The organism is Acinetobacter celticus (genome assembly GCF_001707755.1).
Classification (GTDB): domain Bacteria; phylum Pseudomonadota; class Gammaproteobacteria; order Pseudomonadales; family Moraxellaceae; genus Acinetobacter; species Acinetobacter celticus.
This window is the reverse complement of the sequence record NZ_MBDL01000002.1, coordinates 1-52,722: the sequence shown is the minus strand read 5'-3', so window position 1 is coordinate 52,722 and position 52,722 is coordinate 1. Positions and strand designations below refer to the sequence as shown.

Here is a 52,722-nt window from a genome sequence, read left to right as displayed (position 1 = left end):
CCGGGAAAGTTATCGGGTGGGTATGCTGAACAACACCGCCGATGACGCTAAAAACCAATATGATGTTGCCTATAAAGCCGGAACCGTGGGCGAAGACCGCAGTTATGGCGGTTGGATTTCATTTGAACAGCAATTAACTTCTGCTGGCGAAGGCCGTCGTGGTTTACATAGTTTTGCTAACTTTACGTTCCATGACCGTACAACCACCCAAGTGGATCATTCACAACAAATTGGCTTGAAATATATTGGTGCATTCGACGGACATCCAAACGATATTATTGGTTTAGGCGTAAACCGCGTGCATGTCAATGAGCGTTTCCGCAGTACCAAAGAAATATTAAATAAAGGTGAAGAATATAATATTGAACTGAATTATTCGTATTACCCGTTGAAATCATTTATGTTAAGACCACTACTTCAATATGTTATCCATCCTGGGGCAAGCGATAAAGTTGATAACGCCTTGGTGGTTGGTTTAAGCTCTAAAGTAATATTCTAATGATTAAAAGCGGGTGTGCCGATGCAATGTAAAGCGTTTAATTTTCCGATTCAAATGACTTTACTGGGGCTAACGGCAAGCATCTGTCAGTGTTTATATGCAGAAACAGGTTCTACGGAACCTGTTTTACTGCCAACCATTCAAATAGAAGTTACCCGTACAGATACGGCATGGTTAAATACACCGGCTTCGGTGTATCGGATTGAACCCGATAAAAATCAAAATAACGTGGGTGTAAACTTAACGGAAACCTTAAAAGGCGTTCCAGGGTTGCAGTTGAATAACCGTGAAAATTATGCACAAGATTTACAACTTTCGATGCGCGGTTTTGGCGCGCGTTCGACTTTTGGGGTACGTGGCGTTCGTATATATGTAGATGGTATTCCTGCCACCATGCCAGATGGACAAGGGCAAACCTCGAATATTGATTTAAGTAGTTTGAGCCACATTGAAGTGCTGGGTGGGCCATTTTCTTCGCTATATGGCAATTCATCGGGCGGGGCAATTTTAACAACGAGCAAAGAGGGTTCTGGTCAGGACTCAATTGAACTGGGTTATTCGGCAGGAAGTCACAATAAAAACCGTGCAGATGTCATTTTACAAGGTGGCGCAAAAAATGCGGGTGAACCGAGCTATGTGGTCAGTTCATCATATTTTGATACGGATGGTTATCGTGAACACAGCGCTGCTCAAAAGGTTCTAAGTAATACAAAACTGACATGGGACTTGGAAGATGGTTCTAAGATTAACTGGATTGTAAATCATGTGGATATTCATGCAAATGATCCGCAAGGTTTGACGCGTGAACAGTGGAAAGCGAACCCTAAGCAAGTCAATGATGCTAAAAATATATTTGATGTACGCAAAGAAATTAATCAGACGCAAACAGGTTTAACTTGGTCAAAGCCTTTAAATGATCAGCATGAAATTTATGCTATGGCTTATGCAGGGCAACGTGAAGTCACTCAATATCAGTCAATTCCAAATACCGCACAAGCGAATCCACGTCATGCAGGTGGTGTGATTGATTTTAGCCGTGACTATTACGGAACTGATCTGCGTTGGACAGGTAAAGACTTATTGCCCAATACGCGTTTTACGGCAGGTTTAGCTTTTGATTCTATGGATGAAGAGCGCAAAGGTTTTGAGAACTTTGATGCCAATGGGAATTATGGGGTTAAAGGTGACTTACGCCGTAATGAAAACAATACGCTGTGGAATTTAGACCCGTATTTACAAGCCTCATGGACCTTTCTACCCGCCTGGACTGTAGATGCAGGCTTACGTTATAGCAATGTCCATTACCAATCAAAAGATCATTACATCAAATTTGATGCTGATCCAAATAAAAATAATGGCGATGATAGTGGTAAAACCGACTATAGCAAGCTCTTACCTTCTATTGCTTTAACTTGGAAAATGACGCCTGAATTCACTTCCTATATTAGCTATGCCAAAGGCTTTGAAACCCCAACTTTTACGGAAATGGCTTATTCAGCCAATGATGGAATGAACTTTAATTTGCAACCTGCCAGCAGTGACAATTATGAGTTAGGTATCAAAGCGCAAAACGTATGGGGCAATTTCACGGCAGCAATTTTCCAAAGTAAAACTCAAAATGATATTGTCTCCGCTGGTACTGAAAATGGACGAGCAACATTTAGAAATGCTGACCGAACTTTGCGAGAAGGGGCTGAATTGTCTTGGAACAAAGCATTGTGGCGTGACTTAACAGCACAAGCCAGCTATAGCTATATTGATGCCACTTTTGATGCATTTGTACCAGAAATTGCAAATCCATCCGATCCAACTAAGCCGAAAGCAGTAGCAATTCCATCAGGAAACTTGATTCCAGGAATTGCTAAAAATCAGGCTTTTGCTGCAGTCGGTTGGCAACCAGAAACAGGCTTTAATGCAGGACTTGATATCCGCTATATGGATAAAGTCTATGTCGATGATGTTAATTCTGACGTAGCGCCAAGCTATACCGTGGTATCTGCCAATGCAGGCTATGTGTGGACACAAGCGGATTGGAAAGTACGCACGTATGTCCGCGCAGATAATCTATTTGATGAAAATTATATTGGTTCTGTGATTGTAAATGATGGTAATGGTCGTTTCTTTGAACCAGCGGATGGTATGAACTGGAGCGCAGGCTTTAGTGTCACAAAAGTATTTTAAAAAGTAAATCAGCAAGGAGATGAGCGTGTCTTTATTATTCCAACCAATCCAATTTGGCCAATTGCAATTGAGCAATAAAATTGTCATTGCACCCATGTGCCAATATTCGGCCAATGAGCAGGGCGAACTGAGTTATTGGCATGAACAGCAATGGGCCAATTATGCATTGTCGGGTGCAGGGTTGTGTATTATAGAAGCCACAGCTGTTCAACCTGAAGGTCGTATTAGCTATGCCGATTTAGGCTTATGGAATGACTTGCAAGGTGCGCAATTAAAAGCATTACTGGTTAAAGTGAAAAGCCTATCACCTATGCCCATTGGCATCCAGTTGGCGCATGCAGGCCGTAAGGCCTCGACAGATAAACCTTGGGATGGTCGTGGTCAATTGGCACCGAGTCATGCACAGGGTTGGCAAACGATTTCTGCCAGTAATCTCCCTTTTTATCCGCAAGACCATGCGCCACATGCGATGACAGTTGCAGACATTCAGCAGCTGATTGCTGACTTTGCAGCGTCGGCAAAACGTGCCGTAGATGCAGGATTTGACTTAATTGAATTACATGCCGCACATGGTTATTTGCTCCATCAATTTATGTCGCCATTGTCGAACCAACGTACCGATGAATATGGCGGGAGCTTCGCCAACCGTATTCGCCTGACTTTAGAAGTTTTTCAGGCAATGAAAAATGCAGTGCCTGAAGGTTTTCCAATAGGTGTACGCCTTTCTGCTACAGATTGGATGGATGATGTCGCCAGTTGGGATGTAGAGTCTTCTATTGGCTTATCTAAAGCTTTAGAGCAACTGGGCGCAGTTTATATTCATGTGTCTAGTGGAGGCTTGCATGTCGAGCAGAAACTGGACATACATGCTGGCTTTCAAGTGCCATTTGCTGAAGCCATTAAAAAAACCGTGAATATTCCAGTCATTGCTGTGGGCTTAATTACAGAAGCCATGCAAGCGGAAGGGATTTTGCAATACGAACAGGCCGATGCAATTGGCATAGCACGGGTGATTTTATATGACCCTCGTTGGCCGTGGCATGCAGCTGCTGAACTGGGCGAAACCGTGCGTATTACCCCGCAGTATTTACGTTGCCAACCCCACGGGTTAAGCGGTTTATTTCAAGCATTTTAATCTTCAATTGAGTTTGAAATAACGGGTTTAAATTACAAGATCATTCTATGATTTAAGCCCCTTTTATTTTCATCACATAGGACAGTCAAAAATGGTCTTTGAGATCATTGTGCCCATATTTTTTTTATTGGCCTTGGGATATCTTGCTGTTAAATGCCACTTACTGACAAAAGATCAGGTTGGAACAATTGGCTCTTTTGTCATTAAAATTGCATTGCCCGCCTTATTTTTGCAGTCCCTCGCGTCTAAAGACTTACAACAAATTTGGTACCCAGGTTATTTCTTGGTGTATAGCAGTGTGACTTTACTGCTCTATGGTGCAGCCTTTTTTGTAGTTTTACAGGTGTTTAAAAATAATTTTTCACAATCGGCAGTCTTGGCTTTAGGCGCGGGTATGTCCAATACTGGGTTAATCGGGACAGCGGTTTTGACTTTGCTTATGGGGCAAAGTGCTATGACCTATACTTCGCTAGTGGTCATTATTGAAAGTGTTTTACTGGTTCCTACAGTACTCATTTTGGCGGAAATAGGGGCACAGAAAAAAGCCAATATTTTTAAAATCATCCAAAAAACCGTATTGATGCTATTGAAAAATCCGTTATTTATGGGCGTGATGTTGGGTATTTTAGGGGCGGTTTTTCAAATTAAAATTCCGCATCAACTGAATCAAGTATTGGTCTTATTAGGGCAAACAGCATCTCCTTTAGCATTGTTTGCTATTGGCGGAGGAATTGTTGGATTAACACTGAAACATGTTAATAAACAGAGCATCTATTTGGTTCTTTCCAGCAATATGATGATGCCACTACTGGTTTATTTGGGTTTGAAATATTTAACCGATGTCAGTCAGGAAATGTTGTATGCAGGCACAATTATAGCGGCCTTACCAATGCCAACCATGTTTGGTATGTTGGGACAGGCTTATGGTTTGAAGGATGAAACCTTAACACCTCTGTTAATGAGCACTATTTTAGGTTTTATCATCATCAGCCTATTGATTACCCTATGGTGGGCTTAATTTGTAAAAATAAGATTTTTATAAATTTATTGCATAAATAAGAGAAAGGCGTTCATAAAAAATCTCTGCATCGACAGAGATTTTTTATGAACTAAGATTGAGGTTGTTATAGAAAACTTAGCTCTTTTTGGTCGCAGGTTTTGGTGCTTTTGCTTGCTCAGCGAGCATTTTGGTGACTGTCGCCAAAGACTCTTTGGCTTGTGGCACATTTTCTTTCGCTAAAGCGCTAAAAATCTTTTGTGCTTCGGTCAAATTTTGTGGAATGATATTGCCATTCGCAAACATATTGCCTACAGCCATCAATGCAGGAATATAGCCTTTTTTCGCTAAGTCTTGAATGCTGGTCAGGCCTTGTTGAACGGACTTTTCTTCTTTGTTTTTAAAGCCAGCACTGATGTCATATAAAGCCTTGGCATGAATCGCTTGATAGTTTCCTTTTTTAATTAAAGGCTCTAGCTTTGCTAAACCCGCTTTATCTGATTCAGGTTTATTTTCAGAGAATAATAAAATGGCTAAATCGACACTGGCATCATCAAAACCTTGTGAAGAGGCTTTTTCTAAATACTGTTTGGCTTTTGCAGGGTCAGATTTTAAACCCATTGAACCCACAATATAGTTTTTGCCTAAGACATAGCTTGCAACAGGGTAGCCTTTGTTTGACGCTTGTTCATACAGTTGTAGGGCTTTCTTGTCATCTTTTGCAGTACCTTGGCCCGATTGAGTGAGGTAGCCAAGGTTATACAGCGCTTGTGCATTGCCTTGTTTTGCCAGTTTTTCTAGGGCTTGATAAGCCCCCGTCATATTTTTAGCTTTAACTAAGGCTTCAATTTTTGCAAATTCAGGGTCAATAGATTTGGTATCTATTTCTGCAAGTGCAAATTGAGAAGATAATGCAATGATACTAGCAAGTATAATTTTTTTCATAGTGTTAAAAACCTTTTATAAACATGTACATAATTCCATTTATGTATTCAATGGTAGATGTGAAAGACTGCATATAACATCATAAATTTAATTATCTGAATGTAAATATATGATTTGTGGATTGCAATAAGATTTCGTATATATTTGTATAATCGATGTTGAAATTAGGCATATATGGCTTCAATAGAGGTTGAAAAACACTCCATTTTGTTTAAAAGCTGAAGAGCAGACGTAACGTTTTTATTTCTTGATATAAAATGAGTAGCAGAATGAACTTTGCTTTTGAGCCAATGTTTGTTTAAATCTCGGTTGAATTTTATAGCGAGTAGATCCATGTTCATTAAAGGCATTAAGCGTAACTATTTAAAAGTGAGTCAGGATGAATCTATTGCTGATGAAGATAAGATTGATGCGTTATTAATGAAATTGGGCGCTGAGTTTTTAGTGAGTAAAGAAGATCGCGTCTATATTTTTGAAAAAGACGGCCATACTGCAAAATTTGATGCAAAACATGCGCGTGCTTTTCATTTTAAAGACTATTTGTGCAAAGATATGAATAAGCTGTTTCACGATTTTTAATAGACATCATTTACTGTTTTTAAAAGTATTAAGCTAAATGTGTGCTCATTGAAAGTTTCAGAATTTCAATGAGTTCTTCATCCATATAATGATATTCGTCAGGAATATCTAGCACAATAATGCGCTTATGTTTTAATTGCTTGGAAAACTTTTCCTGCAAAGTTTGTTTGTGTTTGTACTCCATCACGACAATTAGATCTGCCCAAAGAATATCTTTGGCTGAAACTTGATGCTTTGCCTGTTTGCTGGTTCCAGCTGAACGTGTGTGTATGCCAAAACCAATAGCAAAAATGCGTTCCGCCGTTGGACTGCGCCATTGGTTACGACTACAGATAAATAGATAATTAATAGGAGATTCCCTAAAGCGATTCTTGCTGATTGCTATCTTTAAATATAGTTAACCCAAAGTATTTGACGATGTACTTTTCATTTAAGTTATATATCATAAAAAAGCTGTTTTCGTAAGAAGAGTCGGGACGGATCTAAAAATGATAAAAATACTGTCGATCTTATTTATAAGTTTAGTATGTGCTATGGCAAGTTTAGCAGGGCAACCAAATCTTGTTCCGCATCCAATTAATTTGAAAAATGGAAAGCATTTTTCATTAAATCTTCCATCCAATTACGACATCATTCCTGCGGCCGAGGGCTTAAAACGAGTTCGTTTTTTTGCTAAAGCGCCTGATGGCAGAATGTTTATCACGGATATGCATGATTTATCTGATAATGAAAAAGGTATCATTTATATTTTGGATAAATGGAGTGCTGAAACAGGTCAATTCGGCAAAATAATCCCTTATCTGACGGGTTTACATAATCCTAATTCAGTGCAATTTTATACAGACCCTCAAGGACAAGATTGGTTGTATATTGCTGAAACGAATCAACTCACCCGACGAAAATTTACCCAAGACGAAATTAAACCAACGAGTAAAGCCGAGGTTTTAGCGACATTTCCTGATTACGGCTTAAGTTATAAATATGGTGGTTGGCATTTAACGCGGACGATTGCCATCGGTGGGAACGGGAAAATTTATGTGTCCGTCGGTTCAAGTTGCAATGCTTGCACCGAGAAAGAAAAAGTTCGAGCGGCAGTCTTAGAAATGAATCCTGATGGTTCGGAACAAAAAAATTACGCAACAGGCTTGCGCAATGCAGTCGGTTTGAAATGGGTGGGTAATTTTTTATTTGCGACCAATCAAGGTGTAGACCATTTGGGTCATAATCAACCTGATGAAACTTTTTATGCACTCAAACGAGATGCAAATTATGGTTGGCCATCGTGCTATTCATCGAAGGGTAAAATTTTGGTAGATCCAAAATTCAAACGTCCCTCAGGTTGTAAAAATGTACCATCTCCTTATGCTTATTTTTCATCACATTCATCTGCGTTAGGTTTTGACTATTTTGATCAACGCAGTACAGATGACACGATTAAAAATTCTTTTTTAGTGGCTTTACATGGTTCAACTGATGAAAAGATTGGTCATGGCTATAAAATTGCCATTATGCGTAAAGGTCAAAAACTACAGACATTTATGGATGGATTTTTAGTGGGTAAAACGGTGTATGGGCGACCTGCAGATATTTACCGTATTGATGAAAATTCTTTTTATTTTTCAGATGATCGGGCAGGTGTAATTTATTATGTTAGGAAGAAGAATTCTTCCTAACATATATAGACTTAAGCAGGTCTTGCGACATCGCCACTCAAATATTCAGGCAAGTTTAAAACAGTTACGTCTAACTCTTCCAAAGCATCGGGACGGGCAACAACTAATGCCATATAACCGTCATCGACCGCAACGCTATTCACCACTTGAACGCCTTTATTCAGCTGTTCAGCTTGCGCAGGCGCAGTGCCCGTAGCTTGAATTAAATGCAACCATGCCTTTGGTTTGGCTTTAAACCACAAACGCGCAATGACTTCCTGACCCAAGTAACAGCCTTTGTCATAGTGCACACCTTCACGTTGGTGTAAACGTAGTTCTTGAGGTTGAAATACATGCTCAATGGCTTGAGTGATAAACGCTTCACCATGGGTAATGGCTTGTACTTTCCATGCCGAAATATCGGTAGCTTCAGTAGAGAACGTGGTACGGTCATGTGTAAAGGTTGGAAAAACTGAACCCGTAGGTTCAAGTTTCATTTTAGAGAACGCTCCAAACTTTTTAATGTGCTTCGCAAATTCTTCCGACTGATCTTCGGTCGTGACAATTTCAAAGCTTTCAGGGTTACGTTTTGTTAGCCATAAACCAAAGTGAATACGACCTTTTAAATCACAAATGACGGTGTACTGCGTTGTATTTTCAGCCAAAGTTTCAACATTGACGGTCACTTGGCCTTGTAAAAATTTGAGTGCATCTACACCAATTAAAGTGAAAGAGGAAAAAGCCAGATCGCTCATGAATTGCTCGCCTACCTTAAAATCTAATACTAAAGAATGAGGGCTATTTTCCGCTATTTTTCAGAAAAAATCCTATTTAGCGTAAATATTTAAAAGTTAATGTAACTAATTGTTTCCAAACCCCCTGTTTTCATACCTAAGCTTATGAAATATAAAAGATTTGGGAAATGGGTTTTCGACAGTGTAGTATGCCTATCAGATAAAGATGAATTGTCTCGTAAAGACAGTGAAGAAAAATGAAACACCAAAGGCAGGAACGCTATGAACAATAATCACCGCAAACCACTACAAGGCACCCAGCTAGAATACTTTGATGTGCGAGAAGCCGTTGAACAGATTCAGCCAGGCGCTTATGCAAAACTTCCATACACATCAAAAGTATTGGCTGAACAGTTAGTGCGCCGTTGTGATCCTGCCATTTTGGAGCAGTCACTGAAAGAACTGATTTTCTCAAAACAAGATCATGATTTTCCTTGGTATCCTGCACGCGTGGTGTGTCATGACATTCTTGGTCAAACGGCATTGGTTGACCTTGCAGGTCTGCGTGATGCCATTGCAGAGCAGGGCGGTGATCCATCGAAAGTAAACCCTGTAGTGCCAACGCAGCTCATTGTCGATCACTCTTTGGCTGTAGAATTTGGCGGTTTTGACCCTGAAGCTTTCGAGAAAAACCGTGCGATTGAAGACCGTCGTAACGAAGACCGTTTCCATTTCATTGAATGGACTAAAACTGCGTTTGAAAATGTTGATGTGATTCCTGCAGGCAACGGCATCATGCATCAAATCAACTTGGAAAAAATGTCGCCAGTGATTCAAAACCGTGGTGGTGTGGCATATCCAGATACCTGTGTAGGGACAGACTCACATACCCCACATACCGATGCTTTGGGTGTGATTTCAATTGGTGTCGGTGGTTTAGAAGCTGAAAACGTCATGCTCGGTCGTGCATCGTGGATGCGTCTACCAGACATCATTGGTGTGGAGTTTGTTGGTCAGCGTCAAGCAGGCATTACAGCAACGGACATCGTTTTAGCATTAACTGAATTTTTGCGTAAAGAACGTGTGGTTGGTGCATACCTCGAATTCTTTGGTGAAGGCGCAGACAGCATGTCAGTGGGCGACCGTGCGACCATTTCCAACATGACCCCTGAATATGGCGCAACGGCTGCGATGTTCTATATCGACCAGAACACTATTGATTATTTAACCCTAACAGGTCGTGAAGCGGATCAAGTCAAATTGGTTGAGCGATATGCCAAAGAAATTGGTCTTTGGGCTTCAGATATGAAACAAGCGCAATATCCACGTGTGCTCCGTTTTGACTTATCGACTGTGACACGTAACATTGCAGGGCCGTCAAACCCACATGCACGTGTATCGACTGCGGACTTAAAAGCCAAAGGTATTGCAGGCAATTTAGAAGCAGCACGTGCGCAAGAAGCAGAAGGTTTAATCCCTGATGGTGCGGTGATTATTGCAGCCATTACCTCATGTACCAATACGTCTAACCCGCGTAATACTGTGGCCGCAGGTTTACTGGCACGTAAAGCCAATGAGTTAGGTTTAGTGCGTAAACCTTGGGTAAAATCTTCTTTTGCACCAGGTTCTAAAGCAGCTGCATTGTACTTAGAAGAAGCCGGCGTACTCACCGATTTAGAAAAACTCGGCTTTGGTATTGTAGGGTATGCATGTACCACGTGTAACGGTATGTCTGGTGCGTTAGATCCAAAAATCCAAGAAGAAATTATCGAACGTGATTTGTACGCAACTGCGGTGCTTTCAGGTAACCGTAACTTTGATGGTCGTATTCATCCTTATGCAAAACAAGCGTTCTTGGCATCGCCGCCTTTAGTGGTTGCCTATGCGATTGCAGGAACCATTCGTTTTGATATTGAAACGGATGCATTGGGTAATGACAAAGATGGCAATCCAATTTACCTCAAAGACATTTGGCCGTCAGATGAAGAAATTGATGCTTTGGTGAAAGTTGCAGTGAAGCCTGAACAATTCAAAAAGATTTATATTCCAATGTTTGATTTGGGTGTGAATGCGAAGTCTGAAAGTCCGTTGTATAACTGGCGTCCGCAAAGTACCTATATCCGTCGTCCGCCGTATTGGGAAGGCGCTTTGGCTGCACCGCGTACATTGGCAAATATGCGTCCGTTGGCAATTTTAGGTGACAACATTACCACCGACCATTTGTCACCTTCGAATGCAATTGTATTAGACAGTGCTTCAGGTGAATATTTGGCGAAAATGGGCGTGCCTGAAGAAGACTTTAACTCATACGCAACACACCGTGGTGACCACCTCACCACGCAACGTGCAACATTCGCCAACCCGAAATTGTTTAATGAAATGGTACGTCGTTCAGATGGTACGGTGAAGCAAGGTTCAAAAGCACGTGTAGAGCCTGAAGGCGAAGTAATGCGCATGTGGGAAGCGATTGAAACCTACATGAACCGTAAGCAACCGTTGATTATTATTGCGGGTAAAGACTACGGACAGGGTTCTAGTCGTGACTGGGCAGCCAAAGGTGTACGTCTGGCAGGTGTAGAAGTGATTGTTGCTGAAGGTTTTGAGCGTATTCACCGTACTAACTTGGTTGGTATGGGCGTGTTACCACTTGAGTTTAAAGCAGGCGTTGACCGTAAAACCTTAAAGTTGGATGGTACGGAACTGTATAGCGTGATTGGTAATATTGCGCCGCGTTCTGACTTAACTTTGGTGGTTGAGCGTGCGACTGAAGATGGTAAGAATGAAATTATTGAAGTTGCCGTGACCTGTCGCCTAGATACCGAAGAAGAAGTGCATGTGTATGAAGCGGGCGGTGTGTTACAACGCTTTGCACAGGACTTTTTAGAAGGGAATGTGGCTTAAATAATTAATTAATCCACCCCAACCCTCCTTTAAAAAGGAGGGAGTTCCCCTCTTTTTAAAGAGGGGTTAGGGGAGATTAAAGTAATTGATATTGTTTAAAAAAGACCCTACTGTTAAGTGGGGTTTTTTAATGGGTTATAGTCTAATGGTTGTAAATTTCGTTGCAGGTACATTATTTAATTTGGGTCTAAAGAAAATTACAGAGCAATTTGATAAATCAGCAGATTCTACGATTTCTGAGATGCAAGAAGCGGCGATGAGAGTTGAAATTCAAGCGAGTGTATTACTCACTCAAGCAAAGGTCGAACAGGAATTAGCAATTTCAAGAAGAATTGACTCAGCAGAGGAGGTTGAAATTGAAGAATACTATGATATTTCAGGGAAAGGTAATATAGGCTTAAATATCGAAAGTGAAACGATTGATTTTGGTTTAAGTGCTAAAGGTCGTAAAGTTACAAAAAGAATTATTAGATTTAAAGGATGTGGTCCATTGATTCAAGTTCCTAAATCATCTGAAGAAATTCAACAACAGTCAATTGAAGATCCTAATTTTATTATGAAGTAAGTTTAATACTTCTTGGAAGGGGAAGTGGTGGCTTGATGTAATTTATAATCTACCTTTTACGAAGCAAACAGAGCTTCTCGTCTTTGAAAAGTGAGGATAATTAAAGTAATTGATACTGTTGTAAAAAGATCCTGCTTTTAAGGGTTGGTTTTTGTAAAGAAATATTGAGAGATAAAAGATGAATTACGATGATGATATAAATGAATTAAAACTGAGTGCTTTTGAAAAAAATGGATTACAAGTATATAGAAATTATAAAAATAGCTTTCACAAACATGAAATAAAACTATTTATCGAAGAGTGCGATAGAGGTATTTACGAAAATTTAAAAGATTTAGAACAGGTTTTAGACTTGATTATTAAAGAAGATATAAAATATTTGCCAATAATTTTGTGTTCTTTTGCTGATGAGTGTTTTGAAAGGCTTCTTAAGAGAATTATACCTGAAGGTGTTCCTGGAGGGGCAAAGTCTATTTTAGATGGCTTTGGGAGTGTATCTAGTTTTTCAAACAGAATTCAAATTGCATACATTTTTGATCTCATTAGTAAAGATATTTTACTTGAGCTTAATAGCTTCAGAAAAATAAGAAATGATTTTGCTCATCAATGGAATCTTGAAGAAAGTAAGAAGAAGTTAAAGAATATAATTAATTCTAGATCTATAAAGATTGAAGAACTGCTAATAGAAAATGGAAAAATTAGTGAAGAATTAGAAGAAGATGAACAATGGAAGTGCCATTTAGTTTTTTTTGTTGGGAGAATCTATTATGAATCAGAGCTTTATTATAATTGTATAAAAAAAGGGTTAAATCCAAGTACTGTACTTTATAGTGGTGAACAAACACCTAAACTCTTTAAAGAAGTAACAAAACTAGTCCATGAGTGCTTACAGAAGCATAGAGTTTAATTCCATAAATAATGTGCAATTTAAAGTGCTAATAGGAACAATAATTGGTTGTAATTTAGAATTTTGCTATCTGTTGTCATATGATAGACAACAAAACTGATGGAGTCGCCCCATGACTACCGCAAAAGTTTTTATGACAGGTCGTAGCCAAGCCATTCGCGTACTCAAAGAATTTCGCTTTGAACGCAAAGAAGTCGAAATCTTTCGCCGTGGTGATGAAGTGATACTGCGTGAAAAACCAGTCACAGCAGATCAGCTATTTAAAGTTTTGGCGCAAATGCCAGTCGACTTTATATGCAGAAGAAAGAGTAAACGAACCACCGCAAGAACGAGAAGAGTTCTGAAACAGATAAAAAAGAATTTCTACGCGTCGAAGGGATACAAGTGGAAAACTGGATCAGCAAAACTCTGTAAAGCAACTAAAATTTCAAGGCGAAATTATGCTTCGCCCAAACGCCACCATCACCTGTCGAAATGATCAATAGACATCCATCATAAAAAAGTTATACTGGTTCTACCATTTCTAAAAACACATGGAGAACAAAAATGGTTACTGCTGGCTCAATCCCCGGAACAGGCTTCTATTTTTGTGTTCAGTGCGGCAAACGCACTTATTTAGAAATTGGTACAGACCGTTTACCCCCGTGTACCAAATGCCATGGCACTGAATTTAAAAAATAAATTTGCCAAAGCAAAACTAATAAAACAGTCAATCCTGTTTTAAAAAAAGCCCTATCATCCGATGGGGCTTTTTGTTCATTGATAATTCAATTAGATAAAAAATAATAACCAATCATAATAGAAAAAATTCTAAACCTATTTAAAATCAATGGATTTCAATACGTGCCGTGACTTTAATTTTTCGGCATTCTTTATCGCTTTCCACTAAAGATCTAATTTTAAACTCATAAAATCGAACTTCTCTGTTGTGCATGGCAAACTGTTCAGGTGTTTTAATTTCTAAGCATTGAAAAGGACGTAGATTTTTTAAAATTGCTTTTTGTTTATCTGTCATGTTCTGTGTAGACAAATACACATAGCCTTTGGTGGTTTTTAATAAAACATCATGTGCTTGTGGTTCACTTGAACTGGTTACTTTTACAATATGTGTTTTTAGTATTTTGCATGAACTCAGTGAGAGTGCCGTGAGCATAATCAAGAGGGTCATTTTTATTTTCATGGTGATAATATTCCTTGAAACCTATGCGACCACTTTACATGAAAACATTTAAAATCAATAACTTTAAAGATGCTTGAGGTTCAATGAAATACTTTTTAAATCTAAATTTTGCTGTCCTTTCTAGCTGTTTTTTAAGCAAAGAGCTGAAGGGATAACCTGATGTATATTATCAATCTTGTTTTGTTATATTGTTCAATGGCTTAATACTTGCAATGGTATCAGGGCGTATGTTTAGCTAAGCAGACTTAACTATTCCAAAAATTAACACATCATGAAAAGTTCGCTTCTTGCTACAGTTTTAATGCTATCCACACTATTGTTTATTCCACGTATCACCTTTGCTGAACAACCCACAGCTGAACAGATTCAACTGCAAAAAGATAAGCTTAAATACAAAGCTTATCTCCCTGCAAAATATGTGCTGTTTGAAGCAATACAAGGCGACCTCAATAACGATGGTATTCAGGATTTAGTCCTCATTGTAAAAGCTACAGACCCAACGCAATGGGTCAATCATGAATATCGTGGGAAATTGGATCAAAACCGCCGTGGCATAATTGTATTACTCGCCGATAAAGGAAAATACAAACCAATCCTCAGCAACCTCAGTTGTTTCTCTTCAGAAAATGAAGAAGGAGGCGTGTATTTTGCACCTGAGTTATGGCTTGAAATTAACAAAGGTTTGCTGAATGTCCATTATGGACATGGTCGCTATGGCTATTGGAATTATAGCTTTAGATTGCAGAATCAGGACTTACGTTTAATTGGGTATGACAGCTCAAGCAATCATGGGCCATATGTCGACAGTGAAACCAGCATTAATTTTTTAACGAATAAGAAAGTCATTCGAAAAAATTTAAATGAAGATCTTGATGGTGATCCAAAATTTAAAGAAACATGGTCAAATATAAAAACACCGCCTATTTATCTGTCAACAATTAAAGATTTTGATGAACTCAATTTTGAATAATAAGAATGATATGCAAGCCATGAAGCACTCATCTATCACGTATTTTAAGGCAAATTAAAAAACAATAAACATGATTGATTTTTGTTCAACATTCATTTAATTTTATAAATACATACTTTTTGTATGGGTTTATTTTTAAGTTGAACTTTCTAAAAAAAATATAGGGGAAACTGTAAATGATTAAATTTATTGTAGATGAGCAAGTGTCAATTAATGGGGGATATTTGATGCATAACGCAAGCTTGGGTTGTGAGGACATGCCAAAATTTGATGAGCAAATTTTAATTGGTTATTTTGCCAATTTTGAGTTGGCTTATAAGCGTGTAAGAATGAATTGGCCAAAAGAAAAAGTAGACGCTTGTAGTAAGTGTTGTAGCGTATAACCTTTATAGACTGTAAAACTCTGCTTGAGAAAAGTAGAGTTTTTGATAATAAGTAGAACATGTTCATAATGAGCGTGTACTAAATAATTAAATCCCATAAAAAAATCGATTTATATTTTGCAAAAATTAAACGCCAATTTTATTTATAAAGACTAAAATAAAAATTATAAAAGAATAGGAGCTTGTGTGATGAACATGACCCAATGGACAAGTTTTCTTGGTTATTGCTTAATCTTAAATTACGCCATTTTAATTATTTGGTTTTTGGCCTTTGTTTTTATTAAAAATTTTATTAAAAAATTACATCTACAGTGGTTTAAATTGTCTGACACACAATTTGATACCATTCATTACAGTGCAATGGCCGTATATAAAATACTCATTTTAGTGTTCAATCTTGTGCCATATATTGCATTAAAATTACTCTAAATTTGCACAATGAATGACGTGAAATTTAACGGAAAAAGAGAGGGTAAGGGATGAATGGAAAAACAGAAACGTATTTATGTTTGGTTTGTAAAAAAAGCTTTCCACTGAAAAGTCTTATTCCATTAGGCACAATCCGTAAAGTCATTACAGAAGAAATAGCGCAGGATTTTCCAGAAAGTACAGGACTAGACTATATATGCCAAGCCGATTTAACCAAATACCGTATGCAGTATGTGCAGTCTATTTTAAGTTCAGAACAAGGTGAGGTGACTAACTTAGAATATGAAGTCATCAATAGCATGCAAGAACATGATCTAATTAGTAAAAATGTAGAAAATAAGCTCGATCAACACTGGACGTTTGGCGAACGCTTGGCAGATAAAATTGCCACCTTTGGCGGGAGCTGGGCCTTTCTTATTTGCTTTGCTTGTTTCTTGGTGCTCTGGATTATCGTCAATACCATCGTTATGGTGAAACAACCCGCAGATCCTTATCCTTTTATTTTATTAAATTTAATCTTGTCGTGTTTGGCAGCCATACAGGCACCAGTCATTATGATGAGCCAAAACCGTCAGGAAGCCAAAGACCGTCTGCGTTCACAGAATGATTATCAGGTGAATTTAAAAGCAGAATTGGAAATTCGAAACTTGCATGAAAAAATTGATCATCTGCTGATGCACCAATGGGATAGATTGGCCAAAATTCAGGAAATACAGCTCGATTTACTGTCAGAAATGAGTAAACGCAAAAATTAGTCGTGATTGGACGATTTAAAATTTCATTAAAAGGCGAGATGTAATAAATATTTTTGTACTAAGGCATTTTAATGCAATAAAAAACTGTTATTTGAGCCTTGTAGGGAAAAAATACTTTTAATGGCTTAATGTACGAAAAAAATTCCTAAAAATAGTGAAAATGAGGAAATCTTCGGAAATTAATCCCTTCGGGTTTTGGCTAATATAAGTCTTAAGGGTGTGACAGAGATCGAAAAGAGCAGCATGCTGTGAGCGGCGCAAAACGCGAGTGCAGTACTTACCCAAAAGGTCTCGATTCGGCTTAGGACGCTATAGATTACAAATTTATAGGCTATAAGATCACGATTTACAAAGTCATGATAGTTGAAGTAAACATTAAGTTTTCTCTTACTCCACCCTCAAAATTCAGTTTTTATCATCAAAAATAATAAAACAATTCAATTCTAACTGTCCATTTTTCTCATCTTCATTTACTCTCAGTTTTAGCATTGCAATAAAACCACATCAAATGATCAAAAAAGTTGATTGATTTCACACATTAATCTTTTTCTGCGTGACGATTTTCTATGATTTATTTAAAACTCTTGATAAAATTTAATTAAAAATATTCAAAGGGCAAATAAAAATGACAGCATTTGATTTAGACCTGAGACATCCGCAACATATTTCGGAAGTACAAACAGAATATTTTCCAGACATGACCGCAGAAGAAGTCATGAATAAATTTAATACGATGAATTGGAAACAGCTGCAAATTCTCATGTTACAAATACCAGACGGGCAGGCGACATTTACTGTGACAGATAATATGCTGAATCAAACCGTTAAAATTAGTCTTATAGAATTGCCTCAGACAGAGGTGCTGGCTTTTCATTTTGAAAGTGATATTGAAGTAGAGGTCGAACAGAAAAACCTCTTTGGTTTGTTAAAATATCATAGGGCTATGGCTGTAGAATTGTCGCATTTAAGTTTAAAAATCACACGTGAATTATTAGATGCCTTTACTCATCAAGAGCTTGAGGTGATTAAACAGCATTATTTGCGTAATGATCAAAAAATATTAACCTCGCTCAAATAGGCTTTTAAAGTGATGGTTTAGCACTTGAACATTTTGATGGTTAGTGCATCTTTTTGAATTCAATTTATTCATTTGAATACACAACATGAATGAGCAAGCGGCTCATATTCAATACATTGACAGGTTTAAATCGACTTGTTATGTTGCGCCAAATTTTCGCCTTCCAAGCGCTTCGTCATGCCTTTAGACCCCAACTTTGTATATATGCCTCCGCAAGACCCATTATCGATCCTTCATGAAGATGAACACTTATTGGTCATTGAAAAGCCTGCGGGATTGTTGTCTGTACCAGGGCGTTTGCCAGAACATCATGATAGTGCGTATTTCAGAGTGTTGGCACAATATCCTCAGGCAAAAATCACCCATCGTTTAGATATGGCAACGTCGGGTATTTTAATGTTTGCGAAGCATCGCGAGGCAGAAGTTGCCGTCAGTAAAATGTTTCAAGCACGTACTGTAAAGAAAAATTATATTGCCTTGGTGCAAGGGCAACTTCAAGGAGAAGGCTGTGTTGATAAAGCGCTGATTACCGATTGGGAAAACCGACCGCGACAAATGGTGCATGATGAACTGGGTAAATCTGCACAAACGTTATACCAAGCGCTGAATTATGATGCCATACAGGATATTACTCGTGTTTTATTGACGCCTATTACAGGGCGTTCACATCAACTACGGGTACATATGATGCATATTGGCCACCCAATTACAGGCGATAAAATCTATCATCCCAATGCGCAGCAGAGTCCATTAAAACGTATGGCTTTACATGCCAGTTATTTGGCATTTATGCACCCTTTAACGGGCAAGACCATTGAAATAAAAGGTCATGTGCCTTTTTAAATGTATTGGGTGAGATATAACGTAGTTTTAAGCTTTATTGAAAAATAACATTGCTGAAAATCTATTTTTTCATGAGGCCATTGGGTAACGGTACAATAAAAAAATTAAGCAAAATACCTTGTAATTAGTCTACAAACTGTAGCAAATTTCGGCTAATCTAAAAGTTGTACAAGAAAAGCACAACAAGGACTACGTATGACACGTGACTACCAACAATTTCCAGATGATGATAACGGTAATGTCTTATGGCAAATGCGTGAAGACGGTGATGACTTAGCAGAAGCGCACGAAATTGAATATTCTCTGGCTTTTCAACATGAAGAAAAAGCCGATCAATGTGCATTATATTTGCTTAAAGAAGAACAGAAAATCAGTCTTTTTGAAGATGAAGAATCTGGTGAGTGGATCATTACCATCTATGTTTATATGGAACCAGAGTACTCAGATATTGTCGATTTAGAAGAGTGGTTTACCAAAATTGCCAGCCAGTTTGGTGGCGAATATGATGGTTGGGGTTGCATGGCCTATGTGTATGATGATGAAGACCTTGAAGGTTTAGATCTTGAAGATGAAAATCTTGCAGAAATTGAACCTTCTAATAAAGCACCTTAAAGATGAATGATGTGTTTTAACAAAAAGCTCAGCAAGCCATTGCTGGGCTTTTTATTTTGTGTGAAATACCGTAATACATGGCATCAGTGATGAAACATTAATGATTAATTATTACACAATAATACCCTGTACAGATTTTTCGTAAAAGACTACATTAAAATAAAACAGCTCAAAGGGTCGGAACAATAATGAGCAATACAGTCAAGCTTCATCGGGTATTTAGTGCACCACCAGAGCGGGTTTATCGCGCATTTACCCAAGCCGATGCCATCGTGAAATGGATGGCGCCCCATGGTTTCACAGCTCATGTTGAGCATTTTGATGTCAGCGTTGGTGGTCATTATCGCATGTCATTTACCAACTTTAGTACTGGAACAAAACATGCTTTTCATGGTCATTATCATCAAGTCATCCCGAATGAATTACTACGTTATAGCGACCAATTTGATATGCCAGAATTGGTTGCCGAGATAGAAGTGACGGTGCAATTTAAAGCCGTGAGCGTGGGTACAGAAATTACGATTATTCAAGCAGGGTTGCCAGACGTAATTCCACTCGATGCGTGTTATTTGGGCTGGCAAGAGTCTTTACAATTACTTTCTTTATTGGTTAATCCCGCAATATCAGATGAATAAAATAGTGAAGCTATGAATATACAAATCAAACGGATTTATGAAAAAATTGATGCTACAGACGGTAAACGAATTTTAATTGATCGATTATGGCCTAGAGGCATTAAAAAAGAGTTGGCTCAATTAGATTTTTGGCCGAAAGAATTGACGCCATCTAATACATTACGAAAATGGTATCACGAAGACATTGAACAGCATTGGCCTGAATTTCAGCAACGTTATGAAACAGAATTGGCTTTACAAGATAGCTTGGTTCAGCAATTTCAGACCCTAGCACGACAAGAAAAAATTACCTTGTTGACTGCAGCGAAAAATACAGAAAAAAACCATGCCATAGTACTTAAACGCATTTTAGAACAATGAGTTATCATTGTTTTTAGGGGCTTAAAATACGTCATGTTACTGAGTCTTGAATAAAACCCTAGAATATATAAGTGTTTTAAGTTTATGAAAAAAATAAAAATGTTATATTGGTCTTTTGCGTAGCATTGTTGCTCGGTTTATTTTTTGAGGTTGTTATGTCTTTACCCCAATGCCCAAAATGTCAGTCAGAATATACATATGAAGATGGTGACTTGCTGATTTGTCCAGAGTGTTCGCATGAATGGAAAGATGGCGAAGATACTGTAACTGATCGTGATGCTGTGATTAAAGATGCGCACGGTAATCTTTTGGCAGATGGTGACAGCGTCACTGTGATTAAGGATTTAAAAATTAAAGGTTCCTCGTCAGTGGTTAAAGTGGGTACAAAAGTAAAAAATATTCGCTTAGTGCCTGATGCTTCAGATGGTCATGATATTGACTGTAAAATTGATGGCATTGGCCAAATGAAACTAAAATCTGAATATGTGAAAAAAGCTTAGTTCTTCGTTTATTCTATTGTTTTTCAATGCGCTGTTTGATGAAAATCGTTCAGCGCATTTTTATTGGGCAAGGCATAATAGTTTGACACTTTTTACGATGATAACCTTATGCCACATATCCATTTAGAATACTCAGATAACCTCCAACCGTTTGATGCACGTCCAGTCTTAGAAGCCTTAAACCGTGCTTTTTTTGCATCGGGTTATGTTAATTCAGCCCTCGATATTAAAAGTCGTGCAGTTTGCCAGCAGGTTTATGTTGTTGGTTTAGAACAAGACCACAAGCAAGCCTATATGCATATTAAAGTGTCTTTGCTGACAGGGCGAAGTATAGCCATACAGAAAGAAATCTCAGCCCTATTATTAAAGGTGCTTCAAGAAAATGTCACAGTACCTGTGGGACTGAGTATTCAAATGTGCGTAGAAATGCTGGAAATGAACAAAGAAACCTATAGTAAGCAAATTGTTGAATAGAAATAATGATACGAGTACGGCCATGTGCCGTATTTTTTAGCCAAAATATTGCTATATCCTATTGAAAAATAAAATATTAAAAATTTTTAATTTGCTGGTATGAAAATACTAAAATTGAGCAAAAAAATATTGTTTTTTTTGATTAAATTCTATTATATTCATCTAAGTAGAATGTTTTTTGTACAATATGGTTCTATCTTAAAAACTTAATAATAAGTGCAGAGGTGTGAAATGGCAGGTTGGTATGAAATTAGTCAAGCAAACGACGGTCAGTATCGGTTTGTTTTAAAAGCCGGTAATAGTGAAGTGATTTTAACCAGTGAGCTGTATAAAGCAAAAGCTTCTGCACTAAATGGCATTGAATCCGTTCAAAAAAATAGCCCTGAAGATGGTCGTTATGACCGTTTAGAGGCCAAAAATGGTAAACCGTATTTTAATTTGAAAGCAGCCAATCATCAAATTATTGGTACCAGTCAACTTTATGGAAGTGAGCAATCACGTGACAAAGGCATTGAGTCAGTCAAACATAATGGAGGCAGTGAAACCATTAAGGATTTAACCATCGTTACTTAACAGCATTATATTTTGATTTAGGATGTTTTGCTTCTCTACGCTAAAAGCATGTTTCAATAACATGCTTTTTTAACTGAAGGGGAAGAAATGAAGGCGCTAAAATTTGGGGTTTCTGGGCTTATATTAATTGGGATTGCGCTGTTCTTTGCTTCACCGTATTGGGTGTTGTATCAAATCAATCAGGCTTATCAGCAAAATAATGCAGTAGGAATTTCAAAATATATCGATTTTGCTCAAGTCAAAGCCAGTTTAAAACCACAAATACAACAACGAATGCATACGGCTATCGGGATTGAGCATTTACCTCAAGCTTTGCAGAAATGGGGAAATCAACTGAATAATGCTTTAGGTGATCAGCTGATTGATGTGGTCATGAATGAACAAACCATTTTACTTTTAATGCAAGGCAAAGAACTGAAAGAGGCCATTGGTGTAAATACACGAGCCACTAAAAATAATATAAATGACGTTCTTGGACTAAAAAACACCTTGGACGCATTAAGTAGCCTTCCTAATATTGAACCTTCCTTACCTGAGCATTTACCGACAAAAGTTGTAAGCCCCGCGAAACGAAAAGCACATTACACGAAATGGAATCAGTTTGACATTGTGATACCAACCGACTCGGGGAGTGCTACCCGTGTGATTATGACGCGGGCAGGTTTGAGTTGGAAAATAACAGCAGTATTATTGCCAAGTTAGAAGCGCACTTTTTTAAGATAATTTAAAGATATAAATATTATGCTCTTTAATAAGGTTATTTTAATCTGAATAATAGTCAGTAGACGCTTTATGTATTGGAGCACACTATGAAAGTGACTGGAAATCAACAAGTGGGGCAGGAAATTATTGCTGTTCTTAAACAATGGGATCAGGCGATTTGTAGCTTAGATCTACATCAAATTATTGCACAGTGTAGTGCAGATGTGAGTCTCTTTGATGTGAGTTCGGAATTGGTCGGGGTGAGTGCTTATCAGCAAATCTGGACGCGCTACCAAGATTATTTTCAGAGCGGACTTCGGGTCTTTCGCGATCGAATTCATATTCAAGCAGAAAGCCAGTTGGCATTTGTTTCTTGCTTTTCGAAAATTGATGTCGAAAGTGGCATTCCTACACCTAATATATTGTGGTGCAGGACGACCATTTGCTTTCGAAAAAAGGGCGATCAATGGAAAATTGTGCATCAACATATTTCATTGCCAACCGAAATTCAAGACAGAGAACCAGTGAAATGGGATTTTTCGTAGATTCGTTGTTATTTTAAAAGCGCATTTTAGTGCCATGGAATACTTGGGGTGGGCAATGCATAAAAACACAATCAATACGCGGTTAGGTTTGGCTGTTGGTTTGGCTTTATTAAGTAACCTAAGCTTTGCTGCTGAAATATCTGGTCTACATTTTATATATAAAGATTGGGAACTTGCCTGTGATAATACGGGAGCATGTCGCGTGGCAGGGTATCAAGCCGATGAGTATCTAGATCGTCCGATATCATTACTTCTTCAACGTGCAGCTGGAGGGAATACACCTGTAGTTGGGCGGGTTAAAATTGTCAAGGAACAGATTCCAATATCATCTAAGCAATTAGAAATTTTGATGTTGGGGCAGAGTTATGGCACGGTATCTGTAGATGAAAAAACAGGTGAAGGGAAATTATCGAAGGGGCAGACAGAAGCCTTACTGAAAGCAGTGCAAAGCACACAGCCTATTGTATGGAAAGCCGATGGGTTGGAGTGGAGATTGTCTACTGCTGGGGCCAGCGCAGTACTTTTAAAGTTTGATGATTTTCAAAAGCGGATAGGAACGACCTCGGCGTTGATACGTAAGGGAACACAATCCAATGATAAGGTTTTAAAAACACAGCCATTACCTTTGACTCAAATGAAGCATTATCAGCGAGGCATGGCGAAACGTCTAAATGTGAATGATGTTCAAGCGAAACGTTTAGCCCTTATACTGAAAAAAACGACCAGTAAAGAAGATTGTTGGGCCTTATATGATCAGAATTTTTTGTCTGAAGATCAAATCACGATTTATCCGTTAAATCGTCAAAATATGGTGGTTGAAGCACCGTGTTGGCTGGGGGCGTATAATTACGGCTATGGTTATTGGGTGATGGATAAATCGCTGAAGCAGATACAGCAATTTGTTACTACATCGGCGTCTAGCTTTAGTGAAGGGCAAATTTTTGCAACGCAGAAAGGACGTGGTATTGGTGACTGTGGTACGCAAGATGAGTGGGCATGGAATGGCAACCGTTTTGTCAAAACTTATCAGGTGATACAAGCACAGTGTAAAGGTTTTGTCGGTGGTGCTTGGGATATGCCTTTGTTGATTAGTAAGGTGCGAGAAGTACAATAAAAAAGCACCAAGTTTGGTGCTTTTTGAGAAAAATCAATATTTCCAACTCGATTGCGTTAAAAACGCTTTGGAATTTTCTGCCCATTCGGTACAGGGGTTTCTGCACTTGTTAAGGCGCCAAACAACCAAACTTCAGCATGATGTACAGCCACTTTTAAATCATCACCTAAGGCTAAACGTCCCGCAATATAACTGGCCAATGAACAACCAGATCCATGATATTCACCGTCCAAACGAGGGCATTGGCTTGCAGAAATGAGTTCGCCTTTTATATATAACGCATTGCGAATAAAGTCTGGCGTATCTTCATGGCCACCTTTCACTAAAACGGCTTGAGCCCCCATGGCAAAGAGCTTCTGAGCTGCTTGTTCTAAGTCTTGTTCACCTGTTAATGCACGTAATTCGACTGTGTTGGGGGTAATTAGTGTTGCCAATGGAATCAGTTCAACAAAGGCTTTGACTAAGGTTTCTTGATTGCCCAAAGAGCCCCCACTATTTGCCACCAAGACTGGGTCTAATACGTATAAATAATTGGGGTGCTCGCGTAGAAATACCGCAAGAGCTGCAATGTTATCGGTTGTTCCGAGCATACCTGATTTAACACAGGTGATGGGTAAATCTTGCACCACGGCATTCGCCTGTGCCAATAACAAATCTTTCGGGGTTGCTGTAAAGCCAAATACCTGTTGCGAATTTTGAACAGTCAGTGCTGTACACGCAATGGCAGCATGTGCACCACTTTGGCCAATCGCTTCAATATCGGCTTGCAAACCAGCCCCGCCAGAGGGATCTAAACCAGAAAAGCACAGTACAGTAGGGCGCACAATCATGTCCTTCTTACACAAAATTTGGGTTAGTATAGGCAACTTTCAGGTAACTCTCGAGTGCATTTTTGCCAAGAGACAAAATGGTACGGGCAATGATTAAAAATATTTTGATTGACTTAGACGGAACCTTAACCGATCCGAAAGTTGGCATTACTGCATCTGCTCGTTACGGCCTCGAAAAAGTGGGTCACCCAATTGCTGAAAATATTAATATTGATTGGATTATTGGCCCACCGCTCAAAGCATCTTTGGCTAAAATTTTAAATGTGGCTTTAGAGCATGATTTGGCTGAACAGGCCTTGTTGGGCTATCGTGAGCGTTTTTCGGTAACTGGGTTATTTGAAAATCAAGTGTATCCCAACGTGGCTGAAACCTTGGCTTTACTAAAACAGCAGGGATTTAAGTTATTTGTTGCCACGGCAAAACCGACCATTTATGCCAAGCGAATTTTAGAACATTTTGGACTGGCAGAATATTTTATTGCAATTTATGGCAGTGAACTTTCTGGCGAACGTACCAATAAAGGCGATTTAATTGCTTATATTTTGCAACAAGAACAGTTGATTGCTTCTGAATGTTTGATGGTGGGCGACCGTGAGTATGACATTTTAGGTGCACGTCGCAATGGTATAGATAGCATTGGCGTGGCTTATGGTTATGGTTCTGCAGAAGAATTGACCCATGCACAACCTAAAATGGTGATTGAAAATTTTGATGCGTTATTACAGGTCATTCCACAGTTATCGTGTAAATCGGCTTAAAAAGTTGGTCTGAAAAATAAAGCGTTACTGTAATTATGCATAAGCTCCGTAGGACGAGACCTATAGTAATAAGACAATAGGATATGAAGGCATAGCTTCCACAATTGGGGTAGAGCATTTTTAATATTGCAGTTATTTTACCCTGCGCTTGATATTTTCGACGTGTGATTTGGCAAAGTCATAGATGCAATATTGAAATAAAAAATCCTGCTTTTATGAGCAGGATTTTTTATTTCAGGGACAATTTTATTTTTGGTGATCATTCAGTTCACTCAAGTTTTGAAATTGTTGAGCATTGCAAGTAAGACACGGCAAAGCGTCGGTCATGTCTTACTGTAGAAAAAAATAAGAAAGCAAATTTAGATGGTTTCATTAATATTTTTTTGCCATAAAACTTCGCTACCACCTTCCGCGCGTTGTAAGGCACGAGATGCCACAAACAACCAATCGGACAGGCGGTTTAAGAGTTGTAATGATGGCGCTTGAATATTTTGGTCGCGGGTCTGTACTGTCATTAGACTGCGTTCAGCACGTCGACAGACTGAACGGGCTTGATGCGCATAGCTACATGACAACGTTCCAGCAGGAAGAATAAAGTCTTTAAGCATCGGTAAGTCTTCATTCATACGGTCAATTTCTTTTTCTAAAAACTCAATCGCGACGGGTTGTACCAAGTGGTAGTTTGGAATGCAAACCTCACCACCCAAGTCAAACAACCAGTGTTGAATTAAGCTTAGAGATTTGTCCCAAATGGCTTTATCTTCAATATTGCTGTTCGCAATTTGTGAACGTAAAACCCCAATGCATGAATTCAGTTCATCGACATCGCCGAGCGCGTCAATGCGTAAATCATCTTTGGCTACACGTGATCCATCGCCCAAGCCAGTTGTTCCTGAATCGCCTGTGCGGGTATAAATTTTACTTAGACGGTGTCCCATTTGTATTCCTTTAAGTTTGGATAGCACAATTGAAAAAGGATAATGCCATAGGCATGGCATTATCCTTAAAAATATTTGTTTAAACTGAAGTGAACTTAGTATTTAAAGGTTACACCAGCAGAGGCAAGGCGACCGCCATCGACATAGTAAATGCCTGGGTTATAAGAAGCAGTTTTGTATTGAACATCACCGACATTTTCCACATTAGCAAAGACTTTGACATTTGGGTTAATGTTCCAATAACCGTTTAGGTCAACGGTGGCATAACCTGGTGTAGTTTGCTTATAATCCTGTGCTTTTGATTTTGCAGAGAAAGATGCACTGATACCATAAACTTCATTTTGTAGACCTGTTGTGACAGTTAGACTGCGACGTGGGCGACGATCAAGTTCTTTATCTGTATCTTCATTCATGGCTTTAACATAGTTAAACCCAGTTTTCAGGAATAAGTCATCTTGTTGCCATTTTGCATAAAACTCACCGCCCCGCATAGATGCTTTGTTAATGTTGATATTTTGATAGACAGGGAAAGTGGTTATCCAATCGCCATTACAGACAGCAACACATTTTGACTCAATTAGGTTGTCAACTTTGGTGTAATACGCAGACAAGCCTGTTGAAATATTGTGGTTCAGCTTCTGATCAATCCCAATTTCGTAGGAAATACTTTCTTCAGGATGAAGATTCGGATTACCACCAAAACCATACATGTCATTTAAAGTTGGTGCTTTAAATGCTGTACCGATGTTGGCATACACACTGGTCAACGGTAGTAATTGATAACGGATACCGCCTTGTGCAACCGTATGCGTACCATATTTTTCATTATCTTCAACACGAACACCCAACTGTGTATTCAAACCATTATTCTGGTATTGGTGCTGAACAAAGTAGCCAGTTGAATCGACTTTTTCATTATATGGAGAACCATAAGAGAGTACATCACCATCAAGTTGCTGATGAGTGATACCAACAAGAACATTTTGATGTGGTGTGAATTTCCATTTCACATTCGCTTCAGCTTCTTGAGTCGTGCTGTGGACGAAATCGGGAGATTTTTTTTGGTCGAGTTGATCTTTAAATTGAGAAAGGCGGGCGTTCAGTTCAACAGCATCATTCAGATTTATGCGACCACGAGCATTAATAATTTCATTTTCAAAATCCTGTGATATTAAAGAACCATTATTCAGATAGGCATCGTATTGACTTGTACCTTCGTTGATACTGTAGTCTATCGATGCTGCATAATTTTGCTTATCTATACCGAACTTAGCACTGTAACCACGTTGATCATATGATGCTGTATCAATATTGGTGCCTTTTAAATCTGTGACTTTTGAACCATCTGTTTCAAGACGCTGACCACGAATTTGGGCGTAGACTCCATTTTCCTTTAGGTCTGCACCAACAACAGTTTTATATGTATTTTGCTCGCCCATTTCAGCCGTCACAAAAGCACCTGTTTTTTCAGGTGTTTTTGAGATAATTTGAACCACGCCACCAATAGCATCTGTACCATACAGAACTGAAGCTGGGCCTTTGAGAACTTCAATCTGTTTAATGTCTGTCGTGTCTAAAAATGCTAAGTTTGCTGCACCTGTCGATGCCGTATTCAGACGTGCGCCATCACGTAAAATCAATGCATGTTCGGAGTTTGTCCCGCGAATAAAAATAGATGCAGTTTGACCGAAACCGCCACTTTGAACCATGTTAATGGATGCATCAGCCATGAGTAAATGAGGCAATTCAGCAATCGGAGATTGTTGTAGGACTATTGGTTCAATAATAGTAATACGCGCAGGAACATCTTTAATTTTTTCTTCACTACGTGATGCAGTAACCACAATCGTCTCTAATGATGTTTTGACGGAAGTTTGCTTTTCTGCATGAGTAACAGTAGAAAAACCCATGGCAATAGCAATAGCACCCACAAGCGCTGTAGGTTTAAAAAGAGTAGACATGTTTTGGCTCCATACATTCACCCCCCGTGAATGATTGAGTTGAGGGGCAACAAGCAGGTTTCCGGACTTAAATGTGCTTATAATAAAGCTACTTATCCACCTTCCCACATGGCTATGCAGTGATGTAAATCTCTATGATTTATGAAAGATAAGCTTTTCATTTTACCGTTGCGGGGGCAGTGTTGGATTTTAACCGACTTCCCTAAAGCGAGTGCTTGGACTTGTTGCATTTTGCGCGCAGTATAAAGTTTGTATGTGGATTACACAATGTATGTAAAATAATATTCAGGATGAACTTTACTCAAGCTTTTAAAATTGCATTACAATGATTTGCCTTAAAAATGGATGAATTGGCGATTCAAATATAAATATCGTCAAAAAAGAGCGATGATGATGCGAACACGTGCCAAAATCTGTGGAATTACTCGAATTCAAGATATTCAATCTGCAGTAGAAGCGGGTGCCGATGCGATAGGCTTTGTTTTTTATCCACCCAGCCCACGCAGTGTAACAGCCCAACAAGCAAAAATATTGGTGCAGCATGTGCCTGCCTATGTCCAAACTGTTGGCTTGTTTGTCAATACATCGGTAGATGAAATTGCATTGGTTTTAAAAGAAGTTGCATTAGACTTGATTCAATTTCATGGTGATGAAACAGCACCGCAATGTGCCAGTATTGCTCAGCAAGTCGGTCGTCGTTGGTATAAAGCCATTCAAGTCAAACCTGATTTAGATGTAATTCATACGATAAAAAAATATCAACAAGCAGGCGCAAGTGCAGTACTCTTAGACGCTTGGCACCCTGAACTCAAAGGCGGAACAGGGCACAGTTTTGATTGGGCACAGTTTCCCCAACTCGATATTCCTTTAATTTTGGCAGGTGGTTTAAAGCCTGAAAATATTGAAGACGCTATAAAGACGACCAATGCTTATGCAGTAGATGTCAGCGGAGGCGTAGAATCCGCTAAAGGTATTAAAGACCAACAACTCATTGAACAGTTTATGCAAGGAGTCCAACGTGGATCAGCAAAATAAGATTGACTATACCCAATTCCCCGATGAACGAGGGCATTTCGGTATCCATGGCGGACGTTTTGTGTCAGAAACCTTGATGGCGGCATTAGAAGATTTAGAAAAACTCTATTTCCGCATGAAAGATGATAAACAATTTCTGGCAGAATTCGACCGCGATCTCGCCTACTATGTAGGTCGTCCTAGTCCACTTTATCATGCTGAACGATGGTCAAAAGAGTTAGGTGGTGCGCAAATTTATTTGAAACGTGAAGACCTGAATCATACAGGTTCACATAAAGTGAATAACACCATTGGTCAGGCTTTACTTGCTAAATTATCAGGTAAAAAACGCATTATTGCAGAAACTGGTGCAGGTCAACACGGTGTAGCAACGGCAACCATCGCTGCACGTTTAGGCCTTGAATGCGTGGTGTTTATGGGTGCAGAAGACGTAAAACGTCAAGCCATGAACGTCTATCGTATGCGTCTATTGGGTGCAACTGTTGTACCTGTGCAAAGCGGTTCAAAAACACTCAAAGATGCCATGAATGAAGCGATGCGTGATTGGGTGACTAATGTCGATAGCACGTATTATGTGATTGGTACAGTGGCAGGGCCACATCCGTATCCACAATTGGTACGTGATTTCCAATCGATTATTGGTCGTGAAGCACGTAAACAAATTCAGGAACAAGCAGGTCGCTTACCTGATGCATTGGTTGCTTGCGTGGGTGGTGGTTCAAATGCAATGGGCTTGTTCTATCCATTTTTGAATGATGAAGATGTAAAAATGTACGGTGTTGAAGCCGCTGGCTATGGCATTGAAACAGGGAAACATTCTGCGCCGTTAAATGCAGGTCATGTCGGTGTACTTCATGGTAACCGTACTTACTTGATGTCAGATGATCAAGGTCAAATCATTGAAACACATTCAATTTCAGCAGGTTTGGACTACCCAGGCGTAGGCCCAGAGCATAGTTTCTTAAAAGACATGCACCGTGTGGAATATGTGCCGATCAATGATCAAGAAGCCCTACAAGGCTTCCGTGATTTAACGCAGATTGAAGGGATTATTCCTGCGTTAGAAAGTTCACATGCCATGGCTTATGTGACGAAACTTGCGCCAACCATGTCAAAAGATCAGATTATTATTGCAACGGTTTCAGGTCGTGGTGATAAAGATTTAATGACTGTTGCGCGTATTGATGGCGTGGAAATGGTTGAGATGTAATGACTTTTTTGAAGCCTTTCCCATTTGGGGGAGGTTTGGAGAGGGGATTTAAAGAATCGTGTTGGGTAAAAGCTCAGCACGATTTTTTTATTTACTTTAATGAAAATGGCTTGGGTAATTTAAAAGAGGGAAAATTTATAAATGCACTTCCTCATTTTAAGTGATGAATTGTGATTGGTTTGCGTAGGGAATATCTTACTTTTGTTTTGGCAAAAGTAAGCAAAACCATTTGTTTTACTGATGCTACATCCTTGTAGCACAGTAAAACGGCGACATCCATGTCGCCTCCGCGTCTCCCATACTTTTAATCTAGCATTATTTTTATCATGACGGAGTCTTACCGTTTACTCATCTTATGGTCGGAGTTCGTAATGTTACTTTTAAAAAAGTAACCAAAATACGATTCATCAGCAAAACTCGTTGAATAGCATCATGTGATTTATACTTCGCAGAAACATGATTTATTTAATTTTAGTCTGACTCGAACAGTTGCTGATGGGTTTGGCGTGTATCCATTATTATCTGTAATCTAATGATGATCTTAATTTGAAAAGGAGCAAAAAATGCCCAGCCTATTTATCGTCATGCTTGGTGGTCGTCATGCCCGTGCCAACACAGAAGTTCATGATGTCGTTTTGGCCGTGGGTGATTCGCTTGAAGAGGTTTATCCACAACTTCAACATGCATGGTTTGGTGAACAAAAAGGCCTGCATATTGATGCTTGGGCGCAAATGAATGGCGTTGAATTTGAAGGCAAAAACTATCAAATTCAATTTACCGATGCACAGCCAAATAAAGCCGAAGAAAAACTCTGGCTAATTAATTTAGGTGGTTACGATGCAAGAGAGTTTGGGGAGTTGCATCGCTATGTATTGGTGGTTGCGCAGAATGCAATGGTCGCAAAACAGCGCGGTAAAGCCTATTTTGCACAGCATTGGCAAAAGCAACATACCGACCGTGTACTAGATGTCGATGATTGTATTGCCATTGACCAGGTGTATGGACACTATATTCAGTTGGTTGAAGGCGCATTCTCTGGAAACTATTGGGAGAATACGTACTTAACCATTGATGCGTCATTGAACTTTAGGCTCTAATTAAAAAATAGATCATAAAATGATGCTTAGATTGAGCAAATGAATGGCATTTTTTTGTACTTTTTTACAGAAATTAGATGCTTAGACTGTTCAGCTTAAAAAATATAGGCATAATAAGTCTAAGGATTTTTCTATAATTTATTCCACGGATTTGAATAAATGGATTTAATAAAACCCAATGGACAGCCCCATTATGGCAGATTTAGTACCTTGCCTCAGTATATTGATTTCAATCAATATATTTATAAAACCCCCTATGGGAAGGTGCTGACGGGTTGGCGTAAACGATTAAAATATAAAAAATTTAAATTTTGTAGCATTCAACATGAACATTACACCATTGGTTTAGCCATTGCAGATATTGCATGGGCGGGGCATGGTTTTGTCTATATTTATGATCATTTAAAAGATGAAGTTACGGAATGGAATACCATTAATTTACTCGCGGCCAATACCGTGCTTGATGAACAACCCCCATATAATCAAAGTCATTTTTCTAAATCGGGTGTGCAAATTGATATTCAGCACGCCAATGGCGTCCGTTATATTCAAGTCAGTAAACATGGTGAGCTACAACTCAGTGCCCGTGTCTTTTGTGCAGGAACAGACCCGCTTAGCATGTGTAGTCCAACGGGTATTAATGGCTGGACGTATACCCAGAAACTCACAACATTGGGCTGTGAAGGTTTCTTTAAAAATAAACAAGGTGAAATTATTCAGTTTAATGAGCGCACTTTTGCTTCATTAGATGATACATGTGGTTTTTTACGTCCAGAAACGGCATGGTTTTGGCTGTCTTGTAATTTTTGGGATACACAGAATAATCGTGTCGGTATTAACCTTGCATCTGGGGTCAATGAAAGTTTTGGCAATGAAAATTGCTTGTGGATTAATGGCGTGCTGTATCCGATGTCGGATGTGTTGTTCCAACAACAGAATGAAAACCAATGGACGATTTGTTCATTAGACAATAAATTAAATTTAATGGTTTCTACCGGTTGGCGCCGTTATGAAAACCTCAACTTAAGATTGGTTGGTAGTCAATTTAGCCAATGGCAAGCAAAAGTCACTGGAACGATTCAGCAAGATGATCAAGAAATTGTGTTGTTAAATGAATATGGATTATTGGAACAGCATTACGCAAAATGGTAAAAAATACGCCATATTACACAGTGAATAGGGCGTATATTTGCACAAATGAAATGCTAAAAAGATAGGTCAGTCTTTGGCTGCGTGCCAAAAGGCTTCGCCCGCTTGAATTGGGTCACCGGTTGCTTCTAGGGTATCAATCCAGACATTGTATTGCGCAATAATGGGGTGTTGATTGGGATGGAAATCGGCTTTAAACCAGTCTCGGTATGGTTTACTCATTGAGGTCAATGTCCCATTTTTGCCAAAAAACCAAGGTAATCCTTTCATATTCATTTGCAGACGTTCCCGCCAACTAAAACCATCATATTTCAGCATAATATTGGTGCGATAGATGGTAAAGCCAAACATCATCAAAGTGGTAAAGGCTAAAGCAAATTTACGTGTAGATTCAGGCACCTGACCGACTTGTTTCATCACGTCAAAGGCCACATCACGATGTTCCATTTCCTCAATGGCATGCCAAGCCAATAATGCGCGCACATAGGGGTGGGCATCTTTTAAGGTGCTTTTGTTTCCAAAGAAAGTCTCGGCCATCAGTGCAGTCAAATGCTCTGCAGCTGCTGTCATAGCAATGTTGTACTGTGCAGAACGGTTCTTTAGCTCAAATTTAAAGATTTTATTTAAGCGTCGAATAAATTGCTCAACAGGCATCCCTTGCTCTTTCATCACTTGATTCATTTTGTCATGTGCCATGCCATGCTGTGCTTCTTGACGAATAAAATCTGCCACGCGTTGTTGTAAATCGGCATCGGTAATTTTGTCGCGGAACAGACGCACGCTTTCAATAAAATAGCGCTCTCCATCGGGAAAGGTCAAACTAAGTGCATCAAACATGCGAGTTATGTACGGGTCGCCACCAAACCAAAAACGGGGCACTTCATCAAGTTTAAAATTTAATTGACTGCGAACAACAGGGCTAACCTGAGGGTATTGAACATGGGCATTCATTTTTTTTACTTAAATTGCCTGTAATGGCTACAGTATGTCGGAGAGATGAGCAGATGTTTTGACAGATATTGCCAATTTTTATACATTTAATGCCATAGTGAAAATTGTCTATGTCAAAATAAAAATGGAGTAGGCTGATGCTGGAATTGCAAATACCCAATGGTTACTTCCAGCTCTGGAAAATGTATCTTTCAGAACAAAAGCTAGATGAAGAGAGTCTAAATTTTCTGTTGCCGTATCAGCGTGAATTACACCGCGTACTAACATTGCCTATTGATTCACAATCTCCGTATCATTTTTTTGAAGCAGTGATTGAGCAGACGCGCCAACACTTAGATTGTCCACAACTTATTTTAGAAATGGCCAAGTTTATTCGTGCTGAACATTTCGGGGTGTTGGGCTATATGGCCACACGCAGTAATAGTGTGGCGGAAGCCTTGCAGTATATTTTGCGTTTTAGTCGTTTGGTGATTGATGGCGCAGAGGTGATTCCTATGCAAATCCTTCATCAGGGCAAAGCAATTTATTTAACTTGGCCACGGTTAGATGAAAAATATGCCATGGTGAATGAGCTAACTTTGGCTTGTATGGCACATTTAGCCAAACAAATTTTCCCTGCATCCTTACAACTGCTAAGTATACAGTTTGCGCATGCACCGCAAATGGTGCGTTATCACTACGAAAAATTCTTTGGTTGCCAAGTTGAATTTTCCCATTCTGAATATTCATTGGCCATTAGTTCAGACAGTTTAGATTTAAAATCTGAATTGGCAGATCCATCGCTAATGCAATTGCTTTTGAAGCAGGCGGAAGAAGCCATTGCGGCCAAGCCCCATTTTGAACATATTTTACAGCAGGTTCATCTACATATTGCTGCGTATATTCGCTTACATGCAAACGTACCAAAAATTGAAATAATTGCCGATGAACTGCATTGGTCGATTCGAACTTTGCAACGACAGCTCAATACACAGAATAGTTCATTTAAAAAAGTATTAGAAACAGAACGAATGAAACGCTGCGAACAATTATTAGTGCAGGGCATCTCTTTCAGCGATATCGCTATGCAGTTGGGCTATTCAGATCAATCGGCCTTGGCTCGCGCGTATAAAGCATTTTCTGGTCAGACCCTTATGCAACGCAAGAAGCAATTGAAATAGTGGTTTTTCTGGTCAATCAATCAAGTTGAAGGCGTTGTAAACCAGTTTAGAGGTATTTTTATTTTGTCATAAACGAAACTAAACTGATCTACAAAGAAGTTATCAACTGAAGGCTTTAGCTCACTTTTTGTGGCAATTGGGGATAGCGAAAAATAATTGCTAAAATGGCAAAGATAGCTAAAACCCAACAGTAGTAAATGCTACCAATCAGCTCTACAGGAGATATTTTAGCAATCGAACAGGCCAAAAGAAGTTGCGCACCATATGGAATTAAACCTTGGGTGATACAAGAAAAAATATCCATAAAGGCGGCCGCACGTTTTGGGTCTACACCATATTCAAGAGCCACTTCACGTGCCATATCGCCAGAAAGAATAATGGCAACGGTATTGTTTGCAACGAATAAGTTGGAAAAAACCACCAAAAAACTAATGCCGAATTCACCTGCTCGTTGTTTGCTGACTTTTAATAATCGAGTGAGGCTATAGATGCGCTGAATAAGCCATTCTAAGCCACCTTCACGTTGCATAATTGCCGATAATCCACCTAAAAACATTGAGAGCATGGCCACTTCAAACATGCTTAAAAAACCATCATAAATGGCATTATTTAGTTTTAATAGGGAGAAATCGGCTTGGTTGGTTAGTCCCATCACGCCGGATAAAATGACACCAACAGTCAAAACGGCCAACACATGTAAGCGACTAAATGCCAAAAAGAACACTGCCACATAAGGCAAAATTAGCCAGATATCGTAATCTTTAAATTGAATGGCTTGCGAACCATGGCTGATGTTCATATAGAGCAGGAGACTGACAATGGATGCAGGAACAGCAATCCAGACATTGACTCTAAATTTGTCACGCAGTTGCACCTTTAAGCTTGTGGTTGCAGCAATAGTGGTGTCCGAAATCATCGATAAATTGTCGCCAAACATGGCACCACCGACCACAGCACCAATGGCGTAGACAGCATCAATGTCCGTGGCTTGCGTAAAGCCAAAGGCAATGGGGGCACAGGCTGCAATGGTGCCCATAGACGTGCCCATAGCGGTGGCAACAAAAGCTGAAATAATGAACAGCATTGGAAGGACATATTCGGGTGAAATAATTGACAGTCCAAGTTGCACGGTTGCATCGACACTGCCAATGGCACTGCTGACACTGGCAAAAGCACCTGCCAACATAAAGACCATGAACATTAAAATCAGATTCGGATGACTCGCCCCTTTTAAAAAGGCGTCAATCCCATCATTTAAGCGACCCTTATAAAGTAGTACCGCTAAAATAATGGCAGGAAGTGCCGCCACGGGCGCTTTAATTTGGTAAAAAGCAAACTCAGTACCAATGACGGAATGATAGATACCACTGCCTAAAAAAATGGCTAAAAAAACAATAAGTGGCATCAGTGCAAAGGCACGTGCCTGCACTTTAGCTTGGGAGTTGGAGGTCATAGGAGATAAAAAGAAAAACAATGGTCATAGTATAAAGCAGGTTTTGCTATTTCAGAAAAAATTAAATGTAAAAGCTAAATATATTATTTATATCAATTTTTTAGCAATAAAATTAACTTTGGTGAAAAGCTTAACATTTTGTAATTTAGTGAATTTAGGCATCTTTGATCATTGTGAAAAAGGCTGAAATATCCGTAAATGTTGCTTTCGGATTGTTCTGGAAGTTATACATGCAATAGAAATACGGACAGAAATGCTCTCACCCATATTCAATGGATGAAAAATAGCGTTACAATGCGATGTCTTGTATTTTTACAAAGCCCACTCGTTTTGAACCATTCAAGGAAAGTATAGTCCTATGTCACGTTTAGCCACACGTTTTGAAGCACTTAAATCTCAGCAGCGTAAAGCTTTGGTTTCTTATGTAATGGCTGGTGACCCTCATCCGCAAGTGACTGTGCCTTTATTGCATAGCATGGTTGAGGCTGGTGTAGATGTTATTGAATTAGGCTTGCCGTTCTCTGACCCTATGGCAGATGGCCCTGTGATTGCGCTAGCAGCTGAACGCGCATTGGCAGGTGGTACCAATACCCTTGATGCATTAAACATGGTGAAAGAGTTCCGTCAAAATGACACAGAAACACCTGTGGTCTTAATGGGCTATTTAAACCCTGTTGAAGTAATTGGTTATGAAAAGTTTGTGGCGTATGCCAATGAATGTGGTGTAGATGGTGTACTTTTGGTGGACTTACCACCAGAAGAAGCAAAAGATTTAGCTGACGTATTACAAAAATACGGTATGGATCAAATCTTCTTGCTTGCACCGACCACGACAGATGAGCGTATTCAGCATGTTGTCAAACAGGCAAGCGGTTTTATTTACTATGTTTCCCTGAAAGGGGTTACAGGTGCAGCCACTTTAGATGTTGCCGAAGCAGCCAATCGTATCCAAAAAATTAAATCGTATACCAATGTTCCTGTTGGTGTTGGGTTTGGTATTAGTGATGCGGCCTCTGCCAAAGCAATGGGTGTTGCAGCAGATGCTGTGATTGTCGGAAGTGCTTTTGTAAAACAGTTTGCCAGCTTAGCCCCAGAACAAGCCGTTATAGCAACGGTGAATAAAGTTAAGGAGCTTCGAGCCGCGCTCGATGAATTAGTATGAGTCAAGACGTGAAATCAGGGAAAATTCTTAGTCCGGCTACACCTTGGACGGACCGTGGCGTACCTGGCATTCATATGCCAGATGAGCAACAAGTGCTGAAAGCCACTTTTACAGAACCTACTATTGAATGCCCTGAGTGTCATGCTTTAGTGACCCGTACAGCCATGTCTTTCAATGCCTATGTTTGTCCGCAATGTGACGAACATTTACGTATGAAAGCACGTGAACGATTAAATTGGTTCTTTGATCAAGTGAAAATGGAATTAGGTCAAGAATTTAAAGCCAAAGATCCACTAAATTTTGTCGACAGCAAGCCTTATCCAGAGCGTATGGCAGAAGCGCAAAAGAAAACAGGTGAAACTGAAGCCTTGGTGGTTATGCAAGGTGTATTAAAAGGCGTGCCTTTAATTGCCTGTGCTTTTGAATTTGATTTCATGGGCGGTTCAATGGGTTCTGTGGTCGGCGACCGTTTTGTGCAAGCGGCAGAACGCGCCATTGAAAACAAACAACCGTTGATTTGCTTTGCTGCCTCTGGCGGTGCGCGTATGCAAGAAGGCATGTTGTCTTTAATGCAAATGGCACGTACGTCTGCAGCTATTCAAAAAATGAAAGAAGCAGGTTTACCGTATATCGTTGTGTTAACACATCCTGTCTATGGCGGTGTAACAGCCTCTTTAGCCATGTTGGGCGATGTACATATTGCTGAACCAAAAGCCATGATTGGTTTTGCGGGCAAGCGTGTTATTGAGCAAACCGTACGCGAAAAATTGGAAGAACCGTTCCAACGCGCCGAATATTTGCTTGATCATGGTGTAATCGATCAAATTGTTCATCGTCATGCATTACGTGATACAGTTTACCGTATTGTCGCTAAATTGATGAACTTGACTTGAACACAGCACCTCTTGCAACCGATTCTTTAAATACATGGCTCGAATATTGGAGCCATGTTCATGTTACAGGCATTGATTTAGGTTTAGAACGCGTGATTCCAGTTGCAGAAGCACTGGGAGTAATGCGTCCACAAGCCAAAGTTTTTACCGTAGCGGGAACCAACGGCAAGGGGTCTACCACCACTACTTTAGCAGCTATTTTAAATGAGCAAGGCTATAAGGTGGGTTTGTATCAATCACCGCATATTTATCGTTTTAATGAACGGGTTAAATTGGCTGGTGTAGAAGTCGATAATCAAACCTTGATTGATGCCTTTGTACAAGTCGATCAAGCACGTCGTCAGTGTGCATTAAGTCTTTCTTTCTTTGAGGCCACAACATTGGCGGCTTTTGTTGTTTTTAAACAAGAGCAATGTGATGTTTGGGTGCTGGAAGTGGGTTTGGGCGGACGTTTAGACGTGGTCAATGTTATCGACCCAAATATTGCCGTCATTACCAATATTGGTTTAGATCATACCGATTGGTTAGGCGACAGCATTGAGCAAATTGCATTTGAAAAAGCAGGGATTATTCGTCCGAATATTCCCGTAGTTTTTGGTGGTGTGCAGGATTTACCTTTGGCCATTCAACATAAAGCCAATGAATGCCAAGCACCCTTATATGCAGTGAACCGCGATTATTTTTATCAATCTACTGAAGACGGTCAGTCTTGGATGTTTGCCTCTTCGGGCACAACTCTAAAATTACCGATAGGTCGCTTAGCACTGGAAAATATTTCTACTGCTGTGGCTGCCATTTTATTGAGTGGCTTGGTGGTTTCACAACAGGCCATTGCACAAGGTATCCAAACCGCACAACTGCAAGGGCGTTTTGAAATTAGAAAAATTGCCGATAAAACTGTCATTTTTGACGCTGGACATAACCCTCATGGCGTTGAATTTTTGTTAAAGCAATTGCGAAATTTTTTAGAATACAATAAACAATATACAGAGGTGATCAGTGTTTTTTCTATGCTTAGCGATAAAGACATCAATTCAGTCGTTAGCTTGTTGAAAAATACTATATTAATGTGGAAAATTGCACCGTTGGATGTGCCACGGTCTGCGGATGTTATGCAATTAGAGATTGCTTTGCAGGGACAGTCGGTACAACAGTATGACAGTGTAAAATTAGCTTTTAAATCAGCTTTAAATGAAACAAAAAATAATCAGCTGATTTTGGTATGTGGATCATTTCATACTTTAGAAGCGGTATGGGAGTATTTGAAAGAATGTCAATGAATAACAAACAGCGCTGGATGGGCGGTGTTGTTTTACTAAGTGGCGGTGTGCTGTTGACCGCATTGCTGTTAAAAGGCACGGATGAAATTCATCAAAATAAATTACACGCACCAGACACAGTAGAAGCTAATCCAAAGAATACCAATAGCAATACTTCTGGGTTGACGGTGGATGTCGAAACTGAAAAACGCTTATTAGAAGCACAGCGTCAAACTCGTGAAAAGTCTGTGGCAGAGCAAGAAGCACGTGCGGCTGAGTTTTTGGCGATGCAACAGCAAGCCGAAGCCGATGCCGCCCGTAAAGCAGCAGAAGAATATGCAGAGCTGAATGCGCGTCGTTCTGCACAGCAAAGTTCAGACAATATTCCACCAGAACTGATTGAAGATGATGCCGTCAAGCAAAAACGTATTGCTGAGGAAAAACTGGCTGCGCAAAAAAAAATAGATCAGCAGAAAGTCGTGCAGCAAAAGGCTGAACAAGCCAAACAAGATGTTGCTCGTAAAACTGCTGAAGCCGAAAAGCGTGTTGCAGAAGAAAAACGCATTACAGCAGAAAAGCGTATTGCAGAAGAAAAACGTCAAGCCGAGCAGAAACAGAAAGCTGAACGTTTGGCTGCAGAGCAAAAAGTAACTGAAAAACAAGCTGCAGATGCTAAACGTAAAGCAGATGAACAGCTTAAGGCAGAAACCAAACGTAAAGAAGATGCCAAAAAAAAGGCTGAAGCTGAAAAAGCCCGTGATTTATTAGAGCATGGCGACAAGCAGTGGATGGTACAAGTTGCACTGGCAGCCAATGAAGCCAATGCAGATGCTGTTGCATCTAAATTAAAAGCCAAAGGCTATCAGGTGACCAAAAGTCCGACTTCCAAAGGGATTCGTATTATGGTCGGCCCATCGAAAGACCGTGATACAGCAGATAACGCACGGAAGAAGATTACAGCCGATGCGAGTTTGGGGATGAAATCGGCGTGGGTGATTGATTGGGTGCCACTCAATAAACGTTAATCTGTGACACCGTGATTTATTAAGATGGATTCGTCAGTTGCTGGCGGATCCATTTTATATTTTCAGGACTGAATAACTTTTCTATATTGACCCAAATTGGATGAAAGCCATAGCCACCATGCTTCATCTCATTGAGCGCATCTTCAGTCGTCCAATTTTCAAAAATAATCCGATACATCGCAATACTGGCACCTGTTCGGTCAGAGCCGTGATAACAATGAATCAATGCTTTTTGCTGATGGTTCTTCGCTTGTTGAATGGCTTGCATCACCTGTAATAAATCTTCACGTGAAATGGCCCATGTATTGATGGGGATATGCACCAACTGAAATTCCTTCGGACTCAGATGTTGTGGATCGCTATCTCTACTGCGTAAATTAATCACCATGTGTATATCTTGTGCTTTTAATGTAGAAATAAGGTTTGCACTGGGTTGCTCACTGCGGTAAACAAAATCGCTGATTTGATAAAGATTATATTGAGCATCAATTGCAGTTCCCCAATGCTGAGGACGTTGTTGATCGGGCCAAGTTGTCGTTGTAATACAGCCTGATAAACTAAAGGTTAAAATGGAAATTATTAATATATTTTTCATAGGGTTTTATAACGTGCCAATTCAACTGGATCATGTGCGCAAATAATTTCAATATGATTTTCTGTTTGAGCCAATATCTGGATTTTCTTGAGGTTGTCTATGCGTTGTCGGTTGTCGACAGCGAACAGACGTTCTAATTGATTCAAGGCTTTTAGGGAAGATTGAGGGTTGAGTTGGAGGTGAGAGTAGTAGGCATCCCCACAAAAAAACAGCCAGCCTTCAGCTTGCCGAATAGCAATGCCACAATGTCCAGTGGTATGTCCTGCTAAAGGAATCATTAAAATATCATCTTGAAAGATAGAAAAACCTTGTACACGGTGCAAATTAAACCAATTTTCACCGCGAGTTGGTTCTAAAAAATTCCAATATTTGTGCTGCTGAAATTGTTGGGGTTTATAACGGGCTTTATTTTTAAGTGAATTTAAGTTTTGCGTTGCATTGTATTCATTTGACAAGACATGCACGGTGGCCTGTGGAAAATCTGAAATTCCTCCTGCATGATCAAAGTCTAAATGAGAGATTAGAATGTGTTTTACATCTTTGGGGCTAAAGCCAAGTTGTTGAATTTGTGCAATTGCAGACAATTCTAAATGATGTTCAATACGACCAAAGCGTGCCACAAAGCTCCCTAAGCGCTGTTTGGTATGTAGGTAATCTTGAATACCTAAGCCAGTATCTACCAGTACAAGCCCTTGATCGGTTTCTAATAGCAGACAATGGCACACTACTGTAGCCAAAAAATGATTTTGCCCAAACAATGGCCCGCAGACTGGACACATGGTGCCACAGTGCAAATGATGAATTTTATAAATCACAGTCATATTTTTTTAAAGATTTTATTCTTTATAGCTGATGCAGAAAATTTCACCAAGTGGAATTTGTTTGGGCTATGTAAGTTGTCGCATAAAATGCATGTAAAAAGCCTGTTCGAAAACAGGCTATAGACATTATCAAGATAGGCTCGTCATGCATCTTGAAGGCTTTTGATCTTTTTTATTCAGGCTGAGGCGTAAGACGTAAATAGGGTTTTACGGCTTTATAGCCTTTTGGAAAACGTTGTTGAATTTCTGCTTCATCTTTTAAAGAGGGTACAATTACCACGTCTTCACCTTGTTGCCAGTTGGCTGGGGTGGCAACTTTGTGGTTGTCGGTGAGTTGTAATGAATCGACAACCCGTAAAATTTCATGGAAATTACGACCTGTAGATGCCGGATAAGTGATGATTAATCGGACTTTTTTATTCGGGTCAATAATAACCAAAGAGCGAACAGTGAGGGTTTCACTGGCATTTGGGTGAATAAAGTCATACAGCGTAGAAACCTTGCGGTCTTGGTCTGCAATAATGGGAAAATTTACGGTGGTGTTTTGCGTTTCATTAATATCGTTAATCCAGCCTTTATGGGATTCAACATCATCAACGGATAACGCAATGGCTTTTACGCCACGTTTTTCAAACTCATCTTTTAGTTTTGCGGTATAACCCAGTTCCGTGGTGCAGACAGGGGTGTAGTCAGCAGGATGTGAAAATAGAATGCCCCAGCTATCACCTAAATAGTCATAAAAATGAATATTTCCTTCACTCGATTCTTGGGTGAAATCGGGAGCGGTATCTCCTAAGCGTAAACTCATCTTCGTGCCTCATTATAGATTTTATGTATGGTGGTAAGGATTAATATGGCGTAGTTTTATGCGAAGGGAAATACTATTTTTGAATTTCTTTATGAATAAAATGAAAAAGATATTGTTGAAAATGGTTAAATATTCATAAAACTCATTCGGCCTTGACTATATACGCTGTATAAAATTTGCTACATTACTTTGCCTTAGGTTACTCGTGCTGAAATGAGAGATGAGATTTTTTTAATGGGTTTTTGTGCAAAGCCCTTGTACTTCAAATTTCAAGCACCATAATAACGACTAAGAAAACATATTCATTTGACAAGCAAGATTTAGAGAGTCTATTCATGTTGGCAAGTCTGATCGGAGGTATCTTCGGTACAAAAAATGAGCGCGAACTCAAACGCATGCGTAAAATCGTAGATAAGATTAATGCGCTCGAGCCGACGATATCTGCACTAAACGATGCAGACCTATCTGCAAAAACTGAAGAATTCAAACAACGCTATAACAAAGGCGAAAGCTTAGATAAATTAATGCCAGAAGCATTTGCGGTTTGCCGTGAAGCGGCCAAGCGTGTCATGGGCATGCGTCACTATGATGTACAGTTGATTGGTGGTATCACACTTCACGAAGGTAAAGTTGCAGAAATGCGTACTGGTGAAGGTAAAACTCTCATGGGTACGTTGGCGTGTTATTTAAACGCCTTGAGTGATGAAGGCGTTCACGTGATTACCGTGAACGACTATTTGGCGCAACGTGATGCTGAACTTAACCGACCATTATTTGAATTTCTAGGTTTAAGCATTGGTATTATTTACTCAATGCAAGATCCGACTGAAAAAGCCCAAGCATATCGTGCAGATATTACTTACGGTACCAATAACGAATTCGGTTTTGATTATTTGCGTGACAACATGGTTTTTTCTCTTGCAGAGAAAAAACAGCGTGGCTTAACTTATACCATTATCGATGAAGTCGATTCGATCTTAATTGACGAAGCACGTACACCGTTGATTATTTCAGGTCAAAGTGAAGACTCTTCACAGCTTTATGCTGCTATTAATTCAATTCCGCCGACATTGCGTCCGCAAAAAGAAGAAAAAGTCGCTGATGGTGGACACTTTTGGATTGATGAAAAGCAACGTACTGTAGAAATGACTGAAATTGGTTATGAAACAGTCGAAGATGCTTTAATTCAAATGGGTTTATTGGCAGAAGGCGAGAGCTTATATTCTTCTGCAAACTTAAACTTGGTTCACCACGTGTCTGCGGCCATTCGTGCGCATTATTTGTATCAACGCAATGTGCAATACATCATCAAAGATGGTGAAGTGATTATTGTTGATGAAAATACGGGTCGTACCATGCCCGGCCGTCGTTGGTCTGAAGGTCTGCATCAAGCAGTAGAAGCCAAAGAAGGTTTGGAAATTCAACCAGAAAATCAAACTTTAGCCACGACAACCTTCCAGAACTATTTCCGTTTATACAAAAAACTTTCAGGCATGACGGGTACAGCAGATACTGAAGCTGCCGAAATGAAAGAAATTTATGGTTTAGATGTGGTGTTGATTCCAACACATCGTCCAATGATCCGTAATGACCAAAATGATTTGATTTATTTAAATCGTAACGGTAAATACAACGCGATTATTCAAGAAATTCAGCGTGTGCATGAAGCAGGTGTTGCACCAATTTTGATTGGTACAGCAACCATTGAAGCGTCTGAAATTCTGTCGGATAAATTGAGAGAAGCAGGCATTACACATGAAGTGTTGAATGCGAAACAACATGAGCGTGAAGCTGATATTATTGCCCAAGCGGGTTCGCCTCGTGCAGTAACCATTGCCACGAACATGGCAGGCCGTGGTACGGATATTTTGCTCGGTGGTAACTGGAAAGCGACGCTGGCTAAAATTGCAGAGCCAACCGCTGAAGATGAAGCGCGTTTAAAAGCAGAGTGGGAACAAAGCCATGAAATGGTTTTAAACTCTGGTGGTTTACACATTATTGGTTCTGAACGTCACGAATCACGCCGTATTGATAATCAGCTTCGTGGTCGTGCAGGCCGTCAGGGTGATCCGGGCGTTTCACGTTTCTATTTATCTCTTGAAGATGATTTGATGCGTATTTTTGCGGGTGATCGTGTAGTTGCGATGATGCGTGCAATGGGCTTGCAAGAAGATGAAGCCATTGAACATAAAATGGTGTCACGTTCAATTGAAAATGCACAACGTAAAGTTGAAGCACGTAACTTCGATATTCGTAAAAACCTATTGAAATATGATGATGTAAATAACGAACAACGTAAAATTATTTACTCTCAGCGTGATGATATTCTTGCTGAAAAATCATTACAAGAATACATCGAAGGTATGATCAGCGATGTTATGAAAGGCGTGATTGAGGTGTATATTCCACCTGAATCTATTCATGATCAATGGGATATTGACGGACTGGAAAAAGCACTACGCGAAGATCTATCGGTGGATTTATCTATTCATGAATGGTTGGAACAAGACCGTCGTTTAGATGAAGAAGGTTTGGTTGCACGTATTACCGATGAAGTTCTTTCACGTTATCACGCACGCCGTGAGCAAATGGGCGAAGAATCTTCTGCACAGTTGGAACGTTACTTCTTATTAAATGCACTCGACCGCCATTGGAAAGAACATTTAGCGGCGATGGATTATTTACGTCAAGGGATTCATTTACGTGGTTATGCACAGAAAAATCCTGAGCAAGAGTACAAAAAAGAAGCCTTTAATTTGTTCGTAAATATGCTGGCAGTGATTAAATCGGATGTCGTGACTGACTTGTCGCGTGTTCATGTACCAACAGCCGAAGAACTGGCAGAAATGGAAGCACAGAAACAAGCACAAGCAGATGCGATGCACTTGAATTTGTCTCATGCTGAATTTGATGGTTTATTGGCCGACGATGTTACTGAGGTTGATACACAATTCTATCCAGTTTCAGGTGATCAAGTCATTTCAGCGCCTGAAAGTCGTAATTCGCCTTGTCCATGTGGTTCAGGTCTGAAATACAAGCAGTGTCACGGTAAAATTTAATTGATACTGAAGGAATCAGAGCCCTCGTGCTCTGATTTTTTTATGGGTATGAAAATATCAAGTACGTAATAGTGTTTGCAGTTCGACAAATTAAGTGTTATTTAGTTTCGTATTGATAACCGGAAAACGGAATAGACAATGAAAAAAGTATTACAGCCATTCATGATTATGGCGCTTGCAATGCCTACTTTTGTATTTGCAAATTCGGCTCAAACGACAACTCCTGGAAAAGTAAAACAGGCCATTGGCCCAACGACAGCACAAGTACAAGTGGGTGCAGACGGACAGATTACCGTTGCTAGCCCACGTACAGGTATTCGCTATACCTTTGCAGATCCGAACCGTCCAATTGTGATGCAAACTGTTGCAATTACTGCAGCTAACTCTGCAAATGCAGACCGAATTGTGGCATCAAATCCTGCATTATCAGATGCCAGTCAGCAAAAAGCCAAGCAAGCATTATTAAATCAAACGGGTCAATTGGCGCGTAATTAATCTTGTGATTTGTAAGTAATAGAAGCCAGTCTTATGACTGGCTTTTTTGTATTTAAAAACAGGTTTAGAAAAACTGGCGAAAAATAAGCTGGGTGCTCGATTTTTGAAGCATTTTGAACTAAGCTGTATTTTTCTTCATTAACTGTAATGGATATTTAAAAATGGCCGTGGGTGACGTAACAATGCCGCAAATGCATGCGGTAAAAGGGGTTAAAATTGGTTCTGCTGAAGCGTATGTACGCTATCAGAACCGACGTGACCTCGTCATTTTTGAATTTTCAGAAGGTACTCATGTTGCGGGTGTTTTTACGCAAAATGCATTTTGCGCAGCGCCTGTACATATCTCAAAAGCCCATTTAGAAGTAACCAATCCACGCTATTTGGTCATTAATACCGGCAATGCCAATGCGGGTACGGGCAAAATGGGTATGATCAATGCACAAGCGGCTTGCGCCAAATTAGCAGAACTGGCAAGTGTGCAGGAAGTAGAAGTTTTACCATTTTCAACGGGTGTGATTGGTGAACAACTTCCAATTGATCGTTTAGTTACGGGGTTACAACCAGCCTTAGATTCTCTTAAAGCAGAGGCTTGGTTAGATGCTGCAACAGGTATTATGACCACGGATACCACGCCAAAGGGTGCATCTGAACAGTTTGAACTGGATGGTGTGACTTACAGCATGACCGGTATTTCTAAAGGTGCGGGGATGATTCGCCCGAATATGGCCACCATGCTGAGCTATGTTGCAACCGATGCACCAATCAGCCGTGATTTAGTACAACAACTGCTTAACAATGCGGTGAATGTTTCATTTAACCGGATTACGGTGGACGGTGATACATCCACCAATGATTCATGCATCTTTGCGGCTACGGGACAGGCAGGTGGTTCCGAAATTACTTCTCAAACTGATGCACGTTATGCCGTGGTTGAAGACGTATTGACACGTGTCATGAAGCGTTTGGCACAGTTAATTATCCGTGATGGCGAAGGTGCAACAAAATTCATTACCATCGCGGTAGAAGGTGGTGGAAATACTCAGGAATGTTGTGATGTGGCGTATAGCATTGCACATTCCCCTTTGGTGAAAACGGCAATCTTTGCTTCTGACCCAAATTGGGGGCGTATTTTGGCCGCCATTGGTTATGCGGGTGTACCAAATTTAGATGTTGAACACATTCAAGTGTGGTTAGGCGATGTGCAAATCTGTAAAGATGGTGGTGCCGCCACGGATTATACAGAAGAAGCGGGTGCGCGCGAAATGTCAAAGTCTGAAATTACAATTCGTGTAGACTTGGGGCGTGGTCATGCTCAAGACACGGTATATACCTGTGACTTGTCCTACGACTATGTGAAAATTAATGCAGATTATCGCTCTTGAGTTTTAAATGATTTTAAAAAGCCTCCGTTGTGAGGCTTTTTTATAAAAATAGCTTTCTAATGACTGGTCAAAATAACCAATATGTCATTTTTGATAGCTAAGTTAGATGCCGTCCAGCAAATGGTGTGGACACTAAGGACAGAGAAAATTTTGTTATGAACGACTCAAACAACTTAATTGCCAACGAAGCAAAATCTATCGTGCAAGCGCATTTGGACCAATTGGGTGAAACAAAGGCACATCTTTTAAGTCAGGAAGCGAAGCTTGAAAAATTTGCATTGATTCAAGCAGAATTAAAAAAGCGCAATGCTGTGCTGGTGGCGCATTATTATTGTGATCCTGAAGTTCAAGAGTTGGCTGAATTATCAGGCGGTTGTGTGTCTGACTCTTTAGAAATGGCGCGTTTTGGGCGTGATCACGAGGCAACAACACTGGTGGTTGCTGGGGTGAAATTCATGGGTGAAACCTCAAAAATTTTATCGCCAGAAAAAACAGTGTTAATGCCAACTTTAGAAGCCACTTGTTCTTTAGACTTGGGTTGTCCTGTTGATGAATTTACCGCATTTTGTGATGCTCACCCAGATTACACGGTTGTGGTCTATGCCAATACATCTGCAGCCGTTAAGGCACGTGCGGATTGGGTCGTTACTTCTAGCTGTGCAGTGGAAATTGTAGAGCATCTAGATAGTTTGGGTGAAAAAATCATTTGGGCACCCGATCAGCATTTAGGGCGTTATATCCAAAAGAAAACAGGCGCAGAAATGTTGCTGTGGGATGGCGCATGTATTGTACATGAAGAGTTTCGTGCCCGCGGTATTGCCAATATGAAAGCGCTGTATCCTGAAGCTGCGGTTTTGGTGCACCCAGAGTCTCCTGAGTCGGTTGTTGATATTGCAGATGCTGTAGGCAGTACCTCTCAGTTAATTAAAGCGGCGCAAACCTTACCCAATGAACACTTAATTGTGGCGACAGACCGTGGTATTTTTTATAAAATGCAACAAGCTGTTCCGAATAAAATCCTTGTTGAAGCACCAACAGCGGGTGAGGGTGCAACATGCCGTTCGTGCGCGCATTGTCCTTGGATGGCCATGAATGAATTAGATGGTATTTTGCAGGTTTTACAGCAAGGCGATCAGGAAATATTCGTTGATCCAGCGTTGTCAGAGCGAGCTAAATTGCCTTTAGACCGCATGTTGGGCTTTAGTGCCAATCTAAAACGTTAAAATTTGATTAAAAAATGCTTAAAGTGCTTGCTAAATAAGCAGTTGAGGTGGTTTTTTGATTTTTTTTAAAGATAGGTGTTGACGTCTTAAGGCGTCACGCCTAGAATGCACACCGTACCGCATGATATGCGATACGGTAAAGCTGAGATGAACGGAGCATGGCGCAGTCTGGTAGCGCACCTGGTTTGGGACCAGGGGGTCGTAGGTTCGAATCCTACTGTTCCGACCAATTCTTCAAGGCAAAGGGATTTATGATATTAAGTATCATTGTTCATGCGCCTGTAGCTCAGTAGGATAGAGCATCCGCCTTCTAAGCGGATGGTCACAGGTTCGAATCCTGTCAGGCGCACCATTTTGGTGGCTTGGTATGTAGAACCCAATGTGTAATGGTGGATGTAGCTCAGTTGGTAGAGCCCTGGATTGTGATTCCAGTTGTCGCGGGTTCGAATCCCGTCATTCACCCCAACTTTAAAAGTTGAAATCGGAGCATGGCGCAGTCTGGTAGCGCACCTGGTTTGGGACCAGGGGGTCGTAGGTTCGAATCCTACTGTTCCGACCATTTATTAAAATGGTCAATAAAGGATACCGCGAAAGCGGTTTTTTTATGCCTGAAATTTGACAATATAATCTTGTGATAAATAAAAAAGCCCCCGCAATGGAGGCTTTGTGAATAAAATTCCTATTAAGGAATAATTGTAATATTCACCCGTCTATTTTTCGCCCGATGTTCATCTGTATCATTATCAACCAAAGGTTGCTCTGCACCTCGGCCAATAATGTGAATATTCTGTTGCTGGAAGCCATTGGCTAGGAATATTGTTGCAACACTTTGTGCGCGCTTTTCTGAGAGCTGTTGGTTATAACTGGCTTGGCCGATATTATCAGTATGTCCTACAAACTTCACTTTTTCTAATTGATAGGCATTCAATTGCTTTGAAAGGGTTGCTAATTTATGTTTTTGATTTTCCTGAATTTGGAAATCATCAAAATTAAATAGCAGACGTTCAGGCAGGGCCAGTGTCCATCCCTCATTACTCAAGACAAAACCTTCTTTCTTGAGCATATGTGCTTGTTTGTAGCTTAGGTTTCCTAAGCTCATACATGCAGTTAAGACTGTGCTGAGGGTGAAAATAGAAAAAATGATGAATGTTTTTTTTAACATGTCGAGCCTATGGTTTGCTTGGATTGTGGGGAGATATACCACTTTTCATTCAGTTTCTTTGCTTTGGATAGCGCATGATCAACGCTCGCAATTAAATCTTCAGGCGTTTTGGCAAGCTGTACCAATGCGATACCCATATTGATGTTTAACGAGATTTGATGCTGTTCATAAACAAAGGTTGATGTAAAACACTCTTGAATACGCTGACAGTGTGATTCAATTTCGACTGTGTTGGTGACATTGGGAATGATTAGCGCAAATTCATCTGCACCTAATCTTGAAAAAAATGCATTTGATGGCAAAATTTGTTTTATACAGTATGAGGATGCACGTAAAACGGCATCTCCTGTTAAGCGCCCAAATTGAGTATTTACTTTGCTAAATTGATTTATATTTAAAAAAATTATCGCCGCGTTTTGTGGTTGTGGGCTTTCAAAGAATTTAAATAATACTTCGTAAAAATAACAACGGTTAGGGAGTAAAGTCAGTAGATCGTGTTTGGATTGATGTATAAGTTTGTCATTTTCAGAGATTAAATTTTGATTGGATTGTTCAATTTCACTTAATAAGCCGTTAAAGGCGGTACTAAGTACTTGGAGTTCTTGAATATCTGAGTTTGAAACCCGTAAATTATAGTTTTTTTTGATACTTATGGTTCGTGCGGATTCGACAATTGATTGAACAGATTGCATTAAATACTGATAGACCGAATTAACTGACCAATACACCGCGACCAAAAGTAAAAGAAAACCAATCAATAACGCCAATAAAATTTTATGAAAAAAACTGACCAGTTCGGAAGAATTACCATAGACCATTAAATTGCCATAAAGCTTTTGATCGTGACGAATTTCCATGCGAATGGGCTGATGGTAAAACACATAGTCAAGAAAGGATTGGCTAGAAAAATATGTAAAATTACTTTGCTTAGCGTGCGCCAAAACTTGATTTTGTAACGAACTGATTTCAATATAGCGAATCGGGTACTGCTGAACATATTCGGTTAGGATTTGATTCATGGTGATCTGGTCATTGAATACCACAGCAGGTTGAACTCTTTCATTTAGTGTTGCAGTTAAAATTTTTAAGCTACTTTTCGCATAAGCATTCATGGTGTAGGTTGAAATAACCAAAAAAATAGCTGAGCAGATGGTAAAGGTTAAGATAAAGATCGTGAGTTGGGAGCGTGTGAAGAGTTGATGTAATGTTATTGGCTTATAGAGCTGTTTCATTCTTTAGGCTCCGTAGGCTTTGCAAGCAATAGGACACGCGGATCAATATGTACTTTGGATTGCGTAAGGCTGTCTAAATTTACTTTGAATGCGATATTTTTATTGCGCTTATATAGGCAGAAAGTACTTCCAATTTCGCAATCAGTATTATTGATACTCATAGAGAGCGCTGGAAAGTTCACAGCTGTATTTAGCAGATGTTGTTCTTCTTTAGGTGATAATGTTGAGAAGATTAAAACCTGACAGAGTGAATGTTTGATATCGGTAGTCTGAATAGCTGAAATTTTGTAATTGGTATGCTCTGGTTCATTGTTTCGAAATTGTTGCGACAAAGTGGGGTTATTGATGACACATATTTCAGGTGTTGGTGTATTCCATTTTGCATAGCTTAGAATGGAAAATGTAGTGTTATATAGGTTGGTGGTCGGTGCAGCATAAACACTACTACATAAGCATAAAATGACAGTAGGGAAGAGAAATGCACTTTTTTTTAGCTTATAAGCCATGTCAAAGTAATGAAATAAATGTGTGAAAATAAGTGTATCTAAGTTTTAAAAATAAACCTAGCGCTAAAAATAGTCTATAAACGCGCATTTTTGCGGAATAAATAACCATTCGAGTTATTTTTAATAAAATAATTAAAAAAGGGGGTTGTGTTGGATTGGGAATACTGTAGAATGCACATCCATCGGCGGTGATGTTGATTAAAACTTGTTGAGAAACAAGGGGTTGGCTTAAGGGTTAATTCTAAGGATCTTGAAGGAGTTTGAAAATAATCAATAAAACCTGTTGACTATTCTCTGAAAGAGAGTAGTA

At 39.6% G+C, this 52,722-nt stretch carries 55 protein-coding genes, 4 tRNA genes, 1 pseudogene and 1 riboswitch; of the genes and pseudogenes, 45 read left to right on the top strand and 15 right to left on the bottom strand.

The window, feature by feature from the left end; translation table 11 throughout:
• From BBP83_RS03465 to BBP83_RS03450, 4 genes are all read left to right on the top strand, one after another.
• On the top strand, positions 1-499 hold a 499-nt coding region (locus tag BBP83_RS03465; protein WP_141689946.1), incomplete at its 5' end, for a carbohydrate porin.
• 21 nt (positions 500-520) lie between these two features.
• Complete coding sequence (locus BBP83_RS03460; protein WP_068886020.1) at positions 521-2,680, top strand: TonB-dependent receptor; 2,160 nt, start codon at positions 521-523, stop codon at positions 2,678-2,680.
• 25 nt (positions 2,681-2,705) lie between these two features.
• Positions 2,706-3,815, top strand: a complete 1,110-nt coding sequence (locus BBP83_RS03455; RefSeq protein ID WP_068886026.1) for an NADH:flavin oxidoreductase/NADH oxidase — start codon at positions 2,706-2,708, stop codon at positions 3,813-3,815.
• A gap of 91 nt (positions 3,816-3,906) precedes the next feature.
• On the top strand, positions 3,907-4,833 hold the full coding sequence (locus tag BBP83_RS03450; protein WP_068886019.1) for an AEC family transporter: 927 nt from the start codon (positions 3,907-3,909) through the stop codon (positions 4,831-4,833).
• Between the two features lie 117 nt (positions 4,834-4,950).
• On the opposite strand, the gene BBP83_RS03445 is transcribed toward BBP83_RS03450, so the two are convergent.
• Positions 4,951-5,757: a tetratricopeptide repeat protein gene (locus tag BBP83_RS03445; protein ID WP_068886018.1), complete on the bottom strand. Its 807-nt coding sequence runs from the start codon at positions 5,755-5,757 to the stop codon at positions 4,951-4,953.
• Between the two features lie 333 nt (positions 5,758-6,090).
• Here BBP83_RS03445 and BBP83_RS03440 point away from each other — a divergent pair, with 333 nt between their 5' ends.
• Complete coding sequence (locus BBP83_RS03440) at positions 6,091-6,336, top strand: hypothetical protein (protein ID WP_068886017.1); 246 nt, start codon at positions 6,091-6,093, stop codon at positions 6,334-6,336.
• Positions 6,337-6,364: 28 nt separating this feature from the next.
• On the opposite strand, the gene BBP83_RS15425 is transcribed toward BBP83_RS03440, so the two are convergent.
• Positions 6,365-6,685, bottom strand: coding sequence for a low molecular weight protein tyrosine phosphatase family protein (locus BBP83_RS15425; RefSeq protein WP_068886016.1), 321 nt, complete (start codon positions 6,683-6,685; stop codon positions 6,365-6,367).
• 139 nt (positions 6,686-6,824) lie between these two features.
• Here BBP83_RS15425 and BBP83_RS03430 point away from each other — a divergent pair, with 139 nt between their 5' ends.
• Positions 6,825-8,009 (top strand): PQQ-dependent sugar dehydrogenase, encoded by a 1,185-nt coding sequence (locus tag BBP83_RS03430; RefSeq protein ID WP_078055388.1) that lies wholly within the window; start codon positions 6,825-6,827, stop codon positions 8,007-8,009.
• Between the two features lie 11 nt (positions 8,010-8,020).
• Here the strand turns inward: BBP83_RS03430 and ygfZ are convergent, their stop codons facing one another.
• Entirely contained in the window at positions 8,021-8,743 is a 723-nt protein-coding gene (gene ygfZ / locus BBP83_RS03425) for a CAF17-like 4Fe-4S cluster assembly/insertion protein YgfZ (RefSeq protein WP_068886014.1), read from the bottom strand.
• 261 nt (positions 8,744-9,004) lie between these two features.
• Between ygfZ and acnD the strand changes: the two genes are divergently transcribed.
• The 5 genes and pseudogenes from acnD (at position 9,005) to BBP83_RS14910 (ending at position 13,776) form a co-directional block, all read left to right on the top strand.
• Positions 9,005-11,623, top strand: coding sequence for a Fe/S-dependent 2-methylisocitrate dehydratase AcnD (gene acnD / locus BBP83_RS03420; RefSeq protein ID WP_068886013.1), 2,619 nt, complete (start codon positions 9,005-9,007; stop codon positions 11,621-11,623).
• Positions 11,624-11,753: 130 nt separating this feature from the next.
• Positions 11,754-12,188 (top strand): hypothetical protein, encoded by a 435-nt coding sequence (locus BBP83_RS03415; protein WP_068886012.1) that lies wholly within the window; start codon positions 11,754-11,756, stop codon positions 12,186-12,188.
• Between the two features lie 178 nt (positions 12,189-12,366).
• A complete protein-coding gene (locus tag BBP83_RS03410) occupies positions 12,367-13,095 on the top strand; it encodes a hypothetical protein (protein ID WP_068886011.1) in 729 nt (242 codons plus the stop codon).
• A gap of 112 nt (positions 13,096-13,207) precedes the next feature.
• A pseudogene (locus BBP83_RS15635) lies at positions 13,208-13,439 on the top strand (antitoxin).
• 175 nt (positions 13,440-13,614) lie between these two features.
• Entirely contained in the window at positions 13,615-13,776 is a 162-nt protein-coding gene (locus tag BBP83_RS14910) for a zinc ribbon-containing protein (protein WP_281180999.1), read from the top strand.
• Between the two features lie 145 nt (positions 13,777-13,921).
• On the opposite strand, the gene BBP83_RS03400 is transcribed toward BBP83_RS14910, so the two are convergent.
• A complete protein-coding gene (locus tag BBP83_RS03400; RefSeq protein WP_068886010.1) occupies positions 13,922-14,275 on the bottom strand; it encodes a hypothetical protein in 354 nt (117 codons plus the stop codon).
• Between the two features lie 271 nt (positions 14,276-14,546).
• On the opposite strand from BBP83_RS03400, the gene BBP83_RS03395 reads away from it, so the two are divergent.
• The 15 genes from BBP83_RS03395 to BBP83_RS03325 all read left to right on the top strand — a co-directional run bounded on the left by BBP83_RS03395 (position 14,547) and on the right by BBP83_RS03325 (position 24,248).
• Positions 14,547-15,245 carry a hypothetical protein gene (locus BBP83_RS03395; protein ID WP_068886009.1) on the top strand — a complete coding sequence of 233 codons (699 nt, stop codon included), beginning with the start codon at positions 14,547-14,549 and terminating at the stop codon, positions 15,243-15,245.
• A 176-nt stretch (positions 15,246-15,421) separates the two neighbouring features.
• On the top strand, positions 15,422-15,628 hold the full coding sequence (locus tag BBP83_RS03390; protein ID WP_068886008.1) for a hypothetical protein: 207 nt from the start codon (positions 15,422-15,424) through the stop codon (positions 15,626-15,628).
• Positions 15,629-15,817: 189 nt separating this feature from the next.
• Complete coding sequence (locus BBP83_RS03385) at positions 15,818-16,057, top strand: DUF6868 family protein (protein ID WP_068886007.1); 240 nt, start codon at positions 15,818-15,820, stop codon at positions 16,055-16,057.
• 50 nt (positions 16,058-16,107) lie between these two features.
• Positions 16,108-16,812: a DUF1003 domain-containing protein gene (locus BBP83_RS03380; RefSeq protein ID WP_068886006.1), complete on the top strand. Its 705-nt coding sequence runs from the start codon at positions 16,108-16,110 to the stop codon at positions 16,810-16,812.
• Positions 16,813-17,437: 625 nt separating this feature from the next.
• On the top strand, positions 17,438-17,890 hold the full coding sequence (locus tag BBP83_RS03375) for a hypothetical protein (RefSeq protein ID WP_068886005.1): 453 nt from the start codon (positions 17,438-17,440) through the stop codon (positions 17,888-17,890).
• 177 nt (positions 17,891-18,067) lie between these two features.
• Complete coding sequence (locus tag BBP83_RS03370) at positions 18,068-18,733, top strand: RluA family pseudouridine synthase (RefSeq protein ID WP_068886004.1); 666 nt, start codon at positions 18,068-18,070, stop codon at positions 18,731-18,733.
• A 195-nt stretch (positions 18,734-18,928) separates the two neighbouring features.
• Positions 18,929-19,345, top strand: a complete 417-nt coding sequence (locus BBP83_RS03365) for a ribonuclease E inhibitor RraB (RefSeq protein WP_068886003.1) — start codon at positions 18,929-18,931, stop codon at positions 19,343-19,345.
• Between the two features lie 188 nt (positions 19,346-19,533).
• The gene (locus BBP83_RS03360) at positions 19,534-19,980 is read left to right on the top strand and encodes an SRPBCC family protein (protein WP_068886002.1); all 447 of its coding nucleotides are present in this window, start codon (positions 19,534-19,536) and stop codon (positions 19,978-19,980) included.
• A 12-nt stretch (positions 19,981-19,992) separates the two neighbouring features.
• Complete coding sequence (locus BBP83_RS03355) at positions 19,993-20,340, top strand: DUF488 domain-containing protein (RefSeq protein ID WP_068886001.1); 348 nt, start codon at positions 19,993-19,995, stop codon at positions 20,338-20,340.
• A gap of 155 nt (positions 20,341-20,495) precedes the next feature.
• A complete protein-coding gene (locus tag BBP83_RS03350) occupies positions 20,496-20,840 on the top strand; it encodes a zinc ribbon domain-containing protein YjdM (protein WP_068886000.1) in 345 nt (114 codons plus the stop codon).
• 108 nt (positions 20,841-20,948) lie between these two features.
• Positions 20,949-21,314 (top strand): 5-carboxymethyl-2-hydroxymuconate Delta-isomerase, encoded by a 366-nt coding sequence (locus tag BBP83_RS03345; RefSeq protein ID WP_068885999.1) that lies wholly within the window; start codon positions 20,949-20,951, stop codon positions 21,312-21,314.
• A 231-nt stretch (positions 21,315-21,545) separates the two neighbouring features.
• Positions 21,546-21,887, top strand: a complete 342-nt coding sequence (locus BBP83_RS03340) for a YegP family protein (protein WP_068885998.1) — start codon at positions 21,546-21,548, stop codon at positions 21,885-21,887.
• 87 nt (positions 21,888-21,974) lie between these two features.
• On the top strand, positions 21,975-22,589 hold the full coding sequence (locus tag BBP83_RS03335) for a DUF2939 domain-containing protein (protein ID WP_068885997.1): 615 nt from the start codon (positions 21,975-21,977) through the stop codon (positions 22,587-22,589).
• Positions 22,590-22,696: 107 nt separating this feature from the next.
• On the top strand, positions 22,697-23,134 hold the full coding sequence (locus tag BBP83_RS03330) for a YybH family protein (RefSeq protein ID WP_068885996.1): 438 nt from the start codon (positions 22,697-22,699) through the stop codon (positions 23,132-23,134).
• A 55-nt stretch (positions 23,135-23,189) separates the two neighbouring features.
• A complete protein-coding gene (locus tag BBP83_RS03325; RefSeq protein ID WP_068886025.1) occupies positions 23,190-24,248 on the top strand; it encodes a DUF1176 domain-containing protein in 1,059 nt (352 codons plus the stop codon).
• Between the two features lie 56 nt (positions 24,249-24,304).
• Here BBP83_RS03325 and BBP83_RS03320 read toward each other — a convergent pair whose 3' ends face one another.
• Positions 24,305-25,072 (bottom strand): hydroxymethylpyrimidine/phosphomethylpyrimidine kinase, encoded by a 768-nt coding sequence (locus BBP83_RS03320; RefSeq protein WP_068886024.1) that lies wholly within the window; start codon positions 25,070-25,072, stop codon positions 24,305-24,307.
• 95 nt (positions 25,073-25,167) lie between these two features.
• Here BBP83_RS03320 and BBP83_RS03315 point away from each other — a divergent pair, with 95 nt between their 5' ends.
• A complete protein-coding gene (locus BBP83_RS03315; RefSeq protein WP_068885995.1) occupies positions 25,168-25,836 on the top strand; it encodes an HAD-IA family hydrolase in 669 nt (222 codons plus the stop codon).
• Positions 25,837-26,195: 359 nt separating this feature from the next.
• On the opposite strand, the gene BBP83_RS03310 is transcribed toward BBP83_RS03315, so the two are convergent.
• Both BBP83_RS03310 and BBP83_RS03305 read right to left on the bottom strand, forming a co-directional pair.
• Complete coding sequence (locus BBP83_RS03310) at positions 26,196-26,774, bottom strand: cob(I)yrinic acid a,c-diamide adenosyltransferase (RefSeq protein WP_068885994.1); 579 nt, start codon at positions 26,772-26,774, stop codon at positions 26,196-26,198.
• Between the two features lie 95 nt (positions 26,775-26,869).
• Positions 26,870-28,735, bottom strand: a complete 1,866-nt coding sequence (locus tag BBP83_RS03305) for a TonB-dependent receptor plug domain-containing protein (RefSeq protein ID WP_068885993.1) — start codon at positions 28,733-28,735, stop codon at positions 26,870-26,872.
• 35 nt (positions 28,736-28,770) lie between these two features.
• Positions 28,771-28,975: riboswitch (cobalamin riboswitch) on the bottom strand.
• Between the two features lie 153 nt (positions 28,976-29,128).
• Between BBP83_RS03305 and BBP83_RS03300 the strand changes: the two genes are divergently transcribed.
• The 4 genes from BBP83_RS03300 to BBP83_RS03285 all read left to right on the top strand — a co-directional run bounded on the left by BBP83_RS03300 (position 29,129) and on the right by BBP83_RS03285 (position 33,229).
• Entirely contained in the window at positions 29,129-29,770 is a 642-nt protein-coding gene (locus tag BBP83_RS03300; protein WP_068885992.1) for a phosphoribosylanthranilate isomerase, read from the top strand.
• On the top strand, positions 29,754-30,980 hold the full coding sequence (trpB, locus tag BBP83_RS03295) for a tryptophan synthase subunit beta (RefSeq protein WP_068885991.1): 1,227 nt from the start codon (positions 29,754-29,756) through the stop codon (positions 30,978-30,980). The genes BBP83_RS03300 and trpB overlap by 17 nt, the downstream gene beginning before the upstream one ends.
• 563 nt (positions 30,981-31,543) lie before the next feature.
• A complete protein-coding gene (locus BBP83_RS03290) occupies positions 31,544-32,077 on the top strand; it encodes a DUF1543 domain-containing protein (protein WP_068885990.1) in 534 nt (177 codons plus the stop codon).
• Between the two features lie 159 nt (positions 32,078-32,236).
• Positions 32,237-33,229: a DUF2804 domain-containing protein gene (locus BBP83_RS03285; RefSeq protein WP_068885989.1), complete on the top strand. Its 993-nt coding sequence runs from the start codon at positions 32,237-32,239 to the stop codon at positions 33,227-33,229.
• A 66-nt stretch (positions 33,230-33,295) separates the two neighbouring features.
• Here BBP83_RS03285 and BBP83_RS03280 read toward each other — a convergent pair whose 3' ends face one another.
• On the bottom strand, positions 33,296-34,177 hold the full coding sequence (locus tag BBP83_RS03280; protein ID WP_068885988.1) for a metal-dependent hydrolase: 882 nt from the start codon (positions 34,175-34,177) through the stop codon (positions 33,296-33,298).
• A 137-nt stretch (positions 34,178-34,314) separates the two neighbouring features.
• Between BBP83_RS03280 and BBP83_RS03275 the strand changes: the two genes are divergently transcribed.
• Positions 34,315-35,337 (top strand): AraC family transcriptional regulator ligand-binding domain-containing protein, encoded by a 1,023-nt coding sequence (locus BBP83_RS03275; RefSeq protein ID WP_068885987.1) that lies wholly within the window; start codon positions 34,315-34,317, stop codon positions 35,335-35,337.
• Between the two features lie 115 nt (positions 35,338-35,452).
• Here BBP83_RS03275 and BBP83_RS03270 read toward each other — a convergent pair whose 3' ends face one another.
• Entirely contained in the window at positions 35,453-36,790 is a 1,338-nt protein-coding gene (locus BBP83_RS03270) for a Na+/H+ antiporter NhaC family protein (RefSeq protein ID WP_068885986.1), read from the bottom strand.
• Here BBP83_RS03270 and BBP83_RS15230 point away from each other — a divergent pair.
• From BBP83_RS15230 to BBP83_RS03245, 5 genes are all read left to right on the top strand, one after another.
• The gene (locus BBP83_RS15230) at positions 36,717-36,977 is read left to right on the top strand and encodes a hypothetical protein (RefSeq protein ID WP_171258028.1); all 261 of its coding nucleotides are present in this window, start codon (positions 36,717-36,719) and stop codon (positions 36,975-36,977) included. The genes BBP83_RS03270 and BBP83_RS15230 overlap by 74 nt on opposite strands.
• Positions 36,978-37,148: 171 nt before the next feature.
• Positions 37,149-37,952 carry a tryptophan synthase subunit alpha gene (trpA, locus tag BBP83_RS03260; RefSeq protein ID WP_068885984.1) on the top strand — a complete coding sequence of 268 codons (804 nt, stop codon included), beginning with the start codon at positions 37,149-37,151 and terminating at the stop codon, positions 37,950-37,952.
• On the top strand, positions 37,949-38,845 hold the full coding sequence (gene accD, locus BBP83_RS03255) for an acetyl-CoA carboxylase, carboxyltransferase subunit beta (protein WP_068885983.1): 897 nt from the start codon (positions 37,949-37,951) through the stop codon (positions 38,843-38,845). The genes trpA and accD overlap by 4 nt, the downstream gene beginning before the upstream one ends.
• Positions 38,842-40,125, top strand: a complete 1,284-nt coding sequence (folC, locus tag BBP83_RS03250) for a bifunctional tetrahydrofolate synthase/dihydrofolate synthase (protein ID WP_068885982.1) — start codon at positions 38,842-38,844, stop codon at positions 40,123-40,125. The genes accD and folC overlap by 4 nt, the downstream gene beginning before the upstream one ends.
• A complete protein-coding gene (locus BBP83_RS03245) occupies positions 40,122-41,129 on the top strand; it encodes an SPOR domain-containing protein (protein WP_068886023.1) in 1,008 nt (335 codons plus the stop codon). The genes folC and BBP83_RS03245 overlap by 4 nt, the downstream gene beginning before the upstream one ends.
• A gap of 19 nt (positions 41,130-41,148) precedes the next feature.
• On the opposite strand, the gene BBP83_RS03240 is transcribed toward BBP83_RS03245, so the two are convergent.
• The 3 genes from BBP83_RS03240 to BBP83_RS03230 all read right to left on the bottom strand — a co-directional run bounded on the left by BBP83_RS03240 (position 41,149) and on the right by BBP83_RS03230 (position 43,353).
• Complete coding sequence (locus BBP83_RS03240; RefSeq protein ID WP_068885981.1) at positions 41,149-41,724, bottom strand: dual specificity protein phosphatase family protein; 576 nt, start codon at positions 41,722-41,724, stop codon at positions 41,149-41,151.
• The gene (locus BBP83_RS03235; protein ID WP_068886022.1) at positions 41,721-42,539 is read right to left on the bottom strand and encodes an MBL fold metallo-hydrolase; all 819 of its coding nucleotides are present in this window, start codon (positions 42,537-42,539) and stop codon (positions 41,721-41,723) included. The genes BBP83_RS03240 and BBP83_RS03235 overlap by 4 nt, the downstream gene beginning before the upstream one ends.
• A 178-nt stretch (positions 42,540-42,717) precedes the next feature.
• Positions 42,718-43,353 carry a peroxiredoxin gene (locus BBP83_RS03230; RefSeq protein ID WP_068885980.1) on the bottom strand — a complete coding sequence of 212 codons (636 nt, stop codon included), beginning with the start codon at positions 43,351-43,353 and terminating at the stop codon, positions 42,718-42,720.
• A gap of 335 nt (positions 43,354-43,688) precedes the next feature.
• Here BBP83_RS03230 and secA point away from each other — a divergent pair, with 335 nt between their 5' ends.
• The 8 genes from secA (at position 43,689) to BBP83_RS03190 (ending at position 50,071) form a co-directional block, all read left to right on the top strand.
• Positions 43,689-46,412, top strand: a complete 2,724-nt coding sequence (secA, locus tag BBP83_RS03225; RefSeq protein WP_068885979.1) for a preprotein translocase subunit SecA — start codon at positions 43,689-43,691, stop codon at positions 46,410-46,412.
• A gap of 138 nt (positions 46,413-46,550) precedes the next feature.
• Positions 46,551-46,907, top strand: a complete 357-nt coding sequence (locus BBP83_RS03220; RefSeq protein WP_068885978.1) for a hypothetical protein — start codon at positions 46,551-46,553, stop codon at positions 46,905-46,907.
• Between the two features lie 161 nt (positions 46,908-47,068).
• Positions 47,069-48,289, top strand: a complete 1,221-nt coding sequence (argJ, locus tag BBP83_RS03215; protein WP_068885977.1) for a bifunctional glutamate N-acetyltransferase/amino-acid acetyltransferase ArgJ — start codon at positions 47,069-47,071, stop codon at positions 48,287-48,289.
• Between the two features lie 155 nt (positions 48,290-48,444).
• Entirely contained in the window at positions 48,445-49,512 is a 1,068-nt protein-coding gene (gene nadA / locus BBP83_RS03210; protein WP_068885976.1) for a quinolinate synthase NadA, read from the top strand.
• A gap of 152 nt (positions 49,513-49,664) precedes the next feature.
• A tRNA-Pro gene (locus tag BBP83_RS03205) sits at positions 49,665-49,741 on the top strand.
• Positions 49,742-49,787: 46 nt separating this feature from the next.
• A tRNA-Arg gene (locus tag BBP83_RS03200) sits at positions 49,788-49,864 on the top strand.
• A 37-nt stretch (positions 49,865-49,901) separates the two neighbouring features.
• Positions 49,902-49,977 (top strand) — tRNA-His (locus tag BBP83_RS03195).
• A 17-nt stretch (positions 49,978-49,994) separates the two neighbouring features.
• Positions 49,995-50,071, top strand: a tRNA-Pro gene (locus BBP83_RS03190).
• Between the two features lie 123 nt (positions 50,072-50,194).
• Here the strand turns inward: BBP83_RS03190 and yfiB are convergent.
• From yfiB to yfiR, 3 genes are read right to left on the bottom strand one after another with little or no spacing between them, the layout of a single operon-like run.
• Positions 50,195-50,674 carry an outer membrane lipoprotein YfiB gene (yfiB, locus tag BBP83_RS03185; RefSeq protein WP_068885975.1) on the bottom strand — a complete coding sequence of 160 codons (480 nt, stop codon included), beginning with the start codon at positions 50,672-50,674 and terminating at the stop codon, positions 50,195-50,197.
• On the bottom strand, positions 50,668-51,906 hold the full coding sequence (gene dgcN / locus BBP83_RS03180) for a diguanylate cyclase DgcN/YfiN (protein ID WP_068885974.1): 1,239 nt from the start codon (positions 51,904-51,906) through the stop codon (positions 50,668-50,670). The genes yfiB and dgcN overlap by 7 nt, the downstream gene beginning before the upstream one ends.
• Positions 51,903-52,412, bottom strand: a complete 510-nt coding sequence (gene yfiR, locus BBP83_RS03175) for a regulatory sequestration protein YfiR (protein WP_078055387.1) — start codon at positions 52,410-52,412, stop codon at positions 51,903-51,905. The genes dgcN and yfiR overlap by 4 nt, the downstream gene beginning before the upstream one ends.
• Positions 52,413-52,722 lie beyond the last annotated feature (310 nt).

Bases quoted from the DNA above. Each gene is read 5' to 3' on its own strand.
- BBP83_RS03370 (WP_068886004.1), top strand. From the start codon at position 18,068: ATGCCTTTAGACCCCAACTTTGTATATATGCCTCCGCAAGACCCATTA.
- yfiR (WP_078055387.1), bottom strand. From the start codon at position 52,412: ATGGCTTATAAGCTAAAAAAAAGTGCATTTCTCTTCCCTACTGTCATT.
- BBP83_RS03335 (WP_068885997.1), top strand. From the start codon at position 21,975: ATGAAGGCGCTAAAATTTGGGGTTTCTGGGCTTATATTAATTGGGATT.
- BBP83_RS03365 (WP_068886003.1), top strand. From the start codon at position 18,929: ATGACACGTGACTACCAACAATTTCCAGATGATGATAACGGTAATGTC.
- yfiB (WP_068885975.1), bottom strand. From the start codon at position 50,674: ATGTTAAAAAAAACATTCATCATTTTTTCTATTTTCACCCTCAGCACA.
- BBP83_RS03445 (WP_068886018.1), bottom strand. From the start codon at position 5,757: ATGAAAAAAATTATACTTGCTAGTATCATTGCATTATCTTCTCAATTT.
- BBP83_RS03450 (WP_068886019.1), top strand. From the start codon at position 3,907: ATGGTCTTTGAGATCATTGTGCCCATATTTTTTTTATTGGCCTTGGGA.
- BBP83_RS03415 (WP_068886012.1), top strand. From the start codon at position 11,754: ATGGGTTATAGTCTAATGGTTGTAAATTTCGTTGCAGGTACATTATTT.
- BBP83_RS03340 (WP_068885998.1), top strand. From the start codon at position 21,546: ATGGCAGGTTGGTATGAAATTAGTCAAGCAAACGACGGTCAGTATCGG.
- dgcN (WP_068885974.1), bottom strand. From the start codon at position 51,906: ATGAAACAGCTCTATAAGCCAATAACATTACATCAACTCTTCACACGC.
- BBP83_RS03220 (WP_068885978.1), top strand. From the start codon at position 46,551: ATGAAAAAAGTATTACAGCCATTCATGATTATGGCGCTTGCAATGCCT.
- BBP83_RS03275 (WP_068885987.1), top strand. From the start codon at position 34,315: ATGCTGGAATTGCAAATACCCAATGGTTACTTCCAGCTCTGGAAAATG.
- BBP83_RS03400 (WP_068886010.1), bottom strand. From the start codon at position 14,275: ATGAAAATAAAAATGACCCTCTTGATTATGCTCACGGCACTCTCACTG.
- BBP83_RS03290 (WP_068885990.1), top strand. From the start codon at position 31,544: ATGCCCAGCCTATTTATCGTCATGCTTGGTGGTCGTCATGCCCGTGCC.
- BBP83_RS03245 (WP_068886023.1), top strand. From the start codon at position 40,122: ATGAATAACAAACAGCGCTGGATGGGCGGTGTTGTTTTACTAAGTGGC.
- BBP83_RS03410 (WP_068886011.1), top strand. From the start codon at position 12,367: ATGAATTACGATGATGATATAAATGAATTAAAACTGAGTGCTTTTGAA.
- BBP83_RS03240 (WP_068885981.1), bottom strand. From the start codon at position 41,724: ATGAAAAATATATTAATAATTTCCATTTTAACCTTTAGTTTATCAGGC.
- argJ (WP_068885977.1), top strand. From the start codon at position 47,069: ATGGCCGTGGGTGACGTAACAATGCCGCAAATGCATGCGGTAAAAGGG.
- trpA (WP_068885984.1), top strand. From the start codon at position 37,149: ATGTCACGTTTAGCCACACGTTTTGAAGCACTTAAATCTCAGCAGCGT.
- BBP83_RS03360 (WP_068886002.1), top strand. From the start codon at position 19,534: ATGAGCAATACAGTCAAGCTTCATCGGGTATTTAGTGCACCACCAGAG.
- BBP83_RS03270 (WP_068885986.1), bottom strand. From the start codon at position 36,790: ATGACCTCCAACTCCCAAGCTAAAGTGCAGGCACGTGCCTTTGCACTG.
- BBP83_RS03345 (WP_068885999.1), top strand. From the start codon at position 20,949: ATGCCACATATCCATTTAGAATACTCAGATAACCTCCAACCGTTTGAT.
- BBP83_RS03300 (WP_068885992.1), top strand. From the start codon at position 29,129: ATGCGAACACGTGCCAAAATCTGTGGAATTACTCGAATTCAAGATATT.
- BBP83_RS03285 (WP_068885989.1), top strand. From the start codon at position 32,237: ATGGATTTAATAAAACCCAATGGACAGCCCCATTATGGCAGATTTAGT.
- ygfZ (WP_068886014.1), bottom strand. From the start codon at position 8,743: ATGAGCGATCTGGCTTTTTCCTCTTTCACTTTAATTGGTGTAGATGCA.
- BBP83_RS03230 (WP_068885980.1), bottom strand. From the start codon at position 43,353: ATGAGTTTACGCTTAGGAGATACCGCTCCCGATTTCACCCAAGAATCG.
- BBP83_RS03460 (WP_068886020.1), top strand. From the start codon at position 521: ATGCAATGTAAAGCGTTTAATTTTCCGATTCAAATGACTTTACTGGGG.
- BBP83_RS03325 (WP_068886025.1), top strand. From the start codon at position 23,190: ATGCATAAAAACACAATCAATACGCGGTTAGGTTTGGCTGTTGGTTTG.
- BBP83_RS15230 (WP_171258028.1), top strand. From the start codon at position 36,717: ATGGCTAAAAAAACAATAAGTGGCATCAGTGCAAAGGCACGTGCCTGC.
- BBP83_RS03280 (WP_068885988.1), bottom strand. From the start codon at position 34,177: ATGAATGCCCATGTTCAATACCCTCAGGTTAGCCCTGTTGTTCGCAGT.
- BBP83_RS03395 (WP_068886009.1), top strand. From the start codon at position 14,547: ATGAAAAGTTCGCTTCTTGCTACAGTTTTAATGCTATCCACACTATTG.
- BBP83_RS03385 (WP_068886007.1), top strand. From the start codon at position 15,818: ATGAACATGACCCAATGGACAAGTTTTCTTGGTTATTGCTTAATCTTA.
- BBP83_RS03350 (WP_068886000.1), top strand. From the start codon at position 20,496: ATGTCTTTACCCCAATGCCCAAAATGTCAGTCAGAATATACATATGAA.
- BBP83_RS03310 (WP_068885994.1), bottom strand. From the start codon at position 26,774: ATGGGACACCGTCTAAGTAAAATTTATACCCGCACAGGCGATTCAGGA.
- acnD (WP_068886013.1), top strand. From the start codon at position 9,005: ATGAACAATAATCACCGCAAACCACTACAAGGCACCCAGCTAGAATAC.
- BBP83_RS03355 (WP_068886001.1), top strand. From the start codon at position 19,993: ATGAATATACAAATCAAACGGATTTATGAAAAAATTGATGCTACAGAC.
- BBP83_RS03330 (WP_068885996.1), top strand. From the start codon at position 22,697: ATGAAAGTGACTGGAAATCAACAAGTGGGGCAGGAAATTATTGCTGTT.
- nadA (WP_068885976.1), top strand. From the start codon at position 48,445: ATGAACGACTCAAACAACTTAATTGCCAACGAAGCAAAATCTATCGTG.
- BBP83_RS03375 (WP_068886005.1), top strand. From the start codon at position 17,438: ATGACAGCATTTGATTTAGACCTGAGACATCCGCAACATATTTCGGAA.
- BBP83_RS03430 (WP_078055388.1), top strand. From the start codon at position 6,825: ATGATAAAAATACTGTCGATCTTATTTATAAGTTTAGTATGTGCTATG.
- accD (WP_068885983.1), top strand. From the start codon at position 37,949: ATGAGTCAAGACGTGAAATCAGGGAAAATTCTTAGTCCGGCTACACCT.
- BBP83_RS03305 (WP_068885993.1), bottom strand. From the start codon at position 28,735: ATGTCTACTCTTTTTAAACCTACAGCGCTTGTGGGTGCTATTGCTATT.
- BBP83_RS03380 (WP_068886006.1), top strand. From the start codon at position 16,108: ATGAATGGAAAAACAGAAACGTATTTATGTTTGGTTTGTAAAAAAAGC.
- BBP83_RS03390 (WP_068886008.1), top strand. From the start codon at position 15,422: ATGATTAAATTTATTGTAGATGAGCAAGTGTCAATTAATGGGGGATAT.
- secA (WP_068885979.1), top strand. From the start codon at position 43,689: ATGTTGGCAAGTCTGATCGGAGGTATCTTCGGTACAAAAAATGAGCGC.
- BBP83_RS03315 (WP_068885995.1), top strand. From the start codon at position 25,168: ATGATTAAAAATATTTTGATTGACTTAGACGGAACCTTAACCGATCCG.
- BBP83_RS03440 (WP_068886017.1), top strand. From the start codon at position 6,091: ATGTTCATTAAAGGCATTAAGCGTAACTATTTAAAAGTGAGTCAGGAT.